We start from the raw sequence: 56,695 nt of genomic DNA on the forward strand, positions 1-56,695 counted from the left end.
CGTCCTCGATGATGACCGCGCCGCGCTTTTGCGCCCATTCGAGCAGTTCGACGCGACGCTCGAGGCTCATCGGCATACCGAGCGGAAACTGATGCGAAGGCGTCACGTAGACGAGCCGCGCCTTGTCCGGCAGCTTGCCGACGATCAGGCCTTCGCGATCGACCGGTACCGGCACCACGCGCGCGCCGGTCACCTTGAAGCATGCATGCGCGGGCGGGTAGCCGGGGTCTTCGATGGCCGCGATTTCACCGGGCCGCAGCGTGATGCGCGCCATCAGATCGAGCGCGTGCTGCGCGCCCTGCGTGACGATCACGTCTTCCCAGTTGCTCGACACCGCACGGTTGAAAGCGAGGTAGCGCGAGATCGCGAGCCGCAACTGCTGCTCCCCCGCGGCGTCGCGATAGGTGCCGGGGCTGCGCGCCTGGCCGCGTAGCGCATGATTCACGCAGCGGCGCCAGACGTCGAAGGGAAACAGCGTCTTGTCGGTCGCGCCGCCGATGAAGTCGAGCGGCGACGGCACCGACGGCCGCGGCAACGGCAGACTGTCGGGCATCTGCTCCCACAGCGGCTGCGCGCGCGCGGCGGCCTTCGCTTGCGCGGCGGCCCGCTCGCGCGAACGAGCCGCCGCTCGCGCGTGGGCGGAACGCTCAACCGGCAACCGTTCGAGTCCGTCGGCGACGAAGGTGCCCGAACCGGCGCGGGCGCTCAGATAACCTTCTGACAGCAGCCGCTCGAATACGTCGAGCGTGGTCTTGCGCGACACACCGAGCTGCGTCGCGAGATCGCGCGTGGACGGCAGACGCGTGCCGCCGGCAAGGCGCCCTTCGAGAATGCCCGCGCGCAACTGCCGATAAATCTGTCCGGACAGATCGTGATGGCCTTCGACCGCGATGTGAATGTCCATTCGGGTGGTTACCTCAAATAACGGCGAAATGGTTATTTCGACCGACCAGTGGCGAACGCAAGCTTACCGCCACGGACGCCCGACGCGCGAACGCGCGGCGCTCGAATCGACGGAGGCGGTGACGCTGGTCGCGCAAACGCGCGTGCCGGATACGGAATGGGACGCGGTGAAGCCGCATTTCAGCGAGCAGGAAATCAGCGACCTGACGCTGCTGATCGTTGCGATCAACGGCTGCAACCGCATTGCGGTGTCGTTCAGGAAGATGCCGGAGTAAGCGGCGGCGCGTCTTCGCGGAGCTTCAGAAGATCACGGAGACCGCCACCGCGAGCCAGATCGCGGTCACGCCCGCGAGAAACAGATGCCGCGCGATACGCACGCGTGAGTCGCTGTTCTCCGGCTCGACGGGACTCGTCGCCATCCATGGCACGAGGCCCAGGCACGCGAAGCCGGCCAGCGCGAGCACAAAGACCACGACGTCGGCCTTGTGCCAGGCAGTCGGCTCATACATACCCCAGTAGCCGAGAAACACGATGCCGATCGAGAACACGGTCGCGGAAGCGGCGCTGAGCGCGGGCACCGATCCAGTTGGAGCCGGCATGCTTGACCTCCGATCGTCAGGTTGCGGCGGCGCTCGCGTGCGTCGCGCCATCCGCCCGATCCGCGTTCGCGTTGGCCGCGGCGAGCCGTCAGGAAGTGCGGGTCTGGCGAGCTTCGTACGTCTTCAGATGACTATAGGCGATGCGCAGCAGCGACACGCCGTGTTCGTCCTTTTGCGCGTCGCCGCCGCGCGAGATCAGGTCGCCGAGGATATGATCCGCCTCGGTGTGCGAGCGGTTTTCGACGTCGCGCAGCATCGACGCGGTCAGCGGCGACGGCGTCAGCAGCACCTGGGTGGCGCGCACGTCGAAGTCCGCGGCCATCGTGAAGCCGTTGTGCTCGGCCGCCGCGCGGCATTCGCCGAGCAGATTCTCAATCACGCGCTTGCCGTCCGGCGCAGCCAGGATATCGCCGACCGAACCGCGCATCAAGCACGTACTCGCGGCCAATGTGGCGAGGAACACCCATTTTTCCCACATGCGCAGCAGGATGTTGTCGCTGATTGCGACGTCGAAGTTCGCGCCGGACATTGCATCGGCAATCGCCTCGGTGCGCTCCGAGGTGCCTCCCACGAGTTCGCCGAACGTGATCGCGTGCATGTCGTTCAGATGCACGATGTGCTGCTCGGCATCGAGCGTCGCGGCGATCACGCACTGACCGCCGAGCACGCGCTCCTTGCCGAAGCTCGCGGTCAGCACGTCGATATGGCGCATGCCGTTGAGCATCGGCAGGATCAGCGTGTCTTCGCCAACGAACGGCGTGAACGAATCGATCGCGTCGTCGAGACTGTAGGCCTTGCAGCTCAGCAGCACGAGGTCGAACGGCTCGGCGGCGACACCGGCCAGTATCGTCTTCACGTCGGGCAACTGGAGATTGCCGCGCGGGCTGTTGATGACGAGGCCGTCGCTCCGTAGCTTTTCCGCGCGACCGGCGCGTACGAGGAAGGTCACGTCCTGCCCGGCCGCGGCCAGACGTCCGCCGAAATAACCGCCTACCGCGCCCGCTCCTACTACCAGAATTCGCATCTTGAGCCTCTTGAAAGATTTCGATTTGCCGATCATGCGCGTCGCTGGCGGACGCATCTTCATGGTGCCGCGTATTCGGTGCTTGTGCAGGAATGTAGCAAAGATTGGGGGATCGGTTCAGCGTCACGCGCCTCGCTGCCTTCACTGCGCCGCCACCGTTTCCCCCTGCTCCCACCCGCCCCCCAGCGACCGGTACAGCGCGATCGCCGAAAGCGCGTGCTCGCGACGGGCCTGGTTGAGCGACTCCGAGTCGCGCAGATACGCTTCCTGCGCGTCGAGCACATCGAGGAAGCTCGACGCACCGCCCTTATACAGCTCGGTCGACAAACGCAGCGCGTGATTCGACGCATCGAGCGCACCGGCCAGGCGCTGCACCTGCACCGCGCCGCTGACGAGATCGCTGCGATTGTCCTCGACTTCCTTCAGCGCCTGCAACATCGTCTGTTGCAAGCCGAGCTGCGATTCGCGCATGCGGCTCTCGCTCGCGTCGATGTTCGCGGTGATGCGCCCGGCGTTGAAGATCGGGCTCGTCGCATTCAACGCAGCGCTGAACAGGTTGTCGGTCAGCGTCGGCAAGCCAAGGTACGACGATGCGAGCAGCCCATTCGTCAGGTTGATCTTGAACTGCGGATAGCGCTGCGCCTTCGATACCCCCACTTCCGCCGCACGCTGTTCGACGAGCGCATAGGCGGTGCGCACGTCGGGTCGATGCAGCAACGCGTCGGACGGCAACACCTGCGGCGCGCTTTGCGCAGGCACCGGAATCTCGCGCGCGTTGGAAAGCAGCAGCGTATCGAGGCTTTCCGGCGTTCGCCCCGAATACACGGCGATCAGACTCAGTTGATGCTGCACCGCCGATTGCATACGCGGAATCTGCGCCTGCAAGTCCTGCAACTGATTCTGCGCGCGGGCGACGTCGAGCTGCGTCGACAGGCCGTAATGCAGACGCTCCTGCGTGAGCTTCAGCGCGCGGCTGCGAATCTGCTCGTTGTCGTCGAGGATCTGCAATTGCGCCTGCGCCCAGCGTAGATCGATATATGCAGCAGCCGTGTTCGCGGCGAGCGCGAGCCGCAACTGGTTCAGCGCCGCAACGCTACCCGACACCTGCGCCTGTGAGGCGAGCACCGCGAGACGTTCGCCGCCGAACACGTCCGGCGTCCAGCTCGCGGCGAGGCCGAAGCCGGCCTGGCGCACATAGCCGAGCGGCGGCGGCGTGTTCTGCCGCTCGGTCGATGCGCCCGCGTTCGCATTCAGCTCCGGCAGCAGCGCCGCGCGATTCTGCGTCACCAGGTCCTGCGACTGCTTCACGCGTTCGGCCGCGGCCTGCACGTCGAGGTTGCCGGTCAACACCGATTCGATCAGCTGATGCATCACCGGGTCGCCGAATTGCGCCCACCAGGCATCGGTGTTCACGCTGTCTTGCGGCGCGTCGACGCTCCACGCGGCCGGCGCGAGCGTCTGCACCGTATGCGGCAAATCCGCGTGCATCGCGGGTTGCACCGCGCAGGCCGCGAGCGTCAGGAACGCCGCGCTCGCCAGTAACTTCATCACGATTCGTTTCCATGTTGGTCTCCTAATGGGCATCGGGCGGGGGCGCGCTGTTGCCGAACGGGCGCGAAAACAGCACGCTCAGCAAGCCGACCACGAAGCACAGCGCAACCGCCAAAAAGGCGTCCGAGAATGCGAGCACCAGCGCTTCGCGCATCAATGCCGCGTGCAATTCGGCGAGCCCCGCACTCGCGGCGTTCAAGACATCACCACCAACGGCCGACAGATACTCGGCCTGCTTCTGCAAGATCGATTCGACGACCGGACGGCCCGCATTCAGATGTTCGTCGAGCCGTTCGTAGTGCAGGTTCAGACGGTCGTTCAACATCGTGCTGCTGACCGCGATGCCGATCGCACCGCCGAGATTGCGCATCAGATTGAACAGCCCGCTCGCGGAGCGCAGCCGCGACGGCGGCAACGCACCCAGCGCCATCGTCACGATCGGCGGAATACAGAATTGCTGGCCAATTCCCCGCAACGCTTGTGGAATCAGCAACTGCTGCCAGCCCCATTGGTTCGTCAACGGCACGTACAGATAGCAGCCGATGCCAAACAGCGCGAGTCCGAACACCATCAGCATGCGCATATCGACGAAGCGCGCGAGCGTCGAGTAGGCGGCCAGCGCGAGCAACTGAAAACAGCCAACGGACAGCAACGCGAGACCAATCTGCAACGAATCGAAGCCGCGCACGCGCGCAAGAAACACCGGCGTCAGAAACACGGTGCAGAAGATTCCGATCCCGGTAATGAACGACAGCAGACTGCCGATACCGAAATTGCGCAACGCCAGTGCGCGCAGATCGACGATCGGTTCCTTCGCGGTGAACGCATGCACGAGGAACAGAAAGCCGCAGATGGCCGCGACCCACGCGCACAGCACGATCACGTCGTCGCCGAACCAGTTTTTGCGCGGTCCCTCTTCGAGCACGTATTCGAGACAACCGAGAAAACCCGACATCAGCAAGATGCCGAAGTAGTCGCCCTTTTTCAGCAAGGACAGATCGACCTTGTCGATATGCACGTACTTCGGCACCAACAGCGTCACGGCGACGCCCGGTACCAGGTTCAGATAGAACAGCCAGTGCCACGACCATTGCGACGTGATCCAGCCGCCGATCACCGGGCCGATCGTCGGCGCAAGCGACGCGAGCGCGCCGATCGTCGTCGACGCGATCAAACGCTGCTTGCCGGGAAACAGTACGAACGCTGTCGTGAACACGGTCGGGATCATTGCGGCACCGAGCGCGCCTTGCAGACCGCGAAACAGGATCATCGAGTTGATGTCCCACGCGAGACCGCACAGCATGCTGGTGACCGTGAAGCCGAACGCGGAGAAGGTGAAGACCCAGCGCGTCGAGAACACGCGCGTGAGCCACCCCGACATCGGAATCACGATGATCTCCGCGATCAGATACGAGGTTTGCACCCAGGAGAGTTCATCCTGACTGGCGGACAGTCCGCCGCCGATATCGCGCAGCGACGATGCGACGATCTGGATATCGAGCGTCGCCATGAAAAAGCCGACGCACATCAGCGCGAATGCGAAGACCTTGGTGCGGGTCGGCTGGTCGGCGGGGTTGTCAAAAGCGTGAGTCATGATCGGTTCATCCCTGCGCGGCCGGATGGCCCGCATCGAGGTGCACTTTCACGGTCGCGGACAGGCCCGGACGCAGCACGCCCTGCATGTCCTTCGGCACGTCGAGGCGCACGCGCACCGGCACGCGCTGCACGATCTTCGTGAAGTTGCCGGTCGCGTTTTCCGCGGGCAAGACGCTGAAGGTTGCACCGGTCGCCGGTGCAAGACTGTCGACCACGCCGTGCAGCGTTGTGCTCGACGCATCGAGTTCGACGTCGACGCTGTCGCCCGAATGCATTTTGCGCAGCTGATCTTCCTTGAAGTTCGCGTCGATCCATAAACCGCTCGCCGGCACGACGGTCAGCAGCGACACGCCCGTGTTGGCGAGCAGCCCAACGCGAGCGGTGCGATTGCCGACATAGCCATCGATCGGCGAGCGGATCGTCGTGTACTCGACGTTCAACGCGGCGACGCGCTGCGCGGCCTGCGCGGTCGCGATGCGCGCTCTCGCGTCGCCGATCTGAGCGTCGAGCACCGCGATCTGGCGTTGCGCCGCGAGCAGCGCCGCGCTGCTGCGATCGACCGCGGCGCGCGCTTTGGCCAGATCGGCGTCGGCCTTCTCGACGACCTGGTTCGACACCGCGTCGTCTTTCACGAGCTCGCGGTAGCGCGTCTGGTCGGCGGCGCTGCGTGTGAGCTCGGCGCCCGACGCGCGGACCTCGGCGGCCTGCTCGTTGATCGCCGCGAGTTGCAGTGATTTCTTCGCTTCGAGTTCGGTGACGGCGGCCTGCGCGCTCTCCACTTTAGCGCTGGCCTGGGCGAGGCGCGCGTCGTAGTCGCGGGCATCGAGACGCACGAGCACCTGGTTGGCGTGCACGAACTCGTTGTCGTGCACGAGCACGTCGGTGACGAAGCCGTTGACCTTCGGCGCCATCACCGTGACGTCGCCGCCGACGTACGCATCGTCGGTGCTCTCGACGAAGCGGCCGACGAAAAACCAGTACGAAGTGGCAAGCGCCAACACGACGAGAACGGAGAGGATCGCGAGCAGCATCCACGGGATACGCCGCACCTGTCTGGCGGGTTGTACCGCGCTTGGCGGCGCGACGGTCGAAGGAGTTGTGGACATGGTGTCGATATGTGCGTATGCACTCTTCAGATTGAAAAAAACGGCGCAGTGCGCCGGCCTCCGCTATCTTCAGCGTTTATGTCAAAGCGTATCCCGGGTGATCGCAAACAGCTCGGTGCGCAGTGCAGCCGCGCGCTCCTCGCCGAAGCGGTGCTCGAACTCGGCCTGTGCGGCATACCAATGAGCGCGGCCTGCGTCTTGCCGCTCTTCGCCCGCGGCGGTCAGCGAGATCAGCAGCGCGCGCGCATCCGCGCCCATCGCCTCGCTCGACACCAGCCCGTCGCGTCGGAGCGGTTGAATCGTCCGGACCAGCGTGGTGCGCTGCATGCGCATGGCCTCGGCAATCTGCTTCATCGTCATCGGACCGGTGCGCTTCAGGCGCCCCAGCAGCGAAAACTGCGTGATGGTCAGCCCGACATTCGACAGGTGCCGGTCGTAGATCTGCGATATATGACGCGCGGCCTGGCGGATCGCAAAGCAGTCGTCGTCGAAAAGCGCTTCCATTCGCTGCACTTCCTTTGCTCGTTAGTGCATATGCACATTAAGAGGCGTCATAAAACCCGCCGAAGCGGGTTCCTACGCGCGATCTAACCGGTGATGCTGAACAGCTCGGTACGCAGCGTCTTTGCGCGGGCGCGGCCGAACTTCTTTTCGAATTCGTCCTGCGCGGCGCGCCATGCGACGGAGGCCTGATCGAACGTCGTCTCGCCTTTTTCCGTCAGGCTGAACAGCAACGTGCGGTTGTCGTGGTCCGCCGCCTCGGCCAGCACGAGGCCGTCGCGCTGCAGGGGCTTCATCGCGCGGACCAGCGTGGTGCGCTCCATCACCATCGCGTCCGCGAGCTCCGCCATAGGCAGGTTCGGTGTGCGCGCGAGCTTCGCGAGGATCGTGAACTGCGCAGCGGTCAGCCCGACGCTGCCGAGATGGCGCTCGTACATCTGCGTGACGTGCCGCGCCGCCTGGCGCAGCGCGAAGCAGTTGCATTCGTCGTAGGAGAGAGGACGGTTCATGGAGCGAAGTTTATGTGTGCATATGCACTGTGTCAAGTTTTTCGAATGGCAACGGGCAAATGCCTCACCCGTTGCGCTACGGCGGCCTTCATTTTGCGACTTGCCACCTGTAATTGTTATGTTATAACATGACCAAAAATTGGCGCTGCAGCCCTGCCAGCCCTGCCGTTTTTCACACCGGCCCACTGCGACGCCCAACAAAATCCGTCCGACCTATGAGCGGACAGTCCATGCTCAACGACCACTTATGACCGTCATCGCCATTACCGTTCTCATCGAAAAGTAGTCCTGATCGACGGGCCTGCTATCGCGCGTCGTCAACCTCCAGTTCGCCTGTCCTTCCCCTGCCGGCCAGGGGCGAGGTGGGTGAGCTTTTGCCGAACGCTTCTGTTTATCAACGCATCGTCCTTAGCGCGAGCAACAACAATGAAAAACCGCACACTGACCGCACAGGCGGCGATCGTGTTCTGTACCGCCATCTCGAACGCATGGGGTGCGCCAGGCAACGCCATGTTGACGGGCACGGTCTCCGATCCCGCGGGCCATCCCGTCGCTCACGCGAAAGTGGAGGTACAGGACGCGAGCGGCGCCTCCATCGGCACGTCGAACACGGACACGTCGGGCCACTTCTCGATCGACGGCGTGGCGCCCGGCACGTATGCGGTCGTCGTCACCGCGGCCGGTTTTGCAAGCGGCAGCAGCATCGCGACCGCCCAGTCCGGCGCCCCGGCGAGCGTCAGCGTACAACTGCAAAAGAGCGATACACTCGACGTGCAGGTCAACGCACAACGTCTGAACGCTGCCCGCAACGGCTTGCTGCCCGAAACGGGCAGCAGCGTCTATCGCTTCACGCAGGCGGACATCGACACGATGCCGGCGGGCGCGAACACGCCGCTCAATCAGGTGCTGCTGCAAGCGCCCGGCGTCGCCAACGACTCGTACGGCCAGCTGCACGTGCGCGGCGAGCACGCCAATTTGCAATACCGGATCAACGGCATCATCATTCCGGAGCCGATCAGCGGCTTCGGCCAGTCGCTCGACACGCGCATCATCGATCAAATGAACCTGCTCACTGGCGCCCTGCCCGCGCAGTACGGCTACCGCACAGCCGGTATCGTCGACATCCGCACCAAATCGGGCGACACGGGCAGCGGCGGCTCGATCGACGTATTCGGCGGCAGCCATCAGACCGTCAAAACGAGCGCCGACGTGTTCGGCAGCGAGGGACCGTTCAGCTACTACCTGAGCGGCTCGCTCGGCATGAACAATCTCGGCATCGAGAATCCGACGGCGAGCGCCAGTGCGATTCACGATCACACGCGCCAGGGCAATGCATTCGGCTATCTGTCGTATCTGATCAATCCGCTCACGCGTGTGAGTCTGTTGTTCGGCGCGACCAGCAACCAGTTCGAGATTCCGAACACGCCGGGGCTCACGCCGAACTTCGCGCTCAACGGCCACAGCACGTTCGATTCGTCGCAACTGAACGAAACGCAATCGGAGCTGAACAATTTCGCGGCGCTCGCGCTTCAAGGCACCAACGGCGGCGCGCTCGATTACCAGGTCGCCTTCTTTACGCGCTATACGCGCACGAAGTTCAACCCCGATCCGATCGGCGACCTGATGTTCAACGGGGTAGCATCGGAGGACTTCCATAGCAACACAGCCAACGGCGTGCAGGTCGATACGACCTGGCGCATCAACGACAGTCACACGGTTCGCGCGGGCGTCTTCTTCCAGCAGGAACACGCGATATTCGACAATAACGTGTCTGTGTTCCCCGCCGACGCGGACGGCAACCAGCTCTCCGACGTGCCCTTCAACATCCAGGACAGCAGCAGCAAGACCGGCTATCTGTACAGCCTGTACGCGCAGGACGAATGGAAGCTGACCGACCGGCTCACGCTGAACTATGGCTTGCGCTACGACCGCATGGACGAGTACACGAGCGCGAGCCAGTTGAGCCCGCGCGTCGGCCTCGTCTACACGCTCACGTCGTCGACGACGCTGCACGCCGGCTACGCGCGCTACTTCACGCCGCCGCCGTTCGAACTCGTGTCCGGCTCGACGATATCGAAGTTCGACGGCACGACGAATCAGAGTTCGGTAACGCAGAACGATCCCGTACAGCCGGAACGCAGCCACTATTTCGATCTCGGCATCACGCAGAAACTCGGCCCTGCGGTCACGCTCGGACTCGACGCGTACTACAAGAAATCGACCGACCTGCTCGACGAAGGACAGTTCGGCTCCGCGCTGATCTACACGCCGTTCAACTACCAGTACGGCAGAACGTATGGCGTCGAATTCACCGCCAACTACAAACAGGACAATCTCTCCGCGTATCTGAACCTCGCGTATAGCCGCGCGCAAGGCAAGAACATCAACTCCGCGCAGTTCAATTTCAGTGCGGACGAACTGGCGTACATCTCGAACAACTGGGTGTACCTCGATCACGACCAGCGCGTGACCGCATCGTTCGGCGCGGCATACGACTTCCACCAAACCACCTTCACGTTCGACGGAATCGTCGGCTCCGGCCTGCGCAGCGGCTTTGCGAACACCGATCGCCTGCCCGTCTATGCGCAGTTCAACCTCGGCGTAATCCAGCACTTCAACGAGCCGATGATCGGCAAGTTCGACGCGCGTCTGGTGGTGATCAACGCATTCAACCGCGTGTACGAGTTGCGTGACGGCTCGGGCATCGGCGTCGGCGCGCCGCAGTACGGTCCGCATTTCGCGGTTTATGCGGGCGTGACCAAGTACTTCTGATCGACGGCAGGGAGAATCATCATGCAGGAATGGACAGGCTTTATCGCGGCGATGCGCACCGGCGGATGGATCATGTATCCGCTCAGCGTGCTCGGCGTGCTCGCATTGACCATCATCATCGAGCGGGCGTATGTGTTTGCCCGCTTCGCAAGCGCACCGGCGCGTGTTTTGCAACCCACGTCGTCAGCCGATGACAACCGTCTCGACCGCCTCGCCCCGCACCACGCGTTTCGGCGCATGGCCGCGCCGTGGCTGTCGGAATCAGACTCGCCGCTGTGGCTGCGCGAGGCGTCGGCGCAATCGATCGCGTCGCAGATCGAGCGCGACATGGGCCGCGGTCTGTGGCTACTGGAGACGATCGTCACGGCGGCGCCGCTGCTCGGCTTGCTCGGCACGATCGTCGGGATGATGAAGTCATTCCAGCTGTTCGGCGGCAATGGACTCGTCGATCCGGGCGGCGTCACGGGCGGGGTGGCGCAGTCGCTGGTGGCGACCGCGATCGGACTGATCGTCGCGGTCTTCGCACTGTTCGCGTTCAACTATTTTTCACGGCGGCTCGAGCGTCTGATGGATGAACTCGAACTGTTCGCCAACGCGCGACTCAGCGCGCTGCGCCTGCAACAAGAGGCGCGAGGCGAGCGCTGATGAAACTCAAACGCTCGCGCGCCTCGCGGCGCGGCCGCATCGAAATCATTCCGATGATCGACGTGATGTTCTTTCTGCTCGCGACCTTCATGCTCGCCTCGCTGGCGATGCAACGTCTCGACGCGGTGCGGATCAACCTGCCTTCGGGACGCGCGCAGCCGATCAGCACGAGCGAGCCGCTGACGATATCGGTGAACGGCAACAACGAGGTCTCGATCAATCGCCACGTCGTTCGCGCGGATCAGATCGAGCCTGAAGTGAAGCGCCTGCTGCGCGCGGACGGCAACGTCGTCATCGCGGCCGACGATCACGCGGGTCACGGCGCGGTCGTGCAGGCCATGCTCGCGGCGCGACGCGCGGGCGCCGAACACTTTCTGATCGCCGTGCATCGTGATTAAAGCTTGCCGCGAGCTGTCCGAGGGGCACGTTGTGGGAACGCTGCGTACCGCCGTCGCCTGTCTGATCTCGCTGGGTATCTGGCTTCTGGTGCTGGCGGCGCTCTCGTCCGGGTTGCTGAAGTCGAGTCAGCCAGCCCCACCGCCTGCTCCACTGGATATGCGCGTGGTCGTGCTCGACGAGCCTGCGCCGCCTGAATCCCGTCCGTCGCAAACTCCGGTTGCGGTTCCAGCGGAACAGGCGCCACGGCACGCGCAGACGCAATCGCGTACCTCAGCGCATCGCGCGGTGCCGCCTGTGCCAACCAGGCCGCAGACGCTGACGACGCCCGCTGCCGCAGCGCCGTCGGCACCGGTTGCTAGTCAGGCACAACGCCCGTCGCAAGACGAGCAGCCGGAACAAACGGCCGCCGCGGGATCGCAGCAATCATCCGCACAGCGCGACGCCGCTCCAGCCGCCTCGGCAAGCTCCAACACCGCGGCCCGCTCCATCTCGCAACCGCTACCGACGCTGCCCGACGACTTGCGCGAGCAGGCCTATCAGACGATCGCGACAGCCCGCTTCACGATCCACGCCGACGGCTCGGTCGATGTCGAGCTCATTCACGCGACGCCGAACCCCCGTCTCAATCAGCTGCTGCTCGAGACGTTGCGGCGCTGGCGCTTTTTTCCCGCGCTGCGCGATGGCCGGCCCGTCGAAAGCACGCAAAACATCCGCGTGCATTTCAACGTCAGTTGAACAGCGCCTACTGGCTTGCGCAGGTGAAATTCGCCGCGACGTTCACGTCTACAGTGAGCCTCGTTGCGTACATCGCAACCAACGTCGACCCAGGAGGCCGCCAATGTGCCTGGCGGCACGTTTGAAGAAGCATTACTGCCCGACCTTCTCCGATTCGACGACCAGGTCCAGCACATAAGCGACCGACGGCCCATCGGCAGGCGGGTTCCTGACTGTGAAACGCTTCACGCGCACGACGTTACGGATGCCCGGCGTGTGCGTATAGCCTTCGATATCCTGATTCAACGGGTGCCACGGACCAGGCGTGCCGGTCGCCAGGCCCTGCTCGTCGAAGAAGCGATCGCGCACGAGCAGACATTGCGCGTTCGGCATCAACGGATGGTTGCACGGCACGGACTGCGCCGCCACTTCAAGGAACGCTATTTGACCGGGGCCGCCGTAGCGCGTCTCGGCCGTGGGCACACCGGTAAAGCTCAGCGTGTCGCCGCTATCGGTGACCAGTTGCAGGCTCGGCGCGTTGTCCCGCGCGAGCAGGGTCACGTTGACGCTGCCGCGCACACGCTGCGAGATCGCATCGTCGAGTGCGGCAAGCGCGGCATCGTGGCAGGCCATCATCGTGCTGACCATCGGGCCGATCTGCAAATACCCTTTCCTGACGGTGTAACCCGCTCCCATGCTGTTGCAGCTATTGACGACGGTGATCCGGTACGGACTGAAGTCGAGCTGCACTGGCCTGTCTGGGCGCACGAACAGGGCATCGATGTGCGTGCCATTGCGATCGATCGCGTTGTTCAGTTGCCAGTGGTATCGGGTCAACAGATCGGTGCCGGTCGGCGACGCCGGGTTGGCGGCGGCCGTGGTTGCCGATGGCGCCGGCGCGGTCACTTCCGGTGCCTGTGCGCAGGCGGCGAGAACGAGCGGCAGCAATAGCATGCAGTATTTCACGTCGGCACCTCGCTGAGTTCAGTGGTCGTTCCGGGCGGTTGCTCGCGTCGTCGGGCCAAGGGACGCGAGAATCAGGTCGCATGCATGAAAGCCGGAAGTGCCAGTGAAGGGTACCACCCGGCCGCATCAGGCCGGGTTTGCGCACCTGCTTGGTTCAGGCCGCGAGCATCGACTCGACGACCGACAGCATAACGCAGGTGGAAGGCGTAAAAACGTCGCTCGATGCTGATCGGATTCCTCGTTACGTGGCCGAACTGCGGCCAGTGCAGCAGGCTACGCCTGGGAAATGTCACGGCCGACGGAAGGACGGGCGTGACGCCGCTTCAGCCGAGGGCGCAACATCAGATAGAAGGCGGCAACATGCGTGATCGCCAGCGTCGGCACATAGATGATCGGAATCGCGTACAAGGCGCCCAGCTCGCCTGCATGCGCGGGCAGATCGGCCGCGGTTGCGTGGTAGTAGTCGATGATCAGGTCGGCCATACCAACAAGATTGAAAGCGACGACGAACGACCAGAAAAGCGGACGTATCCGGGCCGTCAGCAACGCCAGCATCGCCAGCACCCCCGTGGCGAAATCCCCATAGGCGGCGAACACGGCGAAGCTCGCGGACAGTTGCGGACTGACGACACCAGGCAACAGAAAGGCGAGCCCGAAGAAGCGGAAGCTGTGCAACGTGGCGATCGCGCGTTGCGCGTCGAACGGAGCCATCGACTTGAGCTTCGGCCACACGTAGGTGCCGAAGCACAGCAGCCAGGCGAGATAGCCCAAAACGAGGTGCAACTGGAACAGAAGCCGCGATGACATGGTGCCTCCTTGTCAAGTGTTGGACGCGCAGGTGTTAGGTGTACCATCGTCTCGCGCGGGTGACTATTCCTCACAATGTTGACAGGCTATGAAGCAGAACTTCACAGTCAGGCAGGGCGCGCTCGACGGCGTCGAAGTCTTCCTCAGCGTTGCCGAGCATCGCAGTTTTCGCGGGGCCGCCGCGCAACTGGGCGTGACGCCGTCGGCCGTCAGTCAGGCGGTGCGTGTGCTCGAAGCCCGCCTCGGTGCGACGCTCTTCATCCGCACCACGCGCAGCGTCGGCTTGACCGAAGCCGGCGAGCGCTTTCTCGCTCGCGCCAAGCCCGCCTTCGAGGAACTCGTCGCCGCCAGCGAGGTGGCGCGCGGACTCGGCGAGCGACCGTCCGGCCTGTTGCGTCTTTCCGTGCCGCGTGCAGTCGTGCCGATCCTGCTGGAGCCGCTGATCGCGTCATTCTGCAAGGCCAATCCCGAGGTCGAGGTGGAAATAGCGGCCAGCAAGGAGCTGATCGATCTCGCGACGGAAGGCTTCGACGCCGGCATCCGGCTCGGTCAGTTCGTCGCCGCCGACATGGTCGCGGTGCCGCTCACGGCACCGTTCCGTTTTGTCGTCGTGGGAAGTCCTGCCTATTTCGCGGCGCGCGGCCGCCCCGAGCAAATGGACGACCTGCGCGAGCATGCATGCATTCGCTGGCGGCGCTCCAGCGGCGCGCTCGCGTTGTGGTCGTTCAACGATAACGGCCAGCCGATCGAGATCGCCGTCTCCGGTCCTTTCATCGCCAGCGATTTTCCGAGCGTGCTGGGCGCGGCGATCGAAGGCGTTGGCCTTGCCCAGCTACCCGAGCCGATGGTCGCCGAGGGGTTGCGAACGGGAAAGCTGGTGGACGTTCTGAAGGCGTACGCGCCGATGGTCCCGGGTGTGTTTCTCTACTATCCGAGCCGCCGCCAGATCATGCCGAAGCTGCGTGCGTTCATCGATCATGTGAAGAGCCGCGCGACGCGCTCGATGCCTGGCGACAGTTGACGAAGTTGATGATGTCGTCGAGGAAGCTCAAAGGTCTTCGCATAGCCGTCGCTCGGACCGGACACCGAAGCAGTAACCGACGATCAGCATGCGAATCATGAGCTCCGGCGTTTCGGCAGCGAGCTGATAGGTGCGGCCATGCGAGCTTTTGTTCGTCAACGCAAGCGTTCTCAGCGTCTCTACGCTCAAGCCGCTTCCAGCTTGCGAGATCGGTCGCGTTTGTCCTGAGCCCATCATCTGCAGCAGTTTGCGGATTTTATGCCGATGGTGCTTCGCTCTCATGCCGCGATTTTTTCATCGTCGCCGGATCGCGCACGATGGTGACCGCGCACGGCGCGTAGGCGAGCACCTGGCGGGCGACCGAACCGATCAGCCAGCGATCGAACGGCGTATGTCCACGATGCCCCACCACGAGATGGTCGATAGCATGCCGCTCCGCGTACAGCACGATCTCCCTTGCCGGCGGGCCGACCACCAGATCGAACTCCACGGCCCCGATCGAAGCGGCGAGCTTCGCCTTGATGTCGTCGAGGATCGCGGTGGCATGGCGCACTTCCAGATCGATCAGACTTTTTCGCTCAACTTCTATCGCACCCCAGTCCGGCGTGCGCGCGACGACGAGCACATGCAAGCGCGCGTCGAAACGCTTCGCGAGATCGACCGCGAAAGCAACGGCATATTGCGCGGACGCCGACCCGTCATAACCTACCAGCACGTTCTGCATGATCTGCTCCTGTGCGATTCAAACTGGGCCGTGACTTTGTTGGACGAAATGCATCGAGCCATTTGCGTGAACCGCGAGCGCTCCCCGACTTCACGGCGTCGGCGCGAAAGCATGCGCGAACCACTCGCGAACCTGCCGCGTGGATTGTCATGCGGACGACGTCGGCACCTGCGGCGTTGAATCAGTTGTCGTCGCTTCTGGACGGGAGGTGCTCGTGAGGCTCGGGCTCTGCCGCGTCGGCGTTAGGAAGGTCGTCTGGGGCCGGATTTTTCAGGCCCTTCGGATCGGGCTGGCGAGTCTTGCCGGCGGAAGTTTTCGCGGGGTCGAGAGAGGTGCCGGTCGGCTCAGCGGATGGATTGGAGGTCATGATGTGCTCCTGCGCTGATGAATACAGCTTCTACCATGATAGTTCACCTGGCCGATTTGAGGCATACGCGCTGTCACGCCAGCACTACCGTCACGCCCGCCCGCTGTTTCTAGCCACGCTAACCACAGGATCGCCCCGCGCGCCTTTTGTTGCCGCTGGCGGTGCACGCAAGCGGGCCTACCGAGGAAAATTCCGCGTTCCGAATCACACCGAAAATGCACGGGAAGAAACGCCCGACGGCCTTCGTGAGGACGCGGGCGGGAGTCGTAGGTTGATGGAATCCTTGCACATAGCCTTACTGCGGGCCGGCGCCCTGCTTGAAAGCACCGCACGGCAACTGCCAGTCAATGGGCAACGTCGGGATCGACTCGGGGTAGTCCGATGACAGCGCCAAATGGGCCACCGTCTCGTCGTACTCGTAAGCCTTACCCTCGTTGGCCAACTGACGCACCGTCCGGCACACGCGCCCGATGATTGGCGTAGTTCGGCCCAGTTCCAGCCGTTCGACACGGGCATTCAAAATCGTTTAAAACGTAGTCAGACATGACTCTTTCTCATCACTCACCCTGACGGGTGCCCTTGCGATAGTCAGAAGGACTACTGCCGGTCCAATGTTTAAATGCGCGGCAGAAACTGGTGGCGTCGGAAAAGCCAAGATCGAACGCCAGCACTGCCACGCTCGTGTTCGAGTTTGTCCGCCGATGGACAGCGATATCCCTTCGCAGTCCGTCTTTCACGAGCTGGAAGACTGGACATTCAGCGCATTTCATCACGGTTCCATCGTGGCTAAAACGCGCGACTATCTTGAACAGAATATTGCGCAGCCGGTAACCATACAGGATCTTGCGCAGGCATTGCACACATCTGTACGCACGCTCAACCGTAGATTCGCAGAGGAAGGAACGCACCCGAGTGCCCCCGCGCACCAGACTAGCGATAGTTGACGAAGTCGATCAGGTCATTGAGGAACCAGGGCAGAATAAGTTGCGTGTCGGAATAGCTGGTGCCGACAGTGAGTCTCGGTGGTCTTGACGTGGAGTCAGCGGACGGTGCGCCGTCTGGAATGTGCAGGATGTAGGCGTTCGTATCGACCGCCGGCTGATTGTTCGCCGGAGTCGATGTGCAGCCGGAAGCGAGAACGACGAGAACTGCTGCCAAGCAACGAGACTTCATGAGCGGGTGAACTCCGGCGACGTTTTCTACATTATGGCTGAACTGACTTGAATACCGGCAACGAACTGAACCCCATCGCAAAGTCAACACCATTACGCCCAATGTCGTCCGATGTGCGCCCGCCGCCGACGATCGTCCCAGGGCTGGTGGCCGAACAGATGTACCCGGACGAGCTACGCAATGGACCGAACCGCCTGAGTGCGCGACTAGGGCTTGCGCAGGTGGTCGGAAGAAAACAGAAGCACTGGCGCCGCCACCTACCGGCGCTCTCGCGCGCTTGGAATCTTTGAGAGTCCGTGCTGCGCCGCTGTGCCACGCACTTGAACAGCGTTATGGTTTTCGCCGCCTTGATGTAATGACCCGGTGGGAGCAGCAATCGCAGGGCTTATCTGGACCGCAGAGCCACGGTGAAGGAACGTGATGGCCGGATTGCCGGCGCGAATTCGCTAGACTGACGCGGATGTCGCCGGCCGGCCATGAACGGTCCTTGACAGTCGCATGGCGAAAGTCTCCTGATGAGTGACGAGTCGCCATTTAGCAAAGCGACGGGGTGACTCACGGTTCGTCGGTCGAGCCAACTCCGTTTCCGCACGTTGTGTACGGCGGCCTAGATTCCGAAGGAGAGTTCGTGCCCGCGGATCCGTATGGTTCAAGCGCATCGCGCCAATTGACGTACCTATTCCAGTCTCGAATGATCTCCGCCCGCAGGAGAGGTGAATCTTTTACGGCGACTTGCGCTGGCGCTCTGCAATCAATCTACCGAGCGCGCCCAATGACTCGTCGAAGTAGGTATCGAGATCACTAATGCCGGCACTTTGGTACGCACTACGCGACGAGTCGATCGCTTTCTGCGCTTCCTGCAGGCGGGCCGTGCCACTCTCCCTCTCGCCGAGTTTCCAGAGCAAAGTTCCCAGGCTGAACTGGATCGTCGCAAAGCCCAGCGGATCTCGCTCGTGCGTGCGTTCAGCTAGCGCCTCGTGGTAGGCCGCCACCGCTGCTTCCAGATGGGCGGGGTCATTCTCGAGTTCGCCCAGCGTCGCGAGCGCGTTTCCCAGGTTGTGTTGGGTCGTCGCCCAGTCCAGCGGGACGCGCTTGCACGAGCGTTCAGTTAGCGCCGTCTGGAAGGCTGCCACGGCTGCTTTCAGGTGGGCGGGGTCATTCTCGAGTTCGCCAAGCGTCGCGAGCGCGTTTCCCAGGTTGGCCTGAATCATTGCCCAGAACAGCGGGTCTCGCTCGCTCGAGTGTTCAGTCAGCGCCTCGTAGTAGGCCGCCACCCCTTCCAGCAGGCGGTCCGAGTTTCTCTCGCACCGGCCTTGCATCGCGAGCGCGTTTCCCAGGCCGGACTGAATCGTCGCCCAGAACAGCGGGGCTCGCTCGCGGGTGCATCCAGTCAGCGCCTCGTGGTAAGCCGCCACCGCATCCGCAAGGCGGCCCGTGCCGCGCTCCCGCTCGCTCAGCCTCAAGAGCGCATTTCCGAGATTGTGTTGGATCGTCGCCCAGAACAGCGGGTCTCGCTTGCTCGTGACAGTCAGCGCCTCATGGAAGGCCGTCACCGCCTCCTCCAGGCGACCCGTGTCACTCTCGCGCTCGCCGAGGCTCACGAGCGCATTTCCGAGATTGTTCTGGGTCGTCGCCCATCCCAGCGGGACGCGCTCGCGCGTGCGTACAGCCAGCGCCTCATGGTAGGCCGCCAATGCCTCCTTCAGGCGGTCCTTGCCGCTCTCCCGCTCGCCTAGCTTCGCGAGCGTATTTCCGAGGTTATTCTTGATCGTCGCCCAGCCCAGCGGGTCTCGTTCGGGCGTGTATTCAGTCAGCGCCTCGTGGTAGGCCGCCACCCCTTCCAGCAGGCGGTCCGTGCCTCTCTCCCGCTCGCCTAGCTTCGCGAGCGCTGTTCCGAGGTTGCTCTGGATCTTCGCCCATTCCAGCGGGAAGCGCTCCCGCGGTGCGTCGGCGAGTGCCCGGCGGCTGCTCGCGATCGCAGCGACAAGTGCATCGTTGTTTCCGGAACGATCCCCGAAGTCAAACAGTGTTGCTGCAATGTTCAACGCGTATGCTAAGCGCGGCGCGGGATCATCAATGGGCGCAAGCACGCGCAAGCCTTCAAGGAACCGCGCATAGGCTTCCGTGACGTTGCGTTGCCCCAAGGCAGCCCGGCCGAGTAAGGCGCAGGTCTCGGCCTCTGACCGCAGTCCGGCGATCCACTCCTCGTGTGCTTCTTGCGCCCTGCGACGTCTTTGCTCAGAGATCACGCTCTTTTTTGTGCGGATATCGTTCAGTAGGCTTGTCGCTTTGTCGAAGGCACCTGCATCTAAAGCAGCAACCGCTTGCTGCCTCAGTTCCGCAGTCTCGCCGTCCTCGCTGGCTGTCAGATCCTGGCGCATGGCGCGATATTGCGTAGCGATGGCGATCAACGTGTCTGTCCATCGGTCCGACGGGACATCGTCGTGGCCGGCGATGTGGAGCGTCATCCGCACCGCTTCGCGGGTCATGCCAAGTTGCTCGGCTAATTCTTTGAGCTGCGGCGCATATTGCTGGACAAGTCCATCGCGCTCAGCTTTGATGAGTTGCGCGACGTCTGCCGCGCTGACGCCGACAGAAAGATGCTCTCCCTGCAACACGACAGCATTGTTGCCAACATCGCCGACCTGGAATAGCGGCAGCTCGGAGGGCATGGCGCTATTTCACAAATGTGTCAATTGCCGCCTTGGTGACCGCCTCGGACACCGTGCCGATGGTCTTTTGCGCCGCCTCGCTTTTGAGGATGTCGCCGATCGCGTTGCCTACCCAGGACGCAGTGCTGCCGAACCACGACCTGGCATCGAGCAGCGCGCGACGGAGCGCACCAGGTGATTCCTGAGCCGTGGCAAGGCCTTCGGCAACCGCCGTGGTCTTCTCCTTCGCAAGCGCGCGGGTGTCATCATCGAATGACGCGTCTTTGTCGATCTGCTCCAACAATGCGGCGAATTGCCGAGAGAGCGTCTCGCCTTCTGGCAAGCCGGCGAGCCCTTCGACCCATGAGATGTTCTCGCCCTGTGCAACGCGGGCGCCCTTGCCGACATCGCCAATATGATAGCTACGTTCCGGTGCTGGGTTCGGCTCGTCGGCCATGGATACCTCCTCTGTCGACACGCGGGGCGGCCGCCCCCGTCCATGCAAACATCCTCGTGTTTCATTGTAGCGCCGCTCACTGCAAGGGGCACAACGGCAACTTTGGAGCGGGGTACGGACATTCGCAGAAACCAACCGAGCGGCAGGTCAGGGCCGATCAGCGACATTCGAAACGCCGCTTCTGGACGACCTGTCCCGCCTCCGCTGGCAGGTACCTGCCCAGCTGTGACCAGTATCACCGAATGCGGGGCAGGCTACCTATATCGCAAGATTGTCGGTCACGAACCACGTCTCATCCGTGCTCGCGCCGGACAGCCAATTCACGTCAAGCCACCTTCTAAAGCCCGACGCCATACAAGGGTTGCGGATGCCTACTTGCCGCCGATGCCGACCTTGCCGCGCCCGACCTTTCGATGCGGCACACAGGGGCGCAGCCTCTTCCTTGAGCTAGCCGTCAATGTGACGTGCTCCGCAGGGTAGCGGGTCGTCCTGTTCAGCGCGGCCTGATAGGCGGAATGGCCCGGATCGATGCGCTTGAGAGCTGACATCACTGACTCCTCCTCAGAGGATTCTAGTCCGAAACGGCACGGCGGTTATGTCGCCTTCCTGAACATGCTGTAGTCGAAGTCCGCGACCCGGCGCTCGGCGAACCCGGGCGTGCCCTTGACGATTGCCATGCGCTCGTTCCGGTGTGTGCCCACAGGTAATTATTCGAGCGCGCGGCGCACACGCGCGGGATTCTAACCTTCAATCCAATCGGGACTCGTGCGTCCCTTCCCGGGTGGGGCGGGACACGGCATGCCGTCGGGGCGACAAAAACCGAATCTCGACGGGCACCCCAAGCAACGCATCCTTTCGGCCATCGATCACGACATCGCGAGCCTGCTGGAACAGTCGGCTGATGCCGAACCGGCTCCGGCACCCCGGCCGCGCATGAAGGGGCGGCTTCATAATTCCGACAATAAAGCACGCTAAGCGGTGGACGCAGGTTGCCAGCTGCGCATTCGTGTCCGCCTCTTGTCGGCCGGCCATGAGCGGTCACTGACCCTGCGAGAACTGTTACCCGAAGCGGTCGCTCATGAGCCTACAATAGGAACGCATCATCGCGGCCGCAGGCACCGAATTGCACTGCGGAGAACCAATGGGGGACGGCGATGTTCAAATTCATCGATGGGTTACCGCAAGATGTGCTCGCGATCGAAGCCACGGGCAAGGTTACGCACGACGACTACAAAAGTACACTCATACCCAAGGCTGAGGCGATGATGGGCAAGGGGCCGATCAAGATGCTCTATGTCGTCGGGAAAGAGTTCACGGGATTTGAGGTTGGAGCGCTTTGGGATGACGGCGCGTTCGGGCTGAGGCACTGGCACGATTTCAGCCACATCGCAGTGGTTACGGATCTCGCATGGCTACGGGTTATGGTTGGTATGCTAAAACCCTTTTTTCATGGCGATGTCCGCTTGTTCTCGCTTGCTGAATTGCCTACCGCGAGACGCTGGATCACGGACTCCAAGCGAGTTAGTCGATGAATAACATCCGCTGCTAAAAATCTGAAATCCATCTGCGCTACAAGGCGTTTCTACGGAAGATGAATTTGCCGGAACAACCTCATTGCACCATTTTCGATTCCCTATTGCTGTCAGTCACGAGTGTCTCAAGCGGTCGGCCTCGGCCTTCCGCGCGAGACGCAGCTCGCGAATTCAGGCCCGTGGCGTCATCTGGCAGAGGTCGGCCAGTTAAAGACCTTCGACGTCTCGGCCAAAATTGACGACAATGTTCCCAAGGAAAGATTGCGGGTCGTGCTCCGTCGTCGGAGACGCCGCTGAATCTAAAAGGAAAACATGAGACGACTGTTCCTCGCTGGGCTCGCAGCCACCTCTTTCGTGACTTGCGTTCATGCGCAAAGCAACGCGTCCGGCCCGCTCGTCACGCCCTCGGGTAACTTGCAATTCGTGCGCGTCGACGGCGATTTCGTGGGGATGCTCGACAAGGAAATTTTCGATCGCTTTAGCGCGAGCATGCTCACGCATTTCGACGACGTAGGCAATGCAAATGACAGCGTCACGCGCACGCTCGTGCAGACTGATTCCGGCCCGGTGCTGTACGACTTTCGCCACCATCCGCCGCTTGTGCAACGCTCGGGTAAGCGCATGACGGTCAAGCGCGTGTTCTGGCAAGGCGATGAAGTCGTGATGCAAAGCTCGCAAGGCTGGTTCCAGTTCAAACGCGGCGTGCTGACGAAGCTGCAGTCGTCTACGACGACGTACCATTGATTACGCGCACACCCCCCAACACACGAGCCAGCGATGACATACGTCGCCTCGCCGCGCACGTCGTTGCCTTTTTCCAGGTTGCCTTAACCTCTTGCGGGTCGAGCTCAGCGCGTCGTCGTGGGACAGGTTTCGGCCAATCGACCCCGAAGGCTAAGTCGTTGAAAATCTGTCCGGCGGTGGGCTGGGGGCTAACGATTTGCGGTGCACGGTTGGCGGACTTCGAACGCTTGATGCACGTCTTCCGGTCACCCCATTATTCGAAGAGTTCCGCCGGTTTCTCAGTCATCCGGGTTGCAACCATATTGAGATTTCACGCATGCCGATGAAACCTTCAAACAAAACCACGTCCTCGAAAAGACGACGCATTTTGCAAATTGCGGTCGGAATCACATTTTTGCATGGTGCTCGGAAACAGATGCTCGCCCCGGCGCAAGCGGCGGTGTCCGGAGCGCTCACTCGAGTGCGTCCGGGCGATCCAGGCTGGCCGTCCGAGGCGCAGTGGAACGAACTCAGCCAGCAGGTCGGCAATGCACTGGTGAAAGTGCAATCGCCCCTGGTAGCTTGCCTGAACGCGCCCGATAGTGACGACTGCAGGCAACTATTCAGGGAGCTCAAGAACCCCTATTTTCTCGGCGACGAGGTGGGTCTAACGCAAACCCTCGGCTGGGTTGACGCGTGGACATCGACACCCAGCGTCTACGCGGTGGCTGCCCGCAACACGAATGATGTCGTGGTCGCCGTTAACTTCGCACGTCGGAACAATCTCCGCCTCGTGGTGAAGGGCGGCGGCCATAGCTATCAAGGCACATCGAATGCGCCGGACTCTCTGCTGGTCTGGACGCGAAAAATGAACAACATCACCGTGCAGGACGCGTTTGTCGGCACAGGATGCGAGGGGCATGCGACCCCGGTGAGGGCGGTCACGGTCGGTGCCGGCGCGCTCTGGGCGCACGTCTACGATGCGGTCACTACCAAGGCGGGCGGTTACGTGCAAGGTGGCGGCTGCATGACGGTCGGCGTGGCCGGCCTGATCCAAAGCGGCGGGTTCGGCAGCTTTTCCAAGGCCTACGGACTGGCCGCGGGAAGCCTGCTCGAAGCGGAAGTTGTGACGGCAGATGGCGCCGTCCGGATCGCCAATGCCTGCACGAATCCCGATCTATTCTGGGCGCTGAAAGGCGGCGGCGGCGGGAGCCTGGGCGTGGTCACCCGGCTGACGCTGCGGGTTCACGAATTGCCCGAGACTTTCGGCGCGGTGAACATGACAATCAAGGCGACATCGACGTCTGCGTTTCGCCGGCTGATTGGCGTGATCATCGACTTCTATAATCAGAACCTGATGAACCCGCACTGGGGCGAACAGATCAGATTTCGCCGCGACAACGTCCTCACTATCTCGATGGTGTTCCAGGGGCTCAGTCGCAGTGAAGCGCAAGCGATCTGGCAGCCGTTCATGGATACGCTTGCCGCGTCCCCGGACGATTTCAAGGTCGAGTTCTCGCCACTGAAGATTGTCGCCATCTCGGCCCGCAGTTTCTGGGCTCCAACCCTGTTCAAGAAGCTCCTCGGCTTCATCAGCACCGACGACCGGCCGGGCGCACCCGACGACAATATCTTTTGGTCGGGTAATCGCGGAGAGGCGGGACAAGTGCTACACGGCTACGAGTCCGCGTGGCTCCCCGCGGCCTTGCTGCAAGATGACCGGCGTCAAACCCTGGCCGACACGCTGTTTGCGGCGACCCGTCAATGGAGCGTGTCGCTGCACGTCAACAAGGGCTTGGCGGGTGCACCGGCGGAGGCTGTCGCTGCCGCGAGAAACACCGCCACGAACCCGGCCGCGCTGGACGCCTTCGCGTTGCTTATCGCCGGGGCGGAGGGGCGGCCCGCGTATCCCGGCATTCAGGGCCACGAGCCCGACACCGCGCTGGCGCGCCGGGACCGGCAGGCCATCGGACGTGCAATGGCCGAGGTGCGCAAGCTGGTTCCAGACGCCGGGTCCTACGTGGCGGAAAGCAATTTTTTCGACGCGGACTGGCAGCGGTCCTTCTGGGGCTCAAATTACAGCAGGCTGCTCGCCATTAAGGATCAGTATGATCCCGATGGTTTGTTCTTCGTTCATCACGGCGTGGGGAGCGAACGCTGGAGCGCCGACGGTTTCACGAAAATCGTATGAACGACTCGACCTTCGAACTCGCACATATGGTTCAGCGGAAATCACATTTCGAAATCTCGTATTGAGGCTGCCCGGCACCATTCGGTCATGACAGGCCGCTAACGTGAATGTTGAAAGGCTATATCCGGCCGACTCCCGCCGACCGTATCGGGCAGGACCCGGCCACGAACGGTCCTTCGCAGTCGGTTGGCGAACGTCTGCGGATGAGCTATCAGTCGCCACTTGGCGAAGCGACGGCGACCGATGATTCGCCGGACGAGCCAGCTTCATTTTCAAGCGCTGTTTCGGGAGTGGGCAGCAGGCAACTCGCACCAGATCCGGAGAATTCCCGGCGCGATTCATCGATCAGTTATATCGAGTAACACCTGTAATCCAGTATGAAACCTTCTTTTCCATGACTCGGACTAGACTGGTCTGGCCTTTTCCCCCGGCAGCGCTTCGTGTTTTTCTCCGCTCGGCCCGCGCCTCCTCAACGTGGGCCAATTTTTTGAGCCAGCGTACCCAACGGTAAAACGGCTGCCCGCTGCAAGCGGTTGCGAACCGCACGTATATTGAAGGAGACGTAAATTGAAAGCACGTCCGACAGCCCGTAATGCCGGTCTGCTCATGCACATTCTTGCCGTGAGTGCGGCGGTGGGCGCAGCCATGATGTCGATCGGGCCGATGGCTTTCGCGCAAGCCAGTTCACCCGTTAGTAGCAGCGTGTTCATCCACCGGTCGTTCGATACGGGCAATAGCGCGGTTAATGAAAACTTTCAGTACATCGCGCATCCGCCAATGCGGCCGGTGGCGGCGAGCGAGCCCACCGTGGTACGCAGTTCGCACCGAGGCCATCGCGGGCAAACGGGAGCGACGGGCAGCGGCACGAACAACGCAGCAGCAGTGCCACTACCGCAGATGCCAGCGGACGCACCATCTAACGCGCCAGTTTCGCAGTAGCGCTTTTTCATCAGATCAGGCCAGGCACCGTGACTGGCGATCGATCGCGGGCTCGTGCCTTCAACCGAGAGGTGATGTGGCGTTCGCGGCTGCGACCGCCCGCTGCTGGACCAAGTGCGGTCGCTCAACGGTAGGAGTCGAAAGGCAGTTACGGGTCGTGAACCGACCTCGATCGTTACCCGCGCGACCTCATGAGAATCTCTATTACAAGGATGTACCGCCGCCAGTTATCGAGGAACTGTGGGCGCGCTTCTTTGCGGCCCTGCAGCCACTGCACGTGTGGCGGGCAAGCTCGGCGCGGTGCTATTCCAGTTTCCGCACTGGATAACCGCAGTACCGAAAGCGATGAGGCTCGTCGAGCACTGCGCCGAGCGCATGCACCCGTTTGTGACCGCGTTCGAATTTCGGCACGAGAGCTGGTTGAGCGAGAAGCACCGCGAGTCAAGCCTTGCGATGGAGCGTGAACGCGGGATCGTTCACGTGATTGTCGATGCGCCGGAAGGCGTGACGAAGCGCGCGCACTCAGTTTGGGAAGCGACGTCGCCCGAACTCGCGATCGTACGGCTGCATGGCCGCAACGCGTCGACATGGAGCGGCGCCGAGTCGGCGGCGGAACGGTTCAACCATGACGATAGCGACGACGAGCTTCGCGAACTCGCGCCACCGATTGAGGACATTGCGGGGCGCACGGCGCGCACACACGTCCTGTTCAACAACTGCTATCGCGATATCGCGCGGCGCAACGCTGTGACAATGATGGGGCTTCTGCGAGTCACGCGGTAAAGGCGCTGGAATGGTTCGCGCTGTCCCCGTGCCGAGAATTCCTGATCCTGATAGCCCTTACGAAGCCCATGAGAGTACTTGCCACACCGATGCGCGAGCGCGGCAAAGACCGGCATAAACGCGATATCGAAGCTGCCGAGCCGGTGTGCGGCGACGTAACCATTAATCACGAACAGTCCGCGCAATACAAGCGCACCAGCAAGGTGGCGAGCTTCCAGCAATCCGGCTCGGCAGATGCGCAACCGCTGCCGCCGCTGCAGGATGTTGAACTGAGCTGGATGGGTCCTAACGGCTTCGTGCTGACCGACATCGAGTTCATCGGTGATATCGCCTATGCTCGGTCGTGGTGGTGCCCGGTCGCTGCATGCCTCGGCGCGCGATCTGTGATTCTGTTTCGCGCTGGAATGAAAAGCCCCGCCGAGGCCGGGCCCTATTCTTGTGCTTACGGGTTGATAACCTTGGTGCGTGGGGTCACTCTTGGATCGTTGCACATCCATGCGCAGCTACCTTTACAGATCGGATGCAACTCAACTTCGATCTGGCGGACAGCTAGTTCACCGTCAGCCCGCTTCACCACGAACCCATCCGTAAGAGTTTTCGGCACGATATAGATATTCTCACTTCTGATACCGAGCTTCCTCAAATACGCTTGCACGTTTTCCCCACGGCGCTCCTGCAAAACGTCAAGATCGTGCTCGCCAATATATGCACCGGCCATCACAATCGCCTGAATCTGCACGTCAGGCCACTTCTTTGCCTCTTCCACCGCCTCTGCGATTGCGCGCCGATTTTCCTTTGAAAGTTCGACCGTGTTGAATGGCAACTCAATAGCCGCTACCTCTCCGATAGTACAAGCATTAACCGGGCGTCCCAAGCAAAACCACACGGCAAGCAATGCCGCGAGAAGGCCACCGCGCAAAATCGGTTGTCTACTCATGGTGCGATATTAACTCCATCGAATGTCGCTATGTAGCCAGCGATGCTGTCCGCGTTGCTAATCGCCTGATGAGGCTTATTTCTCGCGAAGATCATCGCCCCCGCTTCGCTGTCGAGATACATGTGGTCTTGCGAATTAAAAGTGTCTGTGAAGTGCGTACATTCATGGATTATCGTCTTGACCTTGCATATTCCCCACAACTGGGCAAATGGACTTTCACAAAACTTCGAGTAAATAGCGATAACCCGTTTTTCCGAATCCGGTTTGCAGACTGCGGCGTGATTGACGCCCGAATCCGGCGTGACCGCACACGACAGGTGCCGGTTTGTTTCACTGTCCCATCGCACAATCCTTTCTGGCTCCAGTTGCTGCATCGCTGCAAGCAATCTCGGAAGCCCTTCGCTAAGTACCCTCTTTGCGTGTACATCCGCACTTGCAAAGAAGGTCGTCACCCGGTCCTGCTCTTTCGTGTCCCAACGTGCAAGGCCCTCAATGCGGTTTTTGATTAACTCGACGCCGATATCGCGTGCCCGCATAGCCTGTCTGCGAAACTCCTTGTTGGTCATGTTCGGGCAGATAGAGGTCGTGTTGATCGTGACGTCCCTATTTGAACCAAGAGTCGTGTTTGTAAAAGCAGTGTCATCGAGAGTTACCCATTCGGTGTTGTCGTTCGCTTTGCTAGCGCTCCACTTCAATCGCAAGAAACTTGAAACCCTGCGTTGTAACGCGAGAAGTCTGCCCGGCTGCGTTTGTCTTGCCGCTACAGATTTCTTTGCCTTCGGCGAGAATCCGGTATCGCACATCTGGCACAGGGTTGCCGTTGTAATCCCTGATGGTGAACCGTTCATCGAACGGGCCTGCAGGTCGACTGCGACAGAGGCACCCCTCGCCTTGCCCTAACGCCTGCCTCATGTCGTAACCGGACGGGAGAGCCCTGATCGCATTAATCGGAATCCGCTCCCCGGATTTAGGATTCGTCGTCATTGCATGAGGCATATCAGGCCACCCTTTGTATATCTTGAATGTAATACGGCAATCAAGACATTCCCGGTTATCTGATCCCTCGAACATATCCGCAAAGCGAGCCTTCATTTCTGCAATGATCGCCTCTGCGGAGCGCATCCTTTCATACATTGGACCCTCCCATAGGTTAATTCGCGCTTTCAGACCAGCAGACCATTGAGCACCCGTAAGAGCATCATCAGTTACCCTCCGCGTTATGGTTCAGATCGAATGCAACTGAAGCCTATCCCGCGGGAAAAATTCGCCGGATTCGACATTGAGACCCATTGCAGACGGTATTGGCGTGAAGTTTAAGTAGACTAAATGGTGATACGGCAAAGCAGGCATTCTTCCTTGCCCACGGCACCATCCTGTTTCAGTTTTCCCATTCGACCTCTTCTGTTTTCCAGAAAAACATCTATCGAATAAACCATTTAAACGGGTCACGGTCAATGACTTTAATTCGAGATAATCCCGTTTTGACAGATATTCGCAATTGCTCTGGCCATCTCATTTTCAGGTGCAGTTTTCCAATATCACCGTCCAACAAAAAAGCGGCATTGAGCCGCTTTTACCGTAAGTGACCGACGCCGGTCAGTGCTTTGCCCATGAAGCGTCCATAGACGCCAGTTTCCCGTTCACGCCCTGCGCAGGGTCAGCGAGAAGCGCTGCCGCGTCTCCCGGTGTCAGTTGGCGGTTAGGAAGCCGCTTGGCGTCAAGCGCAAGCACGGTGAACAGTTCCTGATCGGTGCGATTGGTCGCGTGGTAGTTCTCGCCGATCTGGATCATGAGCTCCAGCAGGTTGCGGCGTTCGTGTCTTTCCTCGACAGTCACAGCAGGACTTCTAGCGGAGCCTGAATTGCGCGAGAAGGCCAATAATCGTTGCTGGTCGATCAGCGTTCCGGGCCACAGACAGCCAACGCGATTCGGCTTTATTCGCGTTCCGTTCGACAATGAGTTGCGGGGCGAATAGTTGGCCGACCTCGGTCCAATACCGGCACAGAACCGCGCCCGCAATCACAACTCCAGCACCGTCACCCCGACTTCCATCCGATGCGCGCCGCCGCCAAGAATCGTCCCGCGAAGCAGTGACACGTCGCTGTAATCGCGCCCGATCGCGAGCGTCACATGATCCAGATCGGCGAGCACGTCATTGGTCGGATCGAGATCGATCCAGCCGCTGGCCGGACAATGCACCGATACCCAAGCGTGCGAAGCATCCGCGCCAATCAGGCGCGGGTGTCCCGGCGGCGGATCGTTGCGCAGATAGCCGCTGACGTAGCGGGCGGGCAAACCAAGCGAGCGCAGACAGCCGATCATCACCTGCGCGAAATCCTGACACACGCCGCTCTTCAGCTCAAACGCGCGTTCGGCCGGCGTGTCGAACAGCGTCGCCGACGGCTTGTACGCGAAGTCCTCGTGAATCCGATGCATCAGATCGATCGCGCCCGCGACGAGCGACCGGCCGGGCGTGAAGCTCGGCAACGCATACGCGCGCAGCGACGGCCGCAGCGCAATATTCGGCGAAGCGAAGCAGTACTCCGCCTCGGCACAGAACTCGCCGCCCACGCGAAACCGCAGCGCCTCGGCCACCGTCTCCCAGGGCGGGGTGGCCTCGGCGTCGAGGTTGGTCCAGCGCGGCGTCAGCGCGACCGTGGTTTCGCTGACGAGTTGCAGGCGCTCGTGCGGTGTATCGAGCGCGAAGTACAGCACGTCGTTGCCGAATGCGTCGATGCGGCTATGCTGATACGACGGCTGCGGCTCGATCCGCTCGCTGCGTGAGATCACACGCTGCCACGGACACGCGAGCGGCCGGATCGTCGCCAGATGCTGCGCGGTTTCGACATACGTCGAGTAATGGTAAACAGTGCGATGCGAAACAGACAGCACCGTCGACGCGTTCTTCATGCCCACACCTGCGAGGCAACCGTGGTCGCGTGACTGAAATAGCGCGCGCTGATCTCATGCGCGGCCGCATTGGCGAAGCTGCCGATCTGATCGCACAGCGCAATCAGCTTGCCATACGAGCCCTGTTCGTCGACCTCGCACAGCGATTCGAGCGTCGGCAGCGATTCGACGGGCGGCAGCAGCTCCGCGAACGGCCGATGCCGCACACTGCCCGCCGCGATGGCGATCTCGTCGAGTTTGTTGCGCAGGCGCTCGTACACGCCATAAATGCCGCGCGGATTATGCGGTTCGATCACGAGCAGATCGAGCAGCGCCGGTACTTCGAAACGTCCCGGATACAGCGAGCGATACGTGAGCGTGCTGTCGAACATTTGCAGCAGCAGATCGAAGCCGGCCGGCGTCGCGAGCTGGCCGTTCACGGCGACGCCGCGCATGAACGCGGCCATCGTCGCGACGCGTTCGATATGACGCCCGACGAATAGCAGCCGCCACGCCTCATCGCGCGTCATGCGGTCGCCCTGCGCGCCGCTGATCGCCGATAGCTGCACCGACAGATGCTCGAGCGCATTCGCCAGCGTCACGCGGTCGTAGCGATCGAACGCATTGCCGCTGCTCGTGGCACCCGCGCCGCCGTTGCCCGCGCCCACGGCTGGCGACAACACCTGCAACGCGTCCTGAAAGTCGTTGCGCGCCGCGAGGATCATGCGCCAATGATCATTCGACAAACGCCCGCGCACCTCGCCGTTCGCGCGCGCCTGGCAATTGAGGTTCTGGCTGATGCTGACGCTGCCCGCGCTCTCGCCGAGATTCGCGACGAGCGCGCGCTCGAACGTCTGCGGCGACGGCAGCCCGTGCGGCGACGCCAGGTCGCCCGACTGCACGAGGCCGCACCATGTCGCGAGTTCGACCAGCGTCGCGAACATCGAATCGGCGTCGTTGCCTTCGAGCGAGCCGAGAATCAGCCGCAGCAGACGCACGTTGTTTTCCGCCCGCTCGCCGTAGCGGCCCGCCCAGAACAGGTTCTCCGCGGCACGGCTCGATACCGTACGATGCTTGCGCGTGAGATCGGCGGGCTGCATCGGCGAAGGCAGCAGTGTGAAGGTCGAGCTTGGCTGGCTCGACAGCACCCAGGTATCGACGCTGCTGCCGCCGTGCTGCATCGATACCGTGGTCTGACGCTCCGCGGCCATGCGCGTGAAACCGCCCGGCATCACGTGCCAGCCGCCGTTGACGTCGGCGATCGCATAGACGCGCAGCACCGACGGCCTTCCGCCGATCGTGCCCTCCTCGAAGCGCGGCGTGCAGGAAAAGCGCTGCTCCTGCTGGATCGTGAACGCGTCGGGCAACGCGTCGATGCGCTCGCGCCATGCCGCGAGCGGCTGCCTGCCCCCTTCGATGCCGGGCGGCGTGTCGCGTCCCGTGAGCGGCCACGTCGGCACGATGAACGCGTCGTCGAGATGCGCGAACGCATGCTCGCGCGCGGCCCGTTCGCCGCACCACCAGGTCGGCACGCCGGGCAGCAGCAGTTCTTCGCCGAGCAACGCTTCGGCGATACCCGGCATGAAACCGTGCAACGCCGGCGACTCGGCGAACCCCGAGCCCGGCACGTTCGACACGATCACATTGCCCGCGCGCATCACCTGCAACAGCCCCGGCACGCCGATCGTCGAATCGGCGCGCAGTTCGATCGGGTCGCAGAATGCGTCGTCGAGCCGGCGCAGCACGACGTGCACGCGTTCGAGGCCGGCCAGGGTCTTCAGATAGAGCCGGTCGCCGCGCACGGTCAGATCCTTGCCTTCGACCAGCGTGACGCCGAGATAGCGCGCCAGAAACACATGCTCGAAATAGGTTTCGCTGTACGGCCCGGGCGTGAGCAGCGCGATATGCGGTGACGCGTCAGCGCTTTCCTCATTGCGCATCGTCGCTTGCGCGGCCTGCACGAGCGTCGCGATCAGTTGCGAATAGAGCGGCGCGAGCCGGCTCACGCGCAGCGAGCGGAACGGCTCCGCGAGGAGCGTCGACACGATCAGGCGGTTTTCGAGCGCGTAGCCGAGACCGGACGGCGCCTCGGTGCGATGCGCGATCACGCTCCACTCGCCGCCCGGCGTACGCGCGAGATCGAGCGCGACGACCTGCAGATACTGACCGCCGGGCGGCGTGAAGCCCTTCACCGAACGCAGATAGCCCGGATGGCCGAACACCAGCGCGGGCGGCAGTCGGCCATCTTCGAGCAGCGTCCGCGGTCCGTAGATGTCGGCAACGATCGCGTTGAGCAGATGCGCGCGCTGCGCGACGCCGCGCTCGAGGTGCGCCCACTCGGCCTCGCTGATCAGGAACGGCAGGAGGTCGAGCGCCCATGGCCGTGACTTGCCGTTGTCCGCGTAGACGTTGTAGCTGATGTCGTTGTCGCGGATCTGCTGCGCGATCGACGCGTGATGGTCCGCGAGCCGCGCCACGCCGTCTTCGTCGAGCAGTGCGAAGAACTGCCGCCACGGCTCGCGCAGCGCGCCCGACGCGTCGCGCAGCTCGTCCCAATGTCCGTCATGACCCGGCAGCAATCGCAACAGGGACGAAGCGTCCGCCGGCAGCGCGGACGCCTCGAAGGGCAAAGTCGATTGAAAGGCCAAGGTCGTGTGATGTCAGTGATGCGTGTTTTTCAACTGTGGCGCAGATCGAGTGTGAACGGAAACTCGAGGCTGCGCTGCGGCGTGCCCACGGCGAGCGGCCCCGGCGTATGACCCGACGCAAAGAAACGCGAGCGTCGCCGGCTTTCCGCCTCGTAGGCGTTGACCGGGAAGGTCTGATAGGTGCGCCCGCCCGGATGAGCGACATGATACTGGCATCCGCCGAGCGAGCGGCCGCTCCATGTGTCGACGAGGTCGAACGTGAGCGGCGCGTGTACGCCGATCGTCGGATGCAGCGCCGACGACTGCGACCACGCGCGAAAACGCACGCCGGCCACGTACTCGCTGACGCGGCCGGTCGGCTGCAAAGGCACCGGCACGCCGTTGACGCTCAGCACGTGACGATTGCCGTTCAACCCGAGCGCGCGCACCTCGAGCCGCTCGACCGACGAATCGACATAGCGCACCGTGCCGCCGCTGGCGCCCTCCTCGCCCATCACGTGCCATGGTTCGAGCGCATTGCGGATCGTCAGGTCGATGCCGCTCAGCGTCATCTCGCCGACGAGCGGGAAGCGGAATTCGAAGTGCGGCGCGAACCACGCGCTTTCGAAGGCGAAGCCGGCTTCGCCGAGCTCGGCGAGCACGTCGTCGAAATCCATCTTCACGAAGGTGCCGAGCAGGAAGCGATCGTGCAACTCGGTGCCCCAGCGGGTGAGCCGCTGCGTGTACGGCATGCGCCAGAATCGCGCGACCAGTGCGCGCAGCAGCAGTTGCTGCACGAGACTCATGCGCGCGTGCGGCGGCATCTCGAAGCCGCGCAGCTCCAGCAGGCCGAGGCGGCCGGTCGGGCCGTCGGGCGAATACAGCTTGTCGATGCAGAACTCGGCGCGGTGCGTGTTGCCGGTCACGTCGATCAGGATGTTGCGCAGCGCGCGGTCGATCATCCACGGCGGCAGGTTGCCGCTGTCGCGACCGCCCAGCAGATCGACCTGGCGTTGCAGTTCGGAGAACGCGATCTCGAGTTCGTAGACCTGATCGTTGCGCGCTTCGTCGACGCGCGGTGCCTGGCTCGTCGGTCCGATGAATAGCCCCGAGAACAGATACGACAGCGACGGATGGTTGTGCCAGTACGCGATCAGGCTCGCGAGCAGATCGGGCCGGCGCAGGAACGGGCTGTCGGCCGGCGTCGCGCCGCCGAGCACGAAGTGATTGCCGCCGCCGGTGCCAGTGTGGCGCCCGTCGAGCATGAACTTCTCGCTGCTCAGATAGCTGTGCGCGGCCGACTGATAAAGGTACTCGGTGTGATCGACGAGCTCGTCCCAGTTCGCGGCCGGATGAATGTTGACTTCGATCACGCCGGGGTCCGGTGTCACCTGCAGCACTTTCAGACGCGGATCGCGCGGCGGCGGATAGCCTTCGAGCACGATCTGCATCTTCAGCTCCGCGGCCGTCGCTTCGACTGCGGCGAGCAGGTCGAGATAGTCGTCGAGATCGGTCAGCGGCGGCATGAATACGTGCAGTAGCGTACGGCCGCTGCCGAACGAATCGGCTTCGGCTTCCGGGCCGGCCGCGCGTTTCGGGTCGCGCGCCTCGACGCACACCGCGGTACGCAGCGTGTCCTTCGACGATTCGCCAAGCGCGGGCAGCGATTCGTCATGGCGCTGCGGCGCATACGCGAGCACGCCGCCGTGCGGCATGCCGCTCAGCAGATCGGCCGCCGGCAGCGACAGCGCGGCCGCCGGCAGCGCGCTGGTCTGTTCCTCGGTGATCTGCCGGCCCTCGCGCCCGCCTTCGTACTGCACGCGCAACTGCGCGGCCGTGCGCAGCGGCTGCGGCGGTGCGAACGGATCGTGCGCGTGCTGATACGGATAGTCGGTCTTCGACACCCACGGCAGCGATTCGAGCGGCAGCCGGTAGCCCATCGGCGAATCGCCGGGAATCAGATACATGCGGTCGTCGCGGAAGAACCAGCGGCCCGTGATCCACGTCGGCGTGATGCCCGGCGCGCCACGCTCGCGGCCGAGCGGCAGCACGTAGCCTGACGGACTCGCGAGCCCCGCATCGAACACGCGCCGCAGTCGCACGCGTTCGAGCTCGTCGTCGAGCCGCGCGTCGAACGGATCGACGTTGACCGGCAGGCGGCGCTCGCGCCACAGGTAGTACCAGGTGTCTTCGTAGCCGGGCTGGATGCAGTCGGGGTCGAGCGACAGCTTCGCGGCCAGATGCGCGATGAAACGTTGCGCGTCGGCGGCCGTGTAGCGGCCCGGCTCGCGTTCGTCGGCGAACAGGGCCGGGTTGTGCCAGCACGGCTCGCCGTCGGCGCGCCAGTACAGCGACATCGCCCAGCGCGGCAGTTGCTCGCCCGGATACCACTTGCCCTGGCCGATATGCAGGAAGCCGTTCGCGCCGTAGCGGTCGCGCAGCCGGTCCACCAGCGCGACCGCGTAGCCGCGCTTGGTGGGTCCAAGCGCGTCGGTGTTCCATTCGGCGGCGTCGCGATCGCGCACCGATACGAAGGTCGGCTCGCCGCCCATCGTCAGTCGCACGTCCATGTCGGCGAGTTCGTAGTCGACCCGCGCGCCCATCTTCAGCACGTCGTGCCACGCGGCTTCGCTATACGGCTTCGTGACGCGCGGCGACTCGAACACGCGTTCGATCGACATCGTATGTCCGAACTCGACCTCGCTTTCGTCGACCGCACCCGAGATCGGCGCCGCGCTGCCCGGCTCCGGCGTGCACGCGACCGGTATGTGCCCTTCCCCCGCGAACAGCCCCGAGGTCGGATCGAGCCCGATCCAGCCCGCCCCTGGCAGGTAGACCTCGCACCACGCGTGCAGGTCGGTGAAGTCGACCTCGGTGCCGCTCGGGCCGTCGATCGATCTGACGTCGGGCGCGAGCTGCAGCAGATAGCCCGACACGAAGCGCGCCGCGAAGCCGAGCTGCCGCAACGTCTCGACGAGCAGCCAGCCCGAATCGCGGCACGAGCCCGCCGCATTGGTCAAGGTTTCCTCCGGCGTCTGCACGCCCGGCTCCATCCGGATCAGGTAGCGGATCTCGCGTTGCAGCCGCTGGTTCAGCGCCACCAGGAAGTTCGCGGTGCCGGCCGGCGTGCGGTCGATGCTCGCGACGAACTCGGCGAAACGCGGCGTCATCGGCCGCTTCACGCGGTAGGGCGCGAGTTCGGCCGCCAGCTCCGGCGCGTAGTCGAATGGAAATTGCTCGGCCGACGGTTCGAGAAAGAAGTCGAACGGGTTGTAGACGGCCATTTCGGCGACCAGATCGACGCTCACCTTGAACTCACGGGTCTGCTCGGGAAACACGAGCCGCGCCTGATAGTTGGCGAACGCGTCCTGCTGCCAGTTGATGAAGTGCCTCGCGGGTTCGACGCGCATCGAGTACGACAGGATCGGCGTACGACAATGCGGCGCGGGCCGCAGCCGCACGACCTGGGGTGACAGCGTGACCAGCCTGTCGTAGCGGTAATGGGTAACGTGATGCAACGCGACGCGTATGGACACTCCGGACTCCTCGACGAAGGGGGGCAGCCCGCCAAAAAAGCAAGCTCTATGCCGTTGCTGGATAAACCCGTATGAATCGTTTGGTGTTGTCTGAACTGCGTTTGCGTTGCGTACCTCGCGCCCTGCCGCGGGCTCGCCTCGGACCGTGCACCAAAGCGGCGCAGCGCCGATGCACGATCATGACCGTACTGTGCGTTAAAGCGGTGACGTCTTGCAATCGCGGCATGAAGATTGCGACCGGCTTTCGTCCGCTATCGCGTTGATGATGCCGCTTACCATGGCTCATCATCGCAAACGACATAGCACCGATCACGAGGCCCGCCCGATGAAAACCTTCCACTGCAATCGCTGCGCGCACCTCGTGTTCTACGAGAACGTCCGCTGCGAGCGCTGCGAGTCGCTGCTCGGCTATCTGCCTGAACTGCGGGAAATCAGCGCGTTCGGGGACGCCGGCGACGGCCGCTGGCGCAGCCTGCATCCCGAGGCGAATGGCGCGCTGTTCCGACAATGCCACAACTACGCGGTCGAAAACGTCTGCAACTGGATGATCCCAGCCGATTCGCCCGACACGCTGTGCTACGCCTGCCAGTTGACCCGCACGATTCCGAACCTGAGCGAACCGGAAAACCGGCTCTACTGGTACCGGCTCGAAGTCGCGAAGCGGCGTCTGCTGTACACGCTGGGCGAGCTTGGCCTCGACGTGCGATCGCGCGACGCGGACCCCGAGCGCGGTCTCGCCTTCGAGTTTCTCGCCGACGGCGGCGCCGGCAAGCCCGTGATGACCGGTCACGACAACGGGCTGATCACGCTGAACATCGCCGAGGCCGACGACGCGCATCGCGAGAAAGTGCGCACCGCGATGGGCGAGCCGTACCGCACGCTGCTCGGCCACTTCCGCCACGAGACGGGCCACTACTTTTTCCGCCACCTGATCGAAACCGAGCCGCGCTGGCTCGAACCGTTTCGCAAGCTGTTCGGCGACGAGCAGGCCGACTACGGCGAAGCGCTGGACGCCTACTACCGCGACGGCGCGCCGGCCGACTGGCAGGCGTCGTACATCAGCGCTTACGCGACGATGCATCCGTGGGAAGACTGGGCGGAGACATGGGCGCACTATCTGCTGATCGTCGACGTGCTCGACACGTCGACGTCTTACGGCCTCGCGCTGCTGCCCGACGATCCGAGCGAGCCGACGCTGACCGACCGCACGCCGGTCGAGGACGCGAGCTTCGGCAATCTGATGAAGCGCTGGTTTCCGCTCACCTATGCGCTGAACAGTCTGAATCGCAGTCTCGGCATGCCCGACGGCTATCCGTTCACGCTCGCCGCGCCGGTGGTCGACAAGCTGCGCTTTGTGCATCGCGTGATCGCGGCAGCGGGTGACAAGCGCGACAAGCGGGGCGACCGCGAGCCAACAAGCGCATAAAAAAGCCCGCCGCCGGACCGGCCGGCGGCGGGCGCATATGACGCGCATCATCGAGCCGCGAGCAACCGGCTACCCGCGCCCGGCTCGCCACTTCAATACGCGACCTCAGTACGCCACTTCAGTACGCCACATAAGGCCCCGTCCCACCCGGCGTCGACTGCTGCTCGATCGCCGCATAGACATTGCGACCGTAGAAGAACGGCAGCCCCCAGTCGAACACCGTCGACGTGACGAATGCCGGGCCCGCGAGCAGCGGCAATGCCGAGTCGCCGCTATCAGTCTGCGCGATCGACATCGCATTGCCGACGCTGAACGTCACCGCGCTCGTCGCGCCATTCACGCCTTCGATCATCGCGCTCAACTGCTGCGTCGAGCTCGGGCAGTAATAAGCGCTGTTCGGGCTCGCGCAGGCCGGCATCAAGGTGGTCTGGAAGAAGAGTCCCGTCGAGCCGCTGTCCATAATGCTGCGCGTATACGTGGTGCCGTTCTGCACCGTCGTGAACGTGCCGTTCGATGGGCTCACACCGACCACCTGCGCCCCGCCGAGCGCATTGTTGCTCTGCGTGCCGATGCCGAACACGAGTTGCCCCGACACCGATGGCGCGCCGCCCGACACAGTCGGCAGACTGAGCATCGAGCCGTTGTTGTCGGTCGCGAAGTATGGCACCGGATTGGCGACCTGGTACGTCTGCGCGAGCGGTATCGACGTGCAGCTGGTGCCGCCGCAACCATAGTAGGTCGCGGGGATCGCCTGCTGCACGCAGTTCGCGCCGCAGTCGTGCTTGAACACGCCGATGCCGAGAATGCCGTTCGCCTGCAAGGCGGCCGGCGTATTGCGCGCCGCGCCGACGGCCGCGCAATCGCCCGGCAGCGACGCGTAGCCCGGATCGATCACCTGGATCGGCAGCGCAGCGGCTTTTTCGCCGGCGATCTGCACATCGGCGAGCTTCACCGCGCCCCACGTGTAGCCGTCGAAGAACTGCATGCATTCGGCAACCAGGTTGCCCGAGCCGTCCTGCTGCTGCGGCAGGCTCATCGACGCGGGCAATTGCGACGCGAACACGCGCACGCCCCACGAGCCGGTATCGACGAGCACGTGATCGATCGTCTGGCAGTTGCTGGTGCCGGGCGCGCAGATCGTGACGCTGACGAACGGCATGTTCGGCACGTTGCTGACGCCCGAGTCGACCGTCACGCGCACCGCGTTGGCGGCCAGCACCTGCGGCGACGGCGACGTGTTGGTCACGGTCGAACCCGACGAGCTGGTCGAGCTGCCCGAACCGTTCGAGTTGCTGGAGGTGCTCGAATTGGCCGTGGTGCTCGCGCTGCCGCCCCCGCCGCCGCCGCACGCGCTCAACAGCAGCGCCAGAACCACGACGGGCGCCGCACCCAGCAGAGTCATCCACGAAGACCTGGATCGCATGATTCGCTCCGTTATTGAATAACGCTGACGTCGACGCCCGCGGGCACCGCCTGCGGCAGATAGGCGTAGCCGGTGAACGCGCGCAGATGGCCGCTCGAGAACACCACGAGGTCACGGTTCGAGACCGCGAGCGGCGCGCCGCGCCGCGCCGCGCTGGCGGCCACGTAGGCATCGAAGGACGCGCCGAGCGTCGCCTTCAGATCGGGCAGCGTCGGGCCGTCCCACGCGACGCCGAACACGATGCCGTTGCCCGCCACGTATTCGCGCACCTGGGTGCCGGACGGCAGCGTCAGCACATGCACCGAATACGCGCCCTGTGCGCTGGCCGCGCGAGCAACCGCATGCAGGCGCGTCTGATCGCCGTCGACGGTGCTGGCGTTCTGGCCGAGCGTCGCGTGCGCGCCGAACGGCAACGCGCAGCTTGCCCCGAGCATTGCGCAGGCAATGCGGGTGAGAAGCATCGGTTTCAAGAGATTTCCTTCGAGGTGAAACGCCGCGACCTGCATGTAGCCGATCACAAACGCGAGACTAGGGGCGCACACCTGACCGGCAAAGCCGGTTGCCTTCACGCCGGTTGGGCTGCGTGAATGCGTCTACGGAAAGGCGAGGCGAAACTTTAGTCAGGGGAATGGCGCGCGGCATCGTTTGCGGCGCGATTGAAACTGTTCGGAGCTGTTGAATCGATCGACCGGGTTTGATCAGCGTGGGCAAAAGCCTTTTGGCGACAATGCTTTGACGCTTATTCGGTTTCCGTCTGACATTCAGAACTGACCGACTGCGGAAATTGCGGCCGCCACGCGTAAAAGTTGCGAACGTGAGCAGCGCTTGTTCATCGATGTAAGCGTCTGCCGCATAACGAGCGGGCGGAGTCCGCATTCCTCTGGCTACATGAGGCTTGCAACGCAAATCCCGACGGGATCGGGTAGGAGGCGGGGTTGCCCCCGCCGTCCTCCCACAACACCGGACGTACGGATCACGTATCCGGCGTTTCCTGACGACTGGATTGCTCCAGCGAGCTTCGTTTCGTGCGTCGTGTCGCCTGTCGTTCAATGGACACCCCAACCTCTCTCAGGCTTCCGGCCGTCAAGTTTGATCGCAGGCTCCCGGCTGTGCCGAGACTTGTGCCCAAACGCTCAGAGAGCACGCGTGACTATCCACTCTCGTCAGGTTCGGCCCTTCACTGCTCCGGTTCCGAGCCGCTGTTGGGTCGGAGGAGGCGCGCTGACGCGCTGGCCTCCGTCCGCCGCTCAAACTGCACGTGCCGTTTTCCGGCATGCAGCTTTCACGAAGATGCAGCATGCTGGGATGCAATAGAAGGTATCAGTTGCACAAGGTTGACTAACCCGAACTCACCATAGAGCCGCGCCTCGGGCAAGACCTTCCAGCCCATGTTGCGCCAGCGCTTGAATCGATGCGACCAGATGCGCCGCACGATCCATCGGTTGAGCCGGTTGAAGATTCGCCGGACGTGGGACCGCTTGTAGTAGTGCCCCCAGCCGCGCAGGATGGGATTGAGCCGTCCAATCAGCTCCCGCGTTCGAAGCGGCACACATCGCTTTGTAAGACGACGCACCTGATCCATGAAGCGCTGGACCGACTTCTCCCGGGGGTACGCGTACAGCGCACCCGACCGGGCGCCACTGCGGATCTTGGCTGCGGGCAGCGATAACTGCCGCCCACGCTTGATCTTGTAGCCGAGAAACTCGAATCCAAACCGAACATGCACAATCCGCGTCTTTTGCGGATTAAGTTGCACACCCAGTGCGCTCAGAATCTTCGTCGCCGCTGCGATGGCAGCGCGCGCTTCTGTCTGGGATGAACAGGTGATCACCCAGTCATCCGCGTAACGGGTAAGCTGGTAGCCCTTGCGCCGCATCTCCCGATCAAACGGCGTCAGGAGGATATTGCTGAGCAGCGGTGAAGCTACCCCACCTTGCGGCGTTCCACGCTCGCTTGGAAACAGACGACCCTTGCCGAAACTGCCGGCTTTGAGCATCGCCTTGATCAGGCCTAGTACGAATGGCACTTACTTAAGCCCGTGGAGCGTGCCCATATTTTTGGACGCGCTCACGTGCGATGTGACGAGGCTCTTTCAGCCATGGGTAGGACTTCGGTCTTCGTTTGCGCATTCGTGGTTCGATGCGACCGGGGCGACTCCCAACGCAAGACTGCGTGATCAGGTTGAACAGGAGACTCTGGTTGTGAGTTGCCGTCAGACCTCTGGCCAGCCATTCAGTCCATAACTGCACCGTGTGTTTGAAACTCAGTGTTCTCGGGTCAGTGGCATGGTGACTGGCGGCCTGAGCCATCAGCAGCCGAATCACGTTGTAGGCCAGCAGATGGACCCAGATCTCCTTTTCGTTCATGTGGGCAGTCTGGCAATGCAGCACATCCATGCCCATCGTCGTCTTGATGTTACGTAGATCCAGTTCCACGTTCCAGCGCCTGGCATACAACTGCGAGAGGTCCTGTTTGCTGGTCTTGCGTGCATCAAGCATCGTGGTGACCAGCACCCGGTGATGCAGCCTGGACTCGCGCACCATCAGTTCATCGGGGAAGGCCTGGTACTGCTCATGCGTCATCCAGTCAGGACGCTGCCGGGGTTTGGGCCACGTCACAATGTGATCGCGCGTGCCCAGGGACCGGCCTCGCCGAAAGTCGGTGCGGCGTGCCCCATGCTGTTCCATCACGACGTCCACCCCGGCGGCGATCATTGAGGCCATCAGAAAGTAGTGGCAGTACAAGGCATCGGCGACGATCACGTCACCTTTGCGAAACGTGCCTTGCAGCATGCGAAACGCCGTCAGCTCCCCGCTGCCTTTGCCCGCGTAAGTTCCGACCGCCGACTCCAGTACTGCGCCGCTTGCCAGACAGATCACCGCAACCAGATAGGCCAATGGAAAGCCCACTCCTTCGGCCTGAGCACTGGACTGCGGGAAACGGGCCTGGTTCGACGGCGTATCGGGCATCGAGATCCCGGTGCCGTCAACCAGCTTGACCGGGCGCCCGCGCCACTTCCAGGCAGCCTCGGCCTGCTCATGCAGTTGGCGCCCCGTCTCGCGCGCCAACTCCCGCACCATCGTCAGCGGCAGTCTCTGGCGAGCGCGGCAGTAGCCTCCCGTACGCACACTCATGGGCCGCAGCCCGTCGGCAGCTCGCTGCGCCGCCCACCCGTTGACTGCCTTCTGACAGGAGGCGTCCTCTTCCAGCGCCTGGCGCATGAACATCGACAGTGTCACCGTCGGCGGATACAGCCGTTCCCGATGTTCTGGCAAATACGCTTCCGTTATGCCCAACAGCCCCGGGCTCGTCAGTATGTTGAAGTAGTCTACCGCCTGGGCCCTGCACGCCCGGCTTTGAACCCTGCTTCGTGTTTGCCTGTGATGACTTCGTGCATTACGATCCATGGGGGCTGATCTTTGGAATGAGACGGTGTTTGCCTGGTAACAACCATCGTATCAATCCCTGGATCAGCCCCCTCCCTTTCTCTTCAAGCACTTACCCGCGTCTTCTCCTCCATGTAGGCTTAAGTAAGTGCCATTCGGCCTAGTACCCGACCGTCAGCGATGCGCTGGGCAACGAGCGACAGAAGTTTGTCATGGTCAACTGATCCAAAGAAGTCCTTCAGATCAGCATCGACAATCCATTCCTTGCCGCTCTCGATCTCCTTCCAGATCTTGCGCAAAGCGTCGTGTGTCGATCGCCCTCGCCGATAGCCGAAGTTGGCGTCGTCGAATACCGGCTCGAAGATCGGCTCCAGACGGTTGAGCAGCGCCTGCTGGCATACGCGATCATAAATCGACGGTATGCCGAGATTGCGGAACTCCCCCGGTTTGCCGACTTTCGGGATCGAGACCTGCCGAACTGGTTGCGGCTGATAGGTCCGCGCACGCAGTTCCGCCTGCAGGCGGTCCAGATGCTGGTCCGCCTGTTCGGCAAAGTCTGCCACGCTGATTCCATCGACACCGCCACTTCCCCGGTTGGCCCGGACCCGCTCCCAGGCGACTTCCAGATTCTTCCGTTGATAAACCTTGTCAATTAATGAGTGGACCTTCCTTGCTTCCATCGGGTTAATCCAGTCAGACAGTCTCCTCGGGCGCGGATGTACGGGTATTTCGCTCATGGAACTGATCCTCCTCCGTGTCCTTACTCACTGTCGTCCGGGTTCTTCCCAATCATCTTCGCCGGCTGCCTTCCCCGACCCACTTCTGTCGCCGATCGCTCGGTCACGTAGTTTTGGCCACGCTTCAGGTACTACTCAGCCGTCCGACTACTGACACAGCACCGCTCGCCACTTCGCTCCTCGCTTATAGGCTCACTTCCCGCGGTGCCACCCGCGGACTGTGCCAGTTCTCCTGGGGTCACACGCTGTTCTTCCGTACCGTGCCGTCCGCAAACACCTTGGTGCGGTGGGTGAATGAGAACGCCTTCGCCTCCATAGTGCAGGCTCGACCTTGCCCCACCTTTGGCCGACCGGTTCGTCATCGGGGCAGCCCCCATCGACTACGGCCCGGTACTTCTCCTCATGCCCTTCGGATTCCGCCTCACGGCGGACACCCTGCCCTCCGGAGAACTGCGAGATGCTGGCTTCAGGTCCGCCTTGTCCGTTTCCGGCTTTCGCCTTCATGCCCAGTTAGACGTCTCCATACCTTCCCACCTCTCTCCGGCCAGCGAGGCATTACCCCCGCTTTCGGATATGGCGCCCCTCATCCGGGCGCCAGAGGGACTTCAACCCTCCGGAACAACGCGCTGCCCAGCGCACACTATGGCCTCTGCTGACTCCCGCCAGCCCATCCCGGCACCTTGCGATGCCAGTAGCACAAGGCAGACTGACGGGGCTCCCAGGGTAATGCGCGCGACCTTCCTGCTTATGCCTGTCGGATCTACGTCGTGGCGTTCCGTGCAAGTATTGGGCTTTACAGATCTTGGACTGCTCACCCCGCCACACCGCCTGATATCCGCTTCCTGTTCGTCAGGCCAGCATTTTGCCTGCGGCTTCCTTCAGATTCCGCCTTACGACGGACACCCTTGCCGTTCAGCTAGCACTTCCCCTTGCCGGGTGTGCAGAGGACTTTCACCCCCAAGTCATCCGGCTCGCCACCACAGCGGGTCGGACAGCGCCAGTCACGGCGCTGCGCGCCATGCCTGGCGCACCAAAAAAAGCGGAGGGCCTGGCGGCCCTCCGCGTCATAGAATCGTCCGGAACTCGCGGCGTGCGCTACTTCTTCGGTTGCTGAAGAAGCGACTTCAACTCCTGCACGTTCTCCTCGACGCGTTTCGCGATCACCCCATACGATTCCGCCTGGGTCTGATACGCGGCTTGTGCGAGCTGTTGCATGTCGGCGAGCGATTTGTGCAGGCTCTGCTGGATCAGCTCCGCGGTTTTGCTCGACGGCGCGGTGCCGGCCGCCGTGAGCTGCACAGTCAGCGCCTGTAGCTCGCCCAGCGTGGTGCGCAGCATGTCGGCCTGTTTCTGCGCGAGCGACTGCATCCCCTGGAATGCTGTCTGATTCGCCTGAACCAGCGCTTCCATGTCCTTTCGGCGCGCTTCCATGATGGCGGGCACGTCGAATCCGGGGAGCTTGAACTGCTCCAGCATTTTGGTTAGATCGCCAAACGGATTGGCTGCATCGGGTCGGTCCATGCGAAATCCTCCTTGCGGTTGAAGACTCATCGCCTCTGCGTCGCCCGCACCAGGCGCGACGCCGATGCCGGCGGCTGCGTGTGCCGCGCGTGCCGCCACAGCAAGGTGCTTTTGGGGTCGCACGGCACATCGGAGCAATCATGCGCTATCCGGCTGGGTTGCGCCAGCGGACTCACCCTGGCGAAAACCGGTTCACGGCAACGTGCGTCGCTTCGGGGTCTGCGCCGCAGAGCCGCGCGCCGCTATGCACGACGGCGGCCCGCGCGGCGACGGGCCGCCGGGGCATGGTCCGATGATGGGTCATCCGAGCCCAGCTTTCGCGGTGATCAATGATCTCGAACAACTGCGCCGTCTGTACGCGCTAAACGGTCATGAAGGCGAGATCGTCGCCGTCTACCGCGACGTGCTGAACAAGACCCAGGACCCGATGCTGCGTCACTACGTGTACGACTCGCTCGCGCGCGAGCAGTTGAAGCCCGCCAATCCCGAGCAGGCGATCGCGACGCTACGCACGAGTCTCGCCGAAGATCTCGTGGCGGCGAACAAGGCGCCGCATGGCACGCCGCCGGGTCAGCCAGCGGCACAACCGCAATAAATTTCATCGCGAATTGCGAATAAAGCGCCGCGCCACGTGGCGCTTTTTCTTTGCGCCGGAGCATGCGAGCGCGATCGAGCGACCGCTGCATCGCCGCATCTCGCCGATGGGTGGAAGCGCTCCTGCCGCCCCGCCCCGCGCGGCTTTCCGCGGCTACGTTGCCTGTCCCACATTGGCGCTTCACTGATGCTTTTCATCTTCCGTCAGGTGATTACGATAGGAGCTCCGCAACGTCAGGGCAGGGTGAAGGAATGCGCTATCCGCTGGACATGGCCATTGCCGCCGCCCTGCTAGTTTTCGTCCTGTGCTGCATCGTCAAGCTCGCTTTGAGCTGATCGGCGGCTCGACGTTCGCGCGCTCTTCTTCGTTTCGCCGTGACATCGCTCGAAATAATTGTTGAATGGAGTTCGGCGAGCCGCTCACCCATACTTCGTTCGCTGCCGGTGCGTGACGAATCACAGACGCATGAGATCGAAAGGCTTCACGTGCGAATCCCTTCGCCGATGATCGACGATCCCACGGTTGCCCGATCATCGGCGACGGACTCGAACAGACTGGCACCGCGTGCCGACCACAGGATCATCATGTTGACTTCAGTGAACTTCATCAAAAAGAACGCCGCCCGTTTCACCTGCATGGCATTCGTGTGCGGCGGCGCGCTGCTGAGCGGCTGCGCCGGCGCCAGCGTGACGAATCTGAGCGCGACGAGCACGTCCGCGACGGCCGACGCAGGCACGCAATCGACGATGCATCCGGACACGATCTACGTCTACACGTTCGATGCCGATCCGCAGCAGGTCAAGCTCGACAACGGCGGCATGCTGCAAAAACTGAAGACGCAGATGTCGGGCTCGTCGGACGCGCAGAAGCAGGTTGCCGATGCCGCCCAGGTGCGCGAGCAGGTCGCCGACGAGATCGTCCATCAGCTGCAGGCGATGGGTCTGCACGCGGTGCGCACCGACGCGCCGGTGCCCGCCGGCCAGAACGTGCTGCTCGTGCAGGGCAGCTTCGAGACGATCGACGCCGGCAATCGCCGCCGCCGCACGCTGATCGGCTTGGGCGCGGGCAAGAGCGAGGTGAGCAGCGCGGTGCGGATCGTCTACCAGCCCGCGGACGGCACGCCGCATGTCGTGCAGAGCTTCACGGCCAACGCGGACAGCGGCAAGATGCCCGGCATGGTCGAAACCGCCGGGGTCGGCGCGGCGGCCGGCACCGTCGCGACCGCGGCAGCGGCCGGCGCGGGCCTGCACGGCGTGACCGAAACGAAGCGCGCGGGCGTGTCGGACGATGCAAAGCGCCTCGCCGATGCAGTCGCGAAACAGATCGCGCAGTTCGGCGTGCAAGCCGGCTGGATGCAGACCGCGCGAAAGAGCTGAGCGGTTGAGCGCGGCGGGTTGCGGGTCCGACTAAAGAGCGCGGTTGAAAAGCGCGGCGGTGTGGAGCGATGTCCACGCCGCCGCGTTTTTTTATCGACGCGCGTCCCCTCGCTAGCCGCGCCACAACCCTCGCAGCAGTGCGAGCAGCGTGGCCGGCGCCGTGCCCTTCTGGCAATAACCGTCGAAGTTGTGGCGCTCGCGGCCGGTTTGCCTCACGTGGTCCTCGTCTAGGGACGTAAACGCGACGATGCCGAGGCCGTGCGTCGGCAGATAGCGGCGCAGCGCGCTCGCCGTTTCGTAGCCGTCGCGCTCCGGCATCATGATGTCGAGCACGACGACCTCGGGCACCCAGTTGCGCACGCAGTGCAGCGCCGCGGTGCAGCCTGTCGCGGCGCGCGCCTCGACACCCTCGTAGGAAAGCCAGGTGGCAAGCGCTTCGGCGGCGTTCTCGTTGTCGTCGATGACGAGCACGCGCGGCACGCCGTGCAATAGCTGGACCTCTCGGGCGCTCCACCTCTGACAGGTAGTCGGATTTCGTGGCATGTATGGCGGCCTGCGAGTAAACCTTTGGGTGGGTAGCAAGCGCTGTACCGCGCCTGCGGCGGCGTCAAACCCGCGCGTCGCGGCCGCTCGACCTCATCGAAAACATCCCCTCTTGCCATCAGTTCTGTAAATCGTTGCGTTTCTACAATAGGAATGATTCCTATTTGCACTATACTTCCGCCGAACCTTTCGTTCCGCGCTCGGACTGCTTACATAAACGGCATCATCCGCGCGTGCAACCAGGAAAAATGCCGCCCGGATTCCAACTAGCGCCCCGGGACGGAAGATCGACGACCACGCCTACTTTCCAATTCATGTCCGTTTCACGCTGGAATCGCCCGCAGGCCACGCCTGCTCAAGCCACTCTGCATCGCGCCACCATCCTTGCCGCCATCGCCGTCGCTTTCAGTGTCCCGGCCAGCGCGTTCGCTCAATCCCACCGACTCCGCCCCCGCCGCCGACGGCACGCTGCCCGCCATCAAGGTTCAGGCGGCCGCCGTCGAAGAGTTGCCCGGCGACCTGTCGCCGACATACGCGGGCGGCCAGGTCGCGCGCGGCGCCGACTACGGTGTGCTCGGCAAGCAGCGCAACATCGACATGCCGTTCAGCATGACGACCTACACGGCCAAGCTGATCAAGGACCAGCAGGCGCGCACGCTCGCCGACGTGGTCGAAAACGACCCGTCGGTGCGAACCGCGTACGGCTACGGCAACTTCTCGGAAGTGTTCGTGATTCGCGGCTTCCAGCTCAATGCCGACGACATCTCGATCAACGGTCTGTACGGCGTTACGCCGCGCCAGTTGGTCTCGACCGCGGCGGTCGAGCGGGTCGACGTGTTCAAGGGCGCCAACGCGTTCCTGAACGGTGCTTCGCCGACGGGCTCGGCGATCGGCGGCGGCGTGAACGTGCAGTTGAAGCGAGCGGAGGACACGCCGACCACCAACGTGACACTCGCAACCAGCGGCTCCGGCGAGTTCGGCGCGCAGGTGGACGTCGGCCGACGCTTCGGCAGCGAAGGCCAGTTCGGGATCCGCGTGAACCAGGCGAATCGTGACGGCGAGACGAGCATCGACGGCGAACACCGCCGCGACAACACTACGGCCGTCGCGCTCGACTGGCGCGGCGACAAGCTGCGTCTGTCCGGCGACTTCCTGTATCAGCGCGAGCACGTCAGCGACGGCCGCCCGGTCGTCTACTTCACCGACGCGATTCCCGCCGTGCCGCCGGCAACGTACAACTACGCGCAGAACTGGTCGTACACGAACCTCGAAGACACCGTCGGCATCCTGAAGGCCGAATACGACGTCCTGCCGGGCTGGACCGCTTATGCGAGCGGTGGTGTGCGCCGCACGGTCGAGCAAGGTGAGTACTACTCGCCGACCTATTCGTCGACCGGCGTCACCGGTGCCCGTCTCGGCGTGCCGTACAACCAGAATTCGAGCTCCGCCGAAGTCGGCGTGCGCGGCCGCTTCGACACTGGCCCGGTGTCGCATCTGGTTGCGGCGGGCGGCGCCATCACGAGCGAGAACACCAACTCCGCGTGGACCTACGCCTTCATGGGCCCGGTCTCGCTCTACAACACGGTGCAGACGCCTTACCCGGCCACGACGATGTCAGGCGGCAACCTGGCCGATCCGGGCATGACGGCCACCACGGTGATCCGCAGCGTGTCCGCGTCCGACACGCTCGGCTTCCTGCATGACCGGGTGCTGTTCACGGTCGGCGCGCGTCGCCAGCAGATCGCGACGGCTAACTACGACAACACGGGCATCGGCAGCGGCAACTACAGCGACGGCATCACGACGCCGCTGTTCGGCCTCGTTCTGCGCCCGACGCAGAACGTGTCGATCTTCGCGAACCGCAGCGAAGCGCTGGCAGCGGGCAGCATCGCGCCGGCGAGCACGCTGAACTACGGTCAACAACTGGCGCCGGTCCGCACGAAGCAGTGGGAAGTGGGTGTCAAGTACGACACCGAAAGGCTCGGTGCGTCGTTTGCCGCTTTCCAGATCGAACAGCCGTCGGCGTTCACCGACCCGGCCACGCATATCTATGGCCTGAACGGCAACGAACGCCATCGCGGTCTCGAAGCCGAAGTGCACGGCGAGCCGCTCAAGGGCCTGCGTCTGCTGGCCGGCGCTTCGCTGATGGACGCGACGCTCGAGAACACACAAGGCGGAACCTACGACGGCAACCGTCCGGTGGGCGTGCCGACTTTCCTGTTCAACCTGGGCGCCGATTACGACATTCCGATGGTGCCGGGGCTCGCGGTCAACGCGCGCTGGATCCATACCGGCGCGCAGGAAGCGAACGCGGCCAACACGCTGTCGATCCCGTCGTGGAACCGCTTCGACCTGGGGGCGCGTTACGAGACGTCCATCTACGGCAAGAGGACGACGTTGCGCGCCACCGTGCAGAACGTGACGAACAAGGCGTACTGGTCAGCCGTGTCGGCCTACGGCGCGACGACGTACCTGACCCAGGGCGCACCGCGTACGTTCCTGTTGTCCGTCAGCACCGACTTCTGATTGTCTGACGTGATGTCGGTCGCCTGTGCCAGCGGTTTGCATGCATGACTAAAACGCTGCCGGGCTTTCGGGCTGGCAGCGTTTTAGTGTTTCCGCGCGAACTGAACGGCGTGGCGCCGCCCCTCGTCACTCGACCGGCGGCTCGCCTTCGGGTTTTTTCTTCGGCCGCTGCGCATCGGCGGCGCGCTGCGGCAGCTTGCTCTTTTCGTTATCGCTGTGCCTGACGGGCTGAGGATGATTGAACTGTTCGTCGACGTCTTTCATGGTGTGCCTCCGTGCCAACGCAACACAACTCAACACACAACACACAAAACAACGCTCATGAATGTTCGGCGGACCGCGCGGTCTCGCCCGTGCCTGCGGCTGCGGCCGGCGCATCGGTTGCCGCGCCCATCGTGACCAGTACGCTGCACGTCACGCGATCGAGCAGCAGCCCGTCGTGCCGGCCACCCCACCATCGCGCGAGTCCGTGACTGCGACGATGACCGACGACGACCAGATCGGCCTTCAGATCGTTAGCGAAAAACGGTATCTCATCGAGTGGTTCGCCGATCGCGAGATGACCGGTCGCGCGAATTCCGCGTGCGGCGAGCTTCCGTAAGCCCTCGTCGAGCAGCGTTTTGGCGGATTCGTTGATGAAATCGACCGGCACCGCGGCCGTAATGTCCGCGCCCTGCATCCACGCCGTATTGTTGAGCACGGAAAGCAGGTGCACTTCAGCGTTCAGGTCTTGCGCGAGAGCGGCACCGTCCTTCAACGCGTGTTGTCCTTCGCGAGTTCCGTCGTAGCAGAGAAGAATGCGCTTGAAGCTCGACATGAGAACCTCCTTGCGCCGTGCGGCACGTGATTGATTAATTATATGTCAGTTCGTGATATATACCGCGCGACACCGATACACGCAAATACCTACAGAAACGCCGTCAAACAGGCACTATTCGCCAGTTTCGGCGGCCACCGAATCCCTGCCCTGAAATAGCGGTTGCTCGGCGCCGCCGGTCAGGAACACCGCGCTATGACTCAGGCCACAAAAAGAAAACATGAGCACCGTTTGCCACGGGGTCGACGGGCAAACCATAGCCATGCGACCGAGCGGTCCATGCCTCGTGCGGCGAACCGTTCGGCCATCTCACGAGCAGCACCGCTCCGCTGGACAACTGGTCGACAACGGTGCCGCCATACACGCCGATCACACTGCTTCGCACCCCCGTGCCGCACGATGCGGCGCAAGAGCCGCACACCGGCTGCGGGTATCGGCCGGTCTGCTGCGCGGGTGAGAACGCATAGGCAAGCGGAACGGCGCAAACCGAAATCAGGACGATTGCGAAACGTCGACACGACGCAAGTTGTTTCATCGCGATTCCCTCGACGAACTACAGCCCCCAGATGATGTCTGCGTCCGAGGCGCGCGCCGCACGCATCATGTCCAGAAACGGCCACGCGCGCTGCGACAGCCGGTTGCGCGACTCGCGTTGATTACTGGTTGAGCAGTGCAATGCTTCGAGGGTCGTTTCCGCGGCCGCGTCTTCGGTGATGGCGGTTTCGAGCCGATCGATCGCGCGGGGCAGCTCGTCGCGGCTGATAACACCCCGCGCGCCGAGCCGCTTGCCGATCAGACCAAGCAGATATTGTGCGAGATCCCTGAGCATGACGACATCCGGCGACGCCGTCGATTGAAATGTGATCATCATGATGGCTCCTTTATCGGTCTATCAGGCAACGGCCAACCAGTCCTCTCAATCCGTCTGCTCTCATTTTATATCACGACGTGACAAAAAAGAACGCGCCGAGGGGTGATTTAAGGGCCATGCTGAAGCACGTCGGCTGTGCTCTCGACTGTCTGCGAGGTGCGACAGATTCCGCGCGCCGCGCGGGGGGGCGGAGAACTTTTATATCATATTGACATATAATCATGACCAGACTGTATTCGCCTTGCCAGGTTTTCCCGGTAATGTCGGGCCCGGCATCATCGACTACTTTCTGCTCCTATCTTGTCCCGCTCTCCTGCTCTCGGCTGGCTTGCCAGCTTTCTCCCTGCACCGCTCACCGTGAAATGGCACGAGCGTGCGCGTTCGTGCCTCGGCGCGCTTCTCGGCATCGCGTTCACCGGCGGTCTGATGTATCTGCTGCTCGGACCTGTCGCGAATATTCCGCGAAGACGTCAAAGCCGTGCTCGGGCGCCGTGACGAACTGCTCGACATCGACACCGGCGCTCGGTCCGATCCTCAACTACTTCGATGGCTGGCTGCGCGGCGATGCGCTTCGCACGTCGGACGTCGGACGTCGGCAGCGTGATGACCACCGACGTCTGCACCGTCGCCGCCACCGATCCGATCACGGAACGGGTGCCGATGTTCGCGAACTTCGGCCATCACCACATCCCGGTGCTCGATCGCGCGGGCCGCGTGGTCGGCATGATCACGCAGGTGGACCTGATCTCCGGCCTGTATCGGCAAACCGCCACCCGAGCCCGCGAGGCGGCCTGATTTTCAACTAAAAGACCGAGGAGACCTGCCGCGCGATGCCGTTGCGACGGCCGCAATTCGCCCAAGTACATCATGACGTGATATATTTTCGGTTTTCTTCACATTGGCGGATTTGCCATGAAAGTACGGACTCGCAAGCTCGTTAAGAGCGATTTCGAGCAGTTGTCGCAGTTTCGCTATCAGATGCGGCGCTTCGAGCGCTTCTCCGAGCAGGCCGCGCAAAGCGAGGGCATCACGCCGTTGCAATACCTGTTGTTGCTGCACATCAAGGGCTATCCGGAGCGCGACTGGGCGACCGTCGGCGAACTCGCGGAGCGTCTGCAGGCGCAACATCACGGCGTCGTCGCGCTGGTATCGCGCTGCGAGGCACTGAATCTCGTGCGCCGCCAGGTCAGCGAGACCGATCGCCGCCAGGTTGAAGTACACCTCGAAAGAGCGGGAGATCGGGTACTCGAACGGCTTGCGGAACTGCATCGCGCCGAATTGAGATCGCTCGAAGGCTCCTTCCAGGTTCCACGGATCGACCTCGACTAACCATGAGCATGGATTCCCACAAACGCGACTTCGCGGCGAATGCACGGCTGCCCGGCATCTTCGCGCTCGCCGCAGGCATCGGCTTCGTCAGCACGATTGCCGCCTTTGTTCTGCTGAACCTGATTCGCCTGTTCACCAATCTGTTTTTCTTCGGCACGCTGTCGTTCGTCGACCGCTCGCCCGCCACCAATACGCTTGGCATTTGGGTGATCGGCGTGCCGGTGATCGGTGGTTTGATCGTCGGGCTGATGGCGCGCTTCGGCTCCGAAAAGATTCGCGGCCACGGCATTCCCGAGGCGATCGAGGCGATCCTGTTCGGCAAGAGCAAGATGTCGCCGAAAGTGGCGGTGCTCAAGCCGTTGTCGTCAGGCATCGTGATCGGCAGCGGCGGGCCGTTCGGCGCGGAAGGCCCGATCATCATGACCGGCGGCGCGCTCGGCTCGCTGATCGCGCAGTGCGTGAAGGTCACGTCGGCGGAACGCAAGACGCTGCTCGTAGCGGGCGCGGCGGCCGGCATGACCGCGGTGTTCGGCACGCCGGTCGCGGCCGTGCTGCTCGCGGTCGAACTGCTGCTGTTCGAATGGCGGCCGCGCAGCTTCCTGCCAGTCGCGGTGGCGTGCGCGGTCGCTGGCTTCGCCCGCGTGATTTTCTTCGGTACAGGTCCGCTGTTTCCGCTACAGACTGCCGCGCCCGATGGCTGGTCGCTGCTGTCGTGCGCGGTCGCGGGCGGGTTGTCGGGCGCGCTGGCGTCCGGCCTGTCCGCCGCGCTCTACAAGGTGGAAGACCTGTTCGGCAAGCTGCCGATCCACTGGATGTGGTGGCCAGCGCTCGGCGGCATCGTCGTCGGTATCGGCGGCTGGCTCGAACCGCGCGCGCTCGGCGTCGGTTACGACGTGATCGGCGATCTGCTGCATCAGCACATTGCGGTGCAGGTCGCCCTTTTGCTGCTCGCCGTGAAGGCGGTGATGTGGGTCATCGCGCTCGGCTCGGGCACGTCGGGCGGTGTGCTCGCACCGCTCCTGATGCTCGGTGCCGGACTCGGCACGGTGCTCGCGCATTGGCTCCCGGGCAGCGAACCGGCGCTGTGGCCGCTCGTCTGCATGGCCGCGACGCTTGGTGCCACGCTCGGCGCGCCGCTGACGGCCATCGTGTTCGCGTTCGGCCTCACGCACGACGCCAACGCGCTGTTGCCGCTACTGACGGCAACGCTGATCGCGCACGGCTTCTCCACGGTCGTGATGCGGCGCTCGATCATGACCGAGAAAATCGCGCGACGCGGCTATCACATCTATCGCGAGTACGGCGTCGATCCGCTCGAGCGCCACTATGTCGACGAAGTGATGACCGCCTCGGTCGAATCGGTCGATGCCGCCACGACGGTCGGCGCAACGCTGCAGACGCTGTTCGGCGCGAACCAGCTGCGCCGCGCGTATCCGGTGGTGCGCGACGGCGCGGTGATCGGCATGGCCGACCGCATGTTGCTCGAACGCTTCTGCGCCGAGGACACGGAACGCAAGCGCGCGATGACGCTCGCCGACGTGTTCGCGCAACACAACACCGCGTTTGCCTTGTCATCCGAAACCTGCCGGCTGGTGGCGACGCGGCTCGCCGTGCTGGGGCTCGAACGCCTGCCGGTGGTCGCCGATCGCAACAGCATGCGTCTGATGGGGATCCTGTCGCGCAGCGATCTGGTCAAGCCGTCGCTCGCGCACTTCGAAGAAGAACACAAACGGGAACGGTTCCGTCGTATCGGGCCGTCGCTCAGCAAGCGGCGGTTCGCGCCGGTTCGCGCCGGTTCGTAAAGCCAGCTAAAAAGACCGCAGCAAAAATCAAAGGCCGAGACCCGTTAGGGCCTCGGCCTTTTTATTCGCGCACGGAGCTATTTGCCCGCGCCACGCGACTCGACGCAACCCAGCACGAGCGTGTCGCCCGATTTCGCGCCGGGACCCAGCGCCGCCGTGTGGAAGTCCGCGTGGTCGCAATGCCATTCGGCGTGGAAGTCGCGTGGGCATGCCATCGTCGTGCCGCCTTTGTGCAGGCCGGGCAGCGCGTAATCGCAAGTTTCCCGTCCGTTGCAATGACGCTCGAGCTCACGAGTCAGGTTGCCGCGCGGCGCGCCGCAATTCTCGCCATAGGTGCCCGATACGATCGTAATCGCGCGCATTTGTGCGTCGGCGTTTGCGGACACCATGAATACGCCGCTTGCCAACGCCAGCGCAGCACGAAGAATTCCACTGGGGAAAATCCGTCCGCGCCGCGAAGATTCCATCGGCCTGTTCACTTTGCACCTCCGTTCCCGCTATAGGCGACGTTCAACCGAAACGCGCCGCCTATAGCCAGGTATAGAGGAAAGAGCAAAAGACTGCCACTAGAAACCATTCCTACGCGCAATAGCGGCCAAAGCCGTTATTCGAGCGCCTTGTCGTTCGGCTGCGCGTACAGCTGTTTCAGCGAATCGCTCATCGGAAAGTCGAAGCTGATGTTCTTCGGCGGCACCGGCTTGATGAACCATCGGTCGTACATCGTGTGGATTTCCGGTCCTTTCATCACCTGTTCGAGCGTGTCGTCGACGAGCTTTCTGAACTCCGGATCGTCGCGGCGCAACATGAAGCCATACGCTTCCGACGATTGCGGCGTGCCGGTGATGATCCAGTCCGACGGCTTCGCGGTCAGCGTGCGCGTGCCGGCAAGCAACACGTCATCCATCATGTACGCGACGGCGCGGCCGCTTTCGAGCGTGAGACGCCCTTCGCCGTAATCTTTCGCGCTGATGATCTGCATGTTCATCTTCTTGTCCTCGTTCATCTTGCGCAGGATGCGCTCGGACGTCGTGCCCTGATTCGTCACGACCGTCTTGCCGGCGAGATCCGGAAAGTCCTTGATGCCCGAGTCCTTGCGCGTCAGAAGACGCGTCGTCGCGACGAAGAACGTGTCGGCGAACGCCACCTGGCTTTGGCGCGCCGCGAGATTGGTCGTCACGCCGCATTCGAGATCGACCGTGCCGTTCTGCACGAGCGGAATGCGATTCTGCGAGGTGACCGGGATGAAGCGCACCTTGAGGTCCGGACGCTTCGTTTTCGCCTTGACCGCATCGATGACCTTGTTGCACAGGTCCTGCGAAAAGCCGACCACCTCGTTGTTCGCGTCGACGTACGAGAACGGCACCGACGTCTCGCGATGGCCAATCGCGATCACGCCGCTTCGCTGGATCTTCGCGAGCGTGGACGTCGCGTCCTGCGCAAACGCGCCCGGACTCGCCAACGTTGCCGCCACGAGCATGGCAACAGTGGACCAATTCATCACTTTCATGGGTATCTCCAATCGTGCAGCAGGTTCCTGATGGATGGCGGGCTGCTGCGCCAGCCGTCTACATATGTTGCCATTAAAAAAATAAATGCAACATATGTTAACTACCGAGTGTTGAAACGCCGCGTGGCGACGCTTTCCGGCCAATCAAGTCATCATCGATCCGTACCGGACATCATTTTCAAAACCGTACAGGT

The 56,695-nt window shown here is 62.9% G+C and carries 51 protein-coding genes and 5 pseudogenes (1 of these 56 cut by a window edge); 19 read left to right on the top strand and 37 right to left on the bottom strand.

Going from position 1 to position 56,695, the window contains the following annotated elements; translation table 11 throughout:
• On the bottom strand, positions 1-904 hold the 5' portion of the coding sequence (locus OKW38_RS28310) for a PLP-dependent aminotransferase family protein (RefSeq protein WP_429364215.1). 584 nt of this gene lie to the left of the window's left edge; 904 of the gene's 1,488 nt are visible here — the first part of the coding sequence; it begins with the start codon at positions 902-904; its stop codon lies off the left edge, out of view.
• Between the two features lie 85 nt (positions 905-989).
• Here OKW38_RS28310 and OKW38_RS28315 point away from each other — a divergent pair.
• A pseudogene (locus OKW38_RS28315) lies at positions 990-1,178 on the top strand (carboxymuconolactone decarboxylase family protein); the annotation flags it as partial.
• Between the two features lie 24 nt (positions 1,179-1,202).
• Here the strand turns inward: OKW38_RS28315 and OKW38_RS28320 are convergent.
• The 7 genes from OKW38_RS28320 to OKW38_RS28350 form a co-directional block, all read right to left on the bottom strand.
• Positions 1,203-1,502 (bottom strand): hypothetical protein, encoded by a 300-nt coding sequence (locus OKW38_RS28320; protein WP_184063128.1) that lies wholly within the window; start codon positions 1,500-1,502, stop codon positions 1,203-1,205.
• An 88-nt stretch (positions 1,503-1,590) separates the two neighbouring features.
• A complete protein-coding gene (panE, locus tag OKW38_RS28325; RefSeq protein ID WP_429364217.1) occupies positions 1,591-2,526 on the bottom strand; it encodes a 2-dehydropantoate 2-reductase in 936 nt (311 codons plus the stop codon).
• A 141-nt stretch (positions 2,527-2,667) separates the two neighbouring features.
• A complete protein-coding gene (locus OKW38_RS28330; protein ID WP_429365544.1) occupies positions 2,668-4,074 on the bottom strand; it encodes an efflux transporter outer membrane subunit in 1,407 nt (468 codons plus the stop codon).
• 25 nt (positions 4,075-4,099) lie between these two features.
• Positions 4,100-5,671, bottom strand: coding sequence for a DHA2 family efflux MFS transporter permease subunit (locus OKW38_RS28335; RefSeq protein WP_090810214.1), 1,572 nt, complete (start codon positions 5,669-5,671; stop codon positions 4,100-4,102).
• Positions 5,672-5,678: 7 nt separating this feature from the next.
• Positions 5,679-6,779, bottom strand: a complete 1,101-nt coding sequence (locus OKW38_RS28340) for an HlyD family secretion protein (protein WP_429364219.1) — start codon at positions 6,777-6,779, stop codon at positions 5,679-5,681.
• A gap of 81 nt (positions 6,780-6,860) precedes the next feature.
• Positions 6,861-7,283 (bottom strand): MarR family winged helix-turn-helix transcriptional regulator, encoded by a 423-nt coding sequence (locus OKW38_RS28345; protein WP_090807154.1) that lies wholly within the window; start codon positions 7,281-7,283, stop codon positions 6,861-6,863.
• An 83-nt stretch (positions 7,284-7,366) separates the two neighbouring features.
• The gene (locus OKW38_RS28350) at positions 7,367-7,789 is read right to left on the bottom strand and encodes a MarR family winged helix-turn-helix transcriptional regulator (RefSeq protein ID WP_090807156.1); all 423 of its coding nucleotides are present in this window, start codon (positions 7,787-7,789) and stop codon (positions 7,367-7,369) included.
• Between the two features lie 426 nt (positions 7,790-8,215).
• Here OKW38_RS28350 and OKW38_RS28355 point away from each other — a divergent pair, with 426 nt between their 5' ends.
• Genes OKW38_RS28355 through OKW38_RS28370 form a run of 4 tightly spaced genes read left to right on the top strand, consistent with a single transcriptional unit; the run spans position 8,216 to position 12,340 of the window.
• Positions 8,216-10,561: a TonB-dependent receptor gene (locus OKW38_RS28355; protein WP_090807158.1), complete on the top strand. Its 2,346-nt coding sequence runs from the start codon at positions 8,216-8,218 to the stop codon at positions 10,559-10,561.
• Between the two features lie 21 nt (positions 10,562-10,582).
• Positions 10,583-11,206: a MotA/TolQ/ExbB proton channel family protein gene (locus OKW38_RS28360; RefSeq protein WP_090807159.1), complete on the top strand. Its 624-nt coding sequence runs from the start codon at positions 10,583-10,585 to the stop codon at positions 11,204-11,206.
• A complete protein-coding gene (locus OKW38_RS28365; protein ID WP_090807161.1) occupies positions 11,206-11,604 on the top strand; it encodes an ExbD/TolR family protein in 399 nt (132 codons plus the stop codon). The genes OKW38_RS28360 and OKW38_RS28365 overlap by 1 nt, the downstream gene beginning before the upstream one ends.
• Before the next feature lie 31 nt (positions 11,605-11,635).
• Positions 11,636-12,340 carry an energy transducer TonB gene (locus OKW38_RS28370; protein WP_429364221.1) on the top strand — a complete coding sequence of 235 codons (705 nt, stop codon included), beginning with the start codon at positions 11,636-11,638 and terminating at the stop codon, positions 12,338-12,340.
• A gap of 132 nt (positions 12,341-12,472) precedes the next feature.
• Here OKW38_RS28370 and OKW38_RS28375 read toward each other — a convergent pair whose 3' ends face one another.
• On the bottom strand, positions 12,473-13,285 hold the full coding sequence (locus OKW38_RS28375) for a DUF4377 domain-containing protein (RefSeq protein WP_429364223.1): 813 nt from the start codon (positions 13,283-13,285) through the stop codon (positions 12,473-12,475).
• A gap of 273 nt (positions 13,286-13,558) precedes the next feature.
• Positions 13,559-14,092, bottom strand: a complete 534-nt coding sequence (locus OKW38_RS28380; RefSeq protein WP_090807165.1) for a hypothetical protein — start codon at positions 14,090-14,092, stop codon at positions 13,559-13,561.
• A gap of 88 nt (positions 14,093-14,180) precedes the next feature.
• Between OKW38_RS28380 and OKW38_RS28385 the strand changes: the two genes are divergently transcribed.
• Positions 14,181-15,113 carry a LysR family transcriptional regulator gene (locus OKW38_RS28385; protein WP_429364225.1) on the top strand — a complete coding sequence of 311 codons (933 nt, stop codon included), beginning with the start codon at positions 14,181-14,183 and terminating at the stop codon, positions 15,111-15,113.
• A gap of 30 nt (positions 15,114-15,143) precedes the next feature.
• Here the strand turns inward: OKW38_RS28385 and OKW38_RS28390 are convergent.
• From OKW38_RS28390 to OKW38_RS28425, 8 genes and pseudogenes are all read right to left on the bottom strand, one after another.
• Positions 15,144-15,221: pseudogene (locus OKW38_RS28390) on the bottom strand (transposase); the annotation flags it as partial.
• 148 nt (positions 15,222-15,369) lie between these two features.
• Positions 15,370-15,837 (bottom strand): universal stress protein, encoded by a 468-nt coding sequence (locus tag OKW38_RS28395; protein ID WP_090807169.1) that lies wholly within the window; start codon positions 15,835-15,837, stop codon positions 15,370-15,372.
• Positions 15,838-16,018: 181 nt separating this feature from the next.
• Entirely contained in the window at positions 16,019-16,204 is a 186-nt protein-coding gene (locus OKW38_RS28400; protein WP_090807171.1) for a hypothetical protein, read from the bottom strand.
• A 557-nt stretch (positions 16,205-16,761) separates the two neighbouring features.
• Positions 16,762-17,112, bottom strand: a complete 351-nt coding sequence (locus OKW38_RS28405) for a helix-turn-helix domain-containing protein (protein WP_244144815.1) — start codon at positions 17,110-17,112, stop codon at positions 16,762-16,764.
• A 22-nt stretch (positions 17,113-17,134) separates the two neighbouring features.
• Positions 17,135-17,362 carry a hypothetical protein gene (locus tag OKW38_RS28410; RefSeq protein WP_429364227.1) on the bottom strand — a complete coding sequence of 76 codons (228 nt, stop codon included), beginning with the start codon at positions 17,360-17,362 and terminating at the stop codon, positions 17,135-17,137.
• Positions 17,363-18,099: 737 nt separating this feature from the next.
• Complete coding sequence (locus OKW38_RS28415) at positions 18,100-20,049, bottom strand: tetratricopeptide repeat protein (RefSeq protein WP_429364228.1); 1,950 nt, start codon at positions 20,047-20,049, stop codon at positions 18,100-18,102.
• A 4-nt stretch (positions 20,050-20,053) separates the two neighbouring features.
• Positions 20,054-20,485: a hypothetical protein gene (locus OKW38_RS28420; protein ID WP_429364230.1), complete on the bottom strand. Its 432-nt coding sequence runs from the start codon at positions 20,483-20,485 to the stop codon at positions 20,054-20,056.
• A gap of 371 nt (positions 20,486-20,856) precedes the next feature.
• Positions 20,857-21,033: a hypothetical protein gene (locus OKW38_RS28425; RefSeq protein ID WP_167368717.1), complete on the bottom strand. Its 177-nt coding sequence runs from the start codon at positions 21,031-21,033 to the stop codon at positions 20,857-20,859.
• 606 nt (positions 21,034-21,639) lie between these two features.
• Between OKW38_RS28425 and OKW38_RS28430 the strand changes: the two genes are divergently transcribed.
• The 6 genes and pseudogenes from OKW38_RS28430 to OKW38_RS28455 all read left to right on the top strand — a co-directional run.
• Positions 21,640-22,017, top strand: coding sequence for an STAS/SEC14 domain-containing protein (locus OKW38_RS28430; protein ID WP_090807178.1), 378 nt, complete (start codon positions 21,640-21,642; stop codon positions 22,015-22,017).
• Positions 22,018-22,329: 312 nt separating this feature from the next.
• The gene (locus tag OKW38_RS28435) at positions 22,330-22,761 is read left to right on the top strand and encodes a hypothetical protein (RefSeq protein ID WP_090807180.1); all 432 of its coding nucleotides are present in this window, start codon (positions 22,330-22,332) and stop codon (positions 22,759-22,761) included.
• 316 nt (positions 22,762-23,077) lie between these two features.
• The gene (locus OKW38_RS28440; protein ID WP_429364232.1) at positions 23,078-24,931 is read left to right on the top strand and encodes an FAD-binding protein; all 1,854 of its coding nucleotides are present in this window, start codon (positions 23,078-23,080) and stop codon (positions 24,929-24,931) included.
• A 107-nt stretch (positions 24,932-25,038) separates the two neighbouring features.
• Positions 25,039-25,293, top strand: coding sequence for a hypothetical protein (locus OKW38_RS28445; protein WP_090807184.1), 255 nt, complete (start codon positions 25,039-25,041; stop codon positions 25,291-25,293).
• Positions 25,294-25,498: 205 nt separating this feature from the next.
• Positions 25,499-25,870: a hypothetical protein gene (locus tag OKW38_RS28450; protein ID WP_429333500.1), complete on the top strand. Its 372-nt coding sequence runs from the start codon at positions 25,499-25,501 to the stop codon at positions 25,868-25,870.
• A 193-nt stretch (positions 25,871-26,063) separates the two neighbouring features.
• Positions 26,064-26,653 (top strand): annotated as a pseudogene (locus tag OKW38_RS28455) (DUF72 domain-containing protein); the annotation flags it as partial.
• 442 nt (positions 26,654-27,095) lie between these two features.
• Here the strand turns inward: OKW38_RS28455 and OKW38_RS28460 are convergent.
• From OKW38_RS28460 to OKW38_RS28485, 6 genes are all read right to left on the bottom strand, one after another.
• A complete protein-coding gene (locus OKW38_RS28460; RefSeq protein ID WP_429364234.1) occupies positions 27,096-27,590 on the bottom strand; it encodes a hypothetical protein in 495 nt (164 codons plus the stop codon).
• Entirely contained in the window at positions 27,587-28,438 is an 852-nt protein-coding gene (locus OKW38_RS28465) for a M35 family metallo-endopeptidase (protein WP_429364236.1), read from the bottom strand. Before OKW38_RS28465 ends, OKW38_RS28460 begins: the two co-directional genes overlap by 4 nt.
• A 748-nt stretch (positions 28,439-29,186) precedes the next feature.
• Positions 29,187-29,426, bottom strand: coding sequence for a hypothetical protein (locus OKW38_RS28470; RefSeq protein ID WP_429364238.1), 240 nt, complete (start codon positions 29,424-29,426; stop codon positions 29,187-29,189).
• Positions 29,427-29,609: 183 nt separating this feature from the next.
• Positions 29,610-30,500: a transglutaminase family protein gene (locus OKW38_RS28475; RefSeq protein WP_429364240.1), complete on the bottom strand. Its 891-nt coding sequence runs from the start codon at positions 30,498-30,500 to the stop codon at positions 29,610-29,612.
• A complete protein-coding gene (locus OKW38_RS28480; RefSeq protein ID WP_429364242.1) occupies positions 30,497-33,127 on the bottom strand; it encodes a circularly permuted type 2 ATP-grasp protein in 2,631 nt (876 codons plus the stop codon). The genes OKW38_RS28475 and OKW38_RS28480 overlap by 4 nt, the downstream gene beginning before the upstream one ends.
• 29 nt (positions 33,128-33,156) lie before the next feature.
• A complete protein-coding gene (locus tag OKW38_RS28485) occupies positions 33,157-36,642 on the bottom strand; it encodes a DUF2126 domain-containing protein (RefSeq protein ID WP_429364244.1) in 3,486 nt (1,161 codons plus the stop codon).
• Positions 36,643-36,967: 325 nt separating this feature from the next.
• Between OKW38_RS28485 and OKW38_RS28490 the strand changes: the two genes are divergently transcribed.
• Positions 36,968-38,068: a zinc-binding metallopeptidase family protein gene (locus OKW38_RS28490; RefSeq protein ID WP_090810223.1), complete on the top strand. Its 1,101-nt coding sequence runs from the start codon at positions 36,968-36,970 to the stop codon at positions 38,066-38,068.
• 118 nt (positions 38,069-38,186) lie between these two features.
• Here the strand turns inward: OKW38_RS28490 and OKW38_RS28495 are convergent, their stop codons facing one another.
• The 6 genes from OKW38_RS28495 to OKW38_RS28520 all read right to left on the bottom strand — a co-directional run bounded on the left by OKW38_RS28495 (position 38,187) and on the right by OKW38_RS28520 (position 45,135).
• The gene (locus OKW38_RS28495) at positions 38,187-39,491 is read right to left on the bottom strand and encodes a DUF3443 domain-containing protein (protein WP_429364246.1); all 1,305 of its coding nucleotides are present in this window, start codon (positions 39,489-39,491) and stop codon (positions 38,187-38,189) included.
• Positions 39,492-39,502: 11 nt separating this feature from the next.
• The gene (locus OKW38_RS28500) at positions 39,503-39,952 is read right to left on the bottom strand and encodes a DUF2844 domain-containing protein (protein WP_429365545.1); all 450 of its coding nucleotides are present in this window, start codon (positions 39,950-39,952) and stop codon (positions 39,503-39,505) included.
• A gap of 821 nt (positions 39,953-40,773) precedes the next feature.
• The gene (locus OKW38_RS28505; RefSeq protein WP_244144978.1) at positions 40,774-41,517 is read right to left on the bottom strand and encodes a reverse transcriptase domain-containing protein; all 744 of its coding nucleotides are present in this window, start codon (positions 41,515-41,517) and stop codon (positions 40,774-40,776) included.
• Between the two features lie 4 nt (positions 41,518-41,521).
• On the bottom strand, positions 41,522-42,898 hold the full coding sequence (locus OKW38_RS28510; protein ID WP_090812824.1) for an IS4 family transposase: 1,377 nt from the start codon (positions 42,896-42,898) through the stop codon (positions 41,522-41,524).
• 119 nt (positions 42,899-43,017) lie between these two features.
• Entirely contained in the window at positions 43,018-43,614 is a 597-nt protein-coding gene (locus OKW38_RS28515) for a reverse transcriptase domain-containing protein (RefSeq protein ID WP_244145221.1), read from the bottom strand.
• 1,095 nt (positions 43,615-44,709) lie between these two features.
• Positions 44,710-45,135: a phasin family protein gene (locus OKW38_RS28520; protein WP_090807197.1), complete on the bottom strand. Its 426-nt coding sequence runs from the start codon at positions 45,133-45,135 to the stop codon at positions 44,710-44,712.
• A gap of 244 nt (positions 45,136-45,379) precedes the next feature.
• Between OKW38_RS28520 and OKW38_RS28525 the strand changes: the two genes are divergently transcribed.
• Positions 45,380-45,730: a hypothetical protein gene (locus OKW38_RS28525; RefSeq protein WP_429364248.1), complete on the top strand. Its 351-nt coding sequence runs from the start codon at positions 45,380-45,382 to the stop codon at positions 45,728-45,730.
• Positions 45,731-46,211: 481 nt separating this feature from the next.
• Here the strand turns inward: OKW38_RS28525 and OKW38_RS28530 are convergent, their stop codons facing one another.
• The gene (locus tag OKW38_RS28530) at positions 46,212-46,442 is read right to left on the bottom strand and encodes a hypothetical protein (RefSeq protein ID WP_429334642.1); all 231 of its coding nucleotides are present in this window, start codon (positions 46,440-46,442) and stop codon (positions 46,212-46,214) included.
• On the opposite strand from OKW38_RS28530, the gene OKW38_RS28535 reads away from it, so the two are divergent.
• Positions 46,366-47,106, top strand: coding sequence for a DUF4410 domain-containing protein (locus OKW38_RS28535; RefSeq protein WP_429334581.1), 741 nt, complete (start codon positions 46,366-46,368; stop codon positions 47,104-47,106). The genes OKW38_RS28530 and OKW38_RS28535 overlap by 77 nt on opposite strands.
• Positions 47,107-47,217: 111 nt before the next feature.
• On the opposite strand, the gene OKW38_RS28540 is transcribed toward OKW38_RS28535, so the two are convergent.
• Positions 47,218-47,649: a response regulator gene (locus tag OKW38_RS28540; RefSeq protein ID WP_429364250.1), complete on the bottom strand. Its 432-nt coding sequence runs from the start codon at positions 47,647-47,649 to the stop codon at positions 47,218-47,220.
• 314 nt (positions 47,650-47,963) lie between these two features.
• Between OKW38_RS28540 and OKW38_RS28545 the strand changes: the two are divergent.
• Positions 47,964-50,175: pseudogene (locus OKW38_RS28545) on the top strand (TonB-dependent receptor).
• A gap of 126 nt (positions 50,176-50,301) precedes the next feature.
• Here the strand turns inward: OKW38_RS28545 and OKW38_RS28550 are convergent.
• From OKW38_RS28550 to OKW38_RS28560, 3 genes are all read right to left on the bottom strand, one after another.
• Positions 50,302-50,439 carry a hypothetical protein gene (locus OKW38_RS28550; protein ID WP_167368721.1) on the bottom strand — a complete coding sequence of 46 codons (138 nt, stop codon included), beginning with the start codon at positions 50,437-50,439 and terminating at the stop codon, positions 50,302-50,304.
• Positions 50,440-50,494: 55 nt separating this feature from the next.
• Positions 50,495-50,992: a universal stress protein gene (locus OKW38_RS28555; protein WP_187614167.1), complete on the bottom strand. Its 498-nt coding sequence runs from the start codon at positions 50,990-50,992 to the stop codon at positions 50,495-50,497.
• Positions 50,993-51,545: 553 nt separating this feature from the next.
• Positions 51,546-51,863 carry a DUF1840 domain-containing protein gene (locus tag OKW38_RS28560; protein ID WP_090807209.1) on the bottom strand — a complete coding sequence of 106 codons (318 nt, stop codon included), beginning with the start codon at positions 51,861-51,863 and terminating at the stop codon, positions 51,546-51,548.
• A gap of 527 nt (positions 51,864-52,390) precedes the next feature.
• Between OKW38_RS28560 and OKW38_RS28565 the strand changes: the two are divergent.
• From OKW38_RS28565 to OKW38_RS28575, 3 genes and pseudogenes are all read left to right on the top strand, one after another.
• A pseudogene (locus tag OKW38_RS28565) lies at positions 52,391-52,658 on the top strand (CBS domain-containing protein); the annotation flags it as partial.
• A gap of 117 nt (positions 52,659-52,775) precedes the next feature.
• On the top strand, positions 52,776-53,192 hold the full coding sequence (locus OKW38_RS28570; RefSeq protein WP_429364251.1) for a MarR family winged helix-turn-helix transcriptional regulator: 417 nt from the start codon (positions 52,776-52,778) through the stop codon (positions 53,190-53,192).
• 2 nt (positions 53,193-53,194) lie between these two features.
• On the top strand, positions 53,195-54,994 hold the full coding sequence (locus OKW38_RS28575) for a chloride channel protein (protein ID WP_429364252.1): 1,800 nt from the start codon (positions 53,195-53,197) through the stop codon (positions 54,992-54,994).
• Between the two features lie 77 nt (positions 54,995-55,071).
• Here the strand turns inward: OKW38_RS28575 and OKW38_RS28580 are convergent, their stop codons facing one another.
• Positions 55,072-55,383 carry a hypothetical protein gene (locus OKW38_RS28580; protein WP_260330386.1) on the bottom strand — a complete coding sequence of 104 codons (312 nt, stop codon included), beginning with the start codon at positions 55,381-55,383 and terminating at the stop codon, positions 55,072-55,074.
• A 215-nt stretch (positions 55,384-55,598) separates the two neighbouring features.
• Entirely contained in the window at positions 55,599-56,501 is a 903-nt protein-coding gene (locus OKW38_RS28585) for a glutamate/aspartate ABC transporter substrate-binding protein (protein WP_090807219.1), read from the bottom strand.
• Positions 56,502-56,695 lie beyond the last annotated feature (194 nt).

Origin of the sequence: Paraburkholderia sp. MM5496-R1, assembly GCF_050436205.1 — a bacterium.
GTDB classification, from domain to species: Bacteria; Pseudomonadota; Gammaproteobacteria; order Burkholderiales; family Burkholderiaceae; genus Paraburkholderia; species Paraburkholderia tuberum.

Excerpts from the sequence above, each read along its gene's own strand:
- OKW38_RS28445 (WP_090807184.1), top strand. The coding sequence starts at position 25,039 with ATGTTGAAAGGCTATATCCGGCCGACTCCCGCCGACCGTATCGGGCAG.
- OKW38_RS28560 (WP_090807209.1), bottom strand. The coding sequence starts at position 51,863 with ATGATGATCACATTTCAATCGACGGCGTCGCCGGATGTCGTCATGCTC.
- OKW38_RS28475 (WP_429364240.1), bottom strand. The coding sequence starts at position 30,500 with ATGAAGAACGCGTCGACGGTGCTGTCTGTTTCGCATCGCACTGTTTAC.
- OKW38_RS28320 (WP_184063128.1), bottom strand. The coding sequence starts at position 1,502 with ATGCCGGCTCCAACTGGATCGGTGCCCGCGCTCAGCGCCGCTTCCGCG.
- OKW38_RS28435 (WP_090807180.1), top strand. The coding sequence starts at position 22,330 with ATGAGACGACTGTTCCTCGCTGGGCTCGCAGCCACCTCTTTCGTGACT.
- panE (WP_429364217.1), bottom strand. The coding sequence starts at position 2,526 with ATGCGAATTCTGGTAGTAGGAGCGGGCGCGGTAGGCGGTTATTTCGGC.
- OKW38_RS28420 (WP_429364230.1), bottom strand. The coding sequence starts at position 20,485 with ATGGCCGACGAGCCGAACCCAGCACCGGAACGTAGCTATCATATTGGC.
- OKW38_RS28340 (WP_429364219.1), bottom strand. The coding sequence starts at position 6,779 with ATGTCCACAACTCCTTCGACCGTCGCGCCGCCAAGCGCGGTACAACCC.
- OKW38_RS28465 (WP_429364236.1), bottom strand. The coding sequence starts at position 28,438 with ATGAACGGTTCACCATCAGGGATTACAACGGCAACCCTGTGCCAGATG.
- OKW38_RS28360 (WP_090807159.1), top strand. The coding sequence starts at position 10,583 with ATGCAGGAATGGACAGGCTTTATCGCGGCGATGCGCACCGGCGGATGG.
- OKW38_RS28385 (WP_429364225.1), top strand. The coding sequence starts at position 14,181 with ATGAAGCAGAACTTCACAGTCAGGCAGGGCGCGCTCGACGGCGTCGAA.
- OKW38_RS28395 (WP_090807169.1), bottom strand. The coding sequence starts at position 15,837 with ATGCAGAACGTGCTGGTAGGTTATGACGGGTCGGCGTCCGCGCAATAT.
- OKW38_RS28400 (WP_090807171.1), bottom strand. The coding sequence starts at position 16,204 with ATGACCTCCAATCCATCCGCTGAGCCGACCGGCACCTCTCTCGACCCC.
- OKW38_RS28520 (WP_090807197.1), bottom strand. The coding sequence starts at position 45,135 with ATGGACCGACCCGATGCAGCCAATCCGTTTGGCGATCTAACCAAAATG.
- OKW38_RS28495 (WP_429364246.1), bottom strand. The coding sequence starts at position 39,491 with ATGCGATCCAGGTCTTCGTGGATGACTCTGCTGGGTGCGGCGCCCGTC.
- OKW38_RS28380 (WP_090807165.1), bottom strand. The coding sequence starts at position 14,092 with ATGTCATCGCGGCTTCTGTTCCAGTTGCACCTCGTTTTGGGCTATCTC.
- OKW38_RS28570 (WP_429364251.1), top strand. The coding sequence starts at position 52,776 with ATGAAAGTACGGACTCGCAAGCTCGTTAAGAGCGATTTCGAGCAGTTG.
- OKW38_RS28330 (WP_429365544.1), bottom strand. The coding sequence starts at position 4,074 with ATGAAGTTACTGGCGAGCGCGGCGTTCCTGACGCTCGCGGCCTGCGCG.
- OKW38_RS28580 (WP_260330386.1), bottom strand. The coding sequence starts at position 55,383 with ATGGTGTCCGCAAACGCCGACGCACAAATGCGCGCGATTACGATCGTA.
- OKW38_RS28355 (WP_090807158.1), top strand. The coding sequence starts at position 8,216 with ATGAAAAACCGCACACTGACCGCACAGGCGGCGATCGTGTTCTGTACC.
- OKW38_RS28440 (WP_429364232.1), top strand. The coding sequence starts at position 23,078 with ATGCCGATGAAACCTTCAAACAAAACCACGTCCTCGAAAAGACGACGC.
- OKW38_RS28555 (WP_187614167.1), bottom strand. The coding sequence starts at position 50,992 with ATGTCGAGCTTCAAGCGCATTCTTCTCTGCTACGACGGAACTCGCGAA.
- OKW38_RS28365 (WP_090807161.1), top strand. The coding sequence starts at position 11,206 with ATGAAACTCAAACGCTCGCGCGCCTCGCGGCGCGGCCGCATCGAAATC.
- OKW38_RS28510 (WP_090812824.1), bottom strand. The coding sequence starts at position 42,898 with ATGGATCGTAATGCACGAAGTCATCACAGGCAAACACGAAGCAGGGTT.
- OKW38_RS28460 (WP_429364234.1), bottom strand. The coding sequence starts at position 27,590 with ATGAGTAGACAACCGATTTTGCGCGGTGGCCTTCTCGCGGCATTGCTT.
- OKW38_RS28515 (WP_244145221.1), bottom strand. The coding sequence starts at position 43,614 with ATGAGCGAAATACCCGTACATCCGCGCCCGAGGAGACTGTCTGACTGG.
- OKW38_RS28500 (WP_429365545.1), bottom strand. The coding sequence starts at position 39,952 with ATGCTTCTCACCCGCATTGCCTGCGCAATGCTCGGGGCAAGCTGCGCG.
- OKW38_RS28430 (WP_090807178.1), top strand. The coding sequence starts at position 21,640 with ATGTTCAAATTCATCGATGGGTTACCGCAAGATGTGCTCGCGATCGAA.
- OKW38_RS28415 (WP_429364228.1), bottom strand. The coding sequence starts at position 20,049 with ATGCCCTCCGAGCTGCCGCTATTCCAGGTCGGCGATGTTGGCAACAAT.
- OKW38_RS28550 (WP_167368721.1), bottom strand. The coding sequence starts at position 50,439 with ATGAAAGACGTCGACGAACAGTTCAATCATCCTCAGCCCGTCAGGCAC.
- OKW38_RS28425 (WP_167368717.1), bottom strand. The coding sequence starts at position 21,033 with ATGTCAGCTCTCAAGCGCATCGATCCGGGCCATTCCGCCTATCAGGCC.
- OKW38_RS28345 (WP_090807154.1), bottom strand. The coding sequence starts at position 7,283 with ATGGAAGCGCTTTTCGACGACGACTGCTTTGCGATCCGCCAGGCCGCG.
- OKW38_RS28535 (WP_429334581.1), top strand. The coding sequence starts at position 46,366 with ATGGCATTCGTGTGCGGCGGCGCGCTGCTGAGCGGCTGCGCCGGCGCC.
- OKW38_RS28575 (WP_429364252.1), top strand. The coding sequence starts at position 53,195 with ATGAGCATGGATTCCCACAAACGCGACTTCGCGGCGAATGCACGGCTG.
- OKW38_RS28490 (WP_090810223.1), top strand. The coding sequence starts at position 36,968 with ATGAAAACCTTCCACTGCAATCGCTGCGCGCACCTCGTGTTCTACGAG.
- OKW38_RS28540 (WP_429364250.1), bottom strand. The coding sequence starts at position 47,649 with ATGCCACGAAATCCGACTACCTGTCAGAGGTGGAGCGCCCGAGAGGTC.
- OKW38_RS28585 (WP_090807219.1), bottom strand. The coding sequence starts at position 56,501 with ATGAAAGTGATGAATTGGTCCACTGTTGCCATGCTCGTGGCGGCAACG.
- OKW38_RS28335 (WP_090810214.1), bottom strand. The coding sequence starts at position 5,671 with ATGACTCACGCTTTTGACAACCCCGCCGACCAGCCGACCCGCACCAAG.
- OKW38_RS28350 (WP_090807156.1), bottom strand. The coding sequence starts at position 7,789 with ATGAACCGTCCTCTCTCCTACGACGAATGCAACTGCTTCGCGCTGCGC.
- OKW38_RS28525 (WP_429364248.1), top strand. The coding sequence starts at position 45,380 with ATGCACGACGGCGGCCCGCGCGGCGACGGGCCGCCGGGGCATGGTCCG.